Below are 57671 nucleotides of genomic sequence, written 5' to 3'. Positions count from 1 at the left end.
ATGCTCTTGAAATGTTTGTAAGATTTAATAGTGGTGGAAAACCACTGCGAAAGTCCGAAATAACGATGTCAATTCTTGAAGCATACTGGCCTAGCGCAAAAACGGAGTTTGGGAAGATTCTTGTTGACTCGTATAAAGATTTTGGCACAGACTTCATTATCCGCGCAGCTCTGATGATGTATGGTGATGTCGTTAAATCTAACATTAACAAAAAAATCGCAGAGGATTTAAAAAATGATTGGAACGGATTTAAGGAAGCGCTGATAAATTTAGAAAGTTTACTTAAGGAAATGAAAATTGATGTAAGTCGTTTTTCAGGGAGCTGGAACGTATTATTACCAATTATTTACTACATCTATTATAATCCTGAATACGAAACAAACATTAAAGGGGTTCGCGCATACTTACTTAGGGCGATATTCTTTACTTATTTCCAGTCCGGGACTACAGGTAAGTTGCAACAAATGAAGAGTAACATCAATAGCTATGACTATGATATAACCATTGAAATGTTGGACCAGATGAATGATTTGCGAGTAACAGATGGTAAAATTGAGGATGTACTCAACTCCGAAAAAGGAGGCAGAGTCGCCGGCGAGGTTTTATATTATTTGAATCTAGACTGGACAAATAGGAACTTTAAATACGAACAGGACCATCTTCATCCAGATAACAGATTCAATGAAAGCAAACCCGTAACCGTTTCTGTTGAAGATTGGCGAAATTGGCGCGGATTGCGTAATCGCTTGCCTAATTTACATCTGCTTGAGGGTAGAAGTAACGGCAGTAAAAGCGATATGCGACTCGTTGATTATTACAATGACATGAACGATGAACAAAAAACGGATTTTTATAAACATGCTATGATTCCGCAAGATCTCTCGCTTGAAATAGAAGATTTCGGTACGTTTTATGAAGCAAGAAAAGCAATACTCACGGAAAAAATACGTGAATTGTTGGGCTGATTTCCAATAGTCATGGTAAAAATTAGCAAGTCTTACATCGCCAGTAATATTTTTACAGAACAAAAGCGCAGACCATTGCAACAGCTTCCGCATGGTCTTGCGCTAATTATGGCGACTAACCCGCACAGACACTGATAGCCAAAGTGAGGCGCTTTACAGCATTTCAATTTCATCAGCTATCTTTTCCATTTTTTTTTAAAAAAATCCAGTTAATTTTGCGATTACCTTGGCTTCCAGGCCTTCTCTTATGGCATTACGAACCACTTCCAATTTCCCTTACATCTATGCTACGTTCCATCCCTTTCCTGATACCCTCTTCTCTAAACATTTCACCCAAATTCATAACCGCTAGCTACACTTACCCACACTTCCAATCAATAACTACCCTCAACAGTTGAGCCTTTATTAAGCTGAGGAATTTTTGTTTTTTCTAAATTCATCTTATCATAAAGTACCTTTTTTGATATTTTAAAATTATAATGATGTTTATTCTCATTTGTCATGATGCAAAGGTATCTCCCCACAGTTTCACCACAATTTGTGAATACCTCCAATTCACACGTCAAATCTTCATGAATAATGTATTCAATAATTTCGTTTTTATTGTCTACTTCAAAATTAATTTCCTTTATTTTATTTTGCAGAATTAAATATTTATTATTATTTTCGCCTTCTATTTTATAGTATATATTGAATTTAAAATCTTCGCCATGCCTATAAAATTTAAATAGGTAAGTAACATAAGTAAATGATAATTTCGATTCCAAATATACCTCAAACTTATCCTCAAACCTATAAATATTCAATTGTGGACTACATTTAAAGATTATCTCAGATGTATCGGCATTAGATTTATACAAGTATCCAACATTTGTCAAATCGGTTGTGTCAGGTAATTTTGACTTTCCCAAAATATTAACTTGATTAATAACTAAACATAATACTATTCCAAAAAGTAAAGTAATTAACCAAAAGCTGACACCCAACCCATACATAAGAATCCCGCTTAATTCGTAAACACTAAAAGTCCCTTTTAAAATTAATTTGATATCAATGAGCGGCGTCTGGGAATAGTGCTTGAGCAAGGTACACCACATGATATTTAGTGACCACACGGAAAGTAAGTAGGAGTAATATAAAAAAATCAGGTCTTTCTTTTTACTCTTGGCTACATAGTTTTGTAGGTTCCTCTGGATATCCGAGTAGTCTAAAGCATAAGGATAATAGTACTCTTCTATGCCCCTTATATTGTTAAATATTCGATTTTCAAATATAATAGTCAGGTATAGTACTATAAAACCCAAGAATCCGACTACTCCAGTTACCATCCAACTAGCCGCTCCAAACCTAATATCGATTAAATTAGATTTACTGTTTGGCAACGATGTATCCGTAAAAATAAATATAAAAAACGGCGATATTGTAGCTAGAACTAGGAAAAACCATCTTACTATTTTACGCATACAACTTAAATAACTCCTCATACATTTCTAGAGCTTCGTTTTCAGTAATATTATCTGGCGTTGACACAGATGATCTCTTATCTACAGTAAAATAATAGTCATTCCCTATCTTACACGTAATACTCAAAATACTATCCTCTATTCCAGAAAAACCTTTAAGTATATCACCTTCAGTATTTTTCTTTAAACCTCGTACATTAATAGTGATTTCATCACCAGTCTTACTCCTCATATTAATTGCTATAACCTTCCATTTATCCTTAGAATTCTTTATATAATTATTCATAAAATGACTATATAAAGACATTTCCTTTAAAATAAAATTATATTCTTTTTGAACCCTTGAAATAAAGTACTGCACTTCTCTTTCAGATTCACTTAGCAGCAAGAGCCTATTGTATTTTTTAAATAGCACAGCTCTAACAACCTTAGGTTCTCTTTTTATGATTTTATCTTTGAACTTTACCGAATCTATCCACTTTAATGTTATCTCAACAACATTTAAAGCAATCTTTTTTTCTGTTAAACTTTCAAAAAAAGAGGGAGGGCTCTGAACATAATCCAACACTTCTGTTTTACCTACTTCAATTTTAAATACAACAGCATTATTCATTGTCCCCCCCTCCCTTAATTACATTTAAATTGAATACTATTTTTTTAATATATTATCTTCACCTTCAAGTTCTCCCAAGGTATCAAACACTAGTTCTAATTGTTCTGATAATTTCTTTAGGCTAACGTCCTCATCACCAAATCCCGTATTGTCTAGTAGTATCTTATTATTATAGGCCGTTTTGCCGACTAGCTCACGAATGCCCTCATCACTAGCTTTTGCTAAAATCTCTAGTAAATACTGATTATTTTCGTGAATTACGTTTTGAATCGATTCAAATACAAATTTGTCGGGTGCTAAATACTTTCCTTTAATAATATTAAGTCTGGTTATGGTTTCCTGAACGTTACTAATACCACTTTTACACATATCAATGTATTCATTTTGCATTGTATACATAAATGTTCTTTGATACTCCTCTGGAACATCTATTAATACAATTTTTAACTGAGAATAATTATCCCCTTTAAAATAAAAGGAAGATGCAAATTTAATATCATTATATATTATGTCTAACTTAAAAGATAATACGGCACTTCCTACCGTAACATATTCACACGCTAGTTGAGAAGACAGAATATCATTCCCATTTAAAGTAACGTTTCTTATCCCCGTACTTCTAGACGACTCACTACCTGTTAAAAATTTTATCTCCTTAAAGTTAGCTGTATATCCTATTCTTTTCAGCCTGTTGTATACAAAATCAATTATTAATGCTGTTCTAAAATGAGTCTTACCAACTTCATAGCTTTGTGCATAATTTTCAGTGATATCAAAAGTTGAAATCGGCCACCTCAATACTTGTTGCAAAAAGCGTTTAGCCGTTTCCTGTGTAGTGTCCTTGCCAACAATCATTGTTAATATTTCTTGTTTTTTATCAACAAGTATTTCTATAGAATGTCTCGCTTGCAAACTGTCTGAATTTAAAATATCCTGCATTCTAGCCACATTGTGTTCTTTTATGAACATTTTAAAGCTACAACTATCCTTATTGTTTTGAATGGAACTTATCGTTATCTGATTAGAATTTAGGAATGTGTAATTATGTTTTTCCTCTATTTGATTTTCCCTTAGAGACCTAATCGATGTTAAGCGAAAAGTATAAGCTGGATAACCAATTGTTCTCTTGGTCAATGCTAATTCCAGAAATTCCTCTAATTCATCCTCATCTATAATAGTGGATAAGGTTAAAAAGTCATCTACCAATTCCTCCCTTTTTAAATAATCTATGCGTTTAGAGGGCTTCCAGCCCATCTTTTTCTCAGAGATTATTCTAGCTAATTCTTCTTTATTCAATTTAGGTGCAATTCTATTTAAAAAACTTCTTATTTTACTAGTCATTACATCAGCCCTTACTTATTTTTTCCTATCCGACATATATACCTCAAAGTTCTTAGAAACATTTAGTCATTGTATTAATTATGTCTATTTTTTTTGTAAATTCACTTATTAACATTAACGATCAATCTGAAGACACTCTATTTTTAAATTTAATACCTCATTGAAAACTAAAAACCATATTTTTCTAATTACTCTAAATATACCATACATAAGGATTCCTACAAACTTTTCTTCGTAAGATAGTTTTTTCAAGAGATTGTTACATAGTATCTCCAAAGACACTGTTGGAATCCTAGAGATAGACCTACTTGTAAGTTAATTCACCTTATAAGTAGGTGCAGGAAGATTTGTGTTAATTTTAATTCACCCACTCACATACCTAGCCTCTCCTTTAAATACTTCATGCACATGCCAATCGAGGTAACTTTGTTTTGGCTGATAGTGTGGCGAGATGGGTTCGCGGATGGGTTGACCATGATAGCGTAATAGCCATTCTTCGAATCCGTTCGTTCCATGGGCTTTTTCGGATACGAGCAATTTTTTTGATTTGTTAAAGGTAAACACGCCGCGATCAAATAGTTTATGGTGCAACGAACATAGGGCGATTCCATTCTCTTCTTCGTCTGGCCCGCCCGATTGGTGCCATTTAATATGCGCCGCTTCAATCGCAACGAGGTTGTGACCTAAACGAACATTAAACCCACAGACAGCGCAGCTAAATTCATAAGCGCGTAGAATTTTTTCGCGAAATCTCGGATCTCTGGTTCTACGTCTGTATGTACCTAAGTTTAATCCGACTTCGAGCAATATATCTTCATGGATCGTGTCTGGAAAATGTTCATTTAATAGGAATTCAGCAACCTCTCTTACTAGCGTAGCATCTTGCTTAAACAAGTCATAAACCGACTCTTTAAACCCACCGATCACATCATTTTCGATGAGATAACGGTTTTTTATTTGAGGCCTATCAACACGTTGGTTTAACTTCCAAATCCCATCGCCTTGCAAGCGAACGAATGGTTGTTCCGGATGATAGGATTTACGAGGCGGTCCAAATTCCATTAATAGATTCGTCAGCTTCTCCCTTGCTTCCTCGTAATGAAATTCACGTGTATTTTCATTTTGCAGGCGCCCAAGGGCGTACAAAATAGTCAGGGGTTTATGCGGGGCTCGCTCGTCCCTCTTTTTCCATATTTTAAGGTCTGCGATTTTTTGTTTAAGTTCCTCTGCATTCAAAGGGTTCATCCTCCTTCCCTCTCACGGATACGCCACCAAATTCGGAATCGCTTTGCGAATCCCGCCGCGCGGATCGGCAACATCACCTTTATAACGCGGGATCAGATGAAAGTGCAGATGCATGATCGTTTGTCCGCCATGTTCTCCGATGTTGACGCCAATGTTGTATCCGTTGGGTTGGTACTGTTGATCGATGTGTTGCTTGCCTTTATATATCAGCTGATGGATGGCAACGATTTCTTCCTCTGTCGCATCAAAGTAAGTGATCGCATGCCGTTTTGGAATGACGAGCAGATGCCCTTCTTGTACGGGATATTTATCAAAAAAGGCGATCGCTAATTCATTTTCTAATAGGATTTGTTCTCGTGGCATCGCGCAAAAAGGACAGTTCACACTAACTCTCCCCTTTCACTTCGCAAAGAATCTCGATCTAAAGAGGAGTGTTCTTGCGATTCAGTTTACTTAAAGATCCCCATGATCTTTTGTATCAAAGACGGATTTTTTTCCTCTTTTAAGAAAACGTATCGCGGAAAATATTCAAAGATGTCGTACTTTTTTTCATAGTTTTCAGAATTTCCAATAGTTCATCACCATACATCTCCCATCTTTTCTCTTTAAAGAACGGCAAGGACATGAATTCTTCCTGGGTATGCGGGATGAATGTCGCAAGGATCATGAGCGACTTGTTTTCAATAATTGTATAGGCTGGGACCTTGTTTGCCGCCGCCCTCTTTTTACGCCAACCTCTTAGGGTTTCAAAGACGAGTGGGTTATGATTCTCCTCTGAAAAAGCATGTACATCAAACGACGTTTTCGCCATGGTTTGCTCACTCTCTTCCGTTTCAATGATTTCAGTTGCTTCTAGTTCAGTCGTCGCGGCCGTTTCTTCGGTCCAGACAGTGGACGCTAGTTCTTGCTCTAGTTGTTCTTTTACATTCGGTTGATTCACATGAGAAACAGATTCCAAATAGTTCGTATACTTGGACACCCCGCTGTAACTTAAAAACAGCCATTCTAATGCTCTTGTCATCGCAATATAGAGCAAGGCAGCTTCTCTTTCCTCATCCTCTTCCAATACAAAAGGCATATTATCAAGGTTAACAACGAATACAGCCTGGAAATCCAACCCTTTGGAACTGTCAATCGTTGAAATTTTAATGCTCTCTTCCTTTTTGATGAATTGTCTTTTCGTTTCATTATTTTCAGACAGCCAAAAATAAGGGAGTTGATGCTGTTTTAAAACGCGCTTAAGAATGTCGACATAGGAATGATTACGATCTCTTCTGATCCGATAAAGGATAATCATTTCTGAAAAAGGGATGTCATATTCCTGATGTAATTTATGTATACTCCTCGCGACGAAATCCACTTCCTCTTCAAAATTCGACGCTTTATATACGATCGGTTCTGGTCCTGTTCGTTCTGTTTGTCGGGGTGGGATCACTTCCGCCTTGCTCTGATCTGTTTTGTCGCCATCATACGTATGCATCTCATAAAACCGCCAAGCAAACTGAAGGATCTCCGCCGTATTTCGATAATTAATGCTTAAGTAACGGGACCTTCCCCTGAAATCAAGACCTGTCAGCTTTCGCAAATTCCACTTTCTTTTATAAATATTTTGGGCTCGATCTTCAACGATTAATAACGATTTTGTTTCAGGATTTAAACACTTGCTAATCATGTTGAGCCACTCGGGTTCAAAGTCTTGGCCTTCGTCGATCAAAATGGCGTCGTACAAAGGATAGGAACCTTCAGGCATTTCGCCGTCCTCTTTTATCCTCTTTTTCGAAATAAACCCGTGATAATGAAAGACCTCGACATTATGGTCGGTCTTGTCGCTATTTTTCGTTGAAATGAAATCGATCATGTCTGCTGGCTCTCTTAATTTTTCCTCAATCATTTGTCTGATCATCGTCGCCAACGAGATGTTGTAACAAAGGACAAGAATCTTCCAATCTGGATTGTTCATTTGCAATGTTTTTACACGACTTGCTAGAATGAGCGTTTTTCCACTTCCGGCAACGCCTCGAATCAGACGATGCTCTTCCCCGATCTGTTTTGCCAAATTTTCTTGGTGAACATCCATCGTCTTTAAATCGGTTAGCGATAGCAGCCAGTCCTCTCGATATTTGCGCGGTTCATTCCATTTTGCGCTAATGCGGACCTCGGGGAAAAGGTAAAATCGAATTGTCTCAATATCTTCTACTGTTAGATATTGTCTTTTCACATGTTTAAAAGGAAACATGCCGTACAATTTTTCAATGAAGTGTTCACGCGAAAAAGTATCGTGGTCCAAATCGAGTTCATCTCGCGTGAGTGTAAAATGTGGTTCATTTATATGATAGATTTGATGTTCAACACATTCTGCCTGTGTAATACGCGTAAAAACCGTTCCATACCCGTACGGAAACTTGAGCCTTCCTTTATATTCTCCGTCCCACGTAAGCAAAGACTTCTCTTTTTGAAGATAACTCGCTATATGAAACATGTTATCCCGCGCTTGTTTCAACGGACTTTTAACCGTTGTTAATTGAGCCTCCCCATGCTGGATAAACCATTCATCTTTGTTTATTTTTACAAGCGTATTTTTCGTATAGTCTTTCACTTCAAGAACGAGTAATCCTAAGTGAGGAGCTATGATTAGAAAATCAGGTCTTCTTCCATTCACTTCGGGTTCATAATAGACAATGAAATCATCAGGTAATGATGATTTCAACGTTTTAAAAACAAGTTTCTCCCCTGATGTTGCCTGCCTAGGAATAGAATCAGGTATCATTTGAGCCATAATTATTTACTACTCCTTATAATCGGACAAAAAATATGGATGCTTGTCCTTTTACTGTGGTGAAACGCATAACTACTTCACGTCCAAAATATGGGTCTATTATATCATATTCAATAATGGTAGTTTGAGAGATTCACTTCCCCTTTTCTGTGGAAATTAGGTCGGAAAAACAAAGCTATTCAGCGAGGCTAAAACTTTGACATTACCGTGGACGCGCATTCAATCGGATGAGTATCTCATACGTAAAAATCGTTTTATGAATTAGGCTTAAAGCCGTCAAGCCCGAGGAAAACTAGTGATTGAAATAAAGTGATTAAAATGAAGTGATTAAAATGAATCACAAACAACAACAGCATCAAGGTTTAGCCATATTGCTTAAACCTTGACGCTGTTCTATTTACGGTGGAATCCAAGTAAAAGATTTCCCGTTTGCGCCTTCTATCTGCCTTTTCCCAATCCGTTCCACCCATACCAGCTTGTCACCTCACTTCTTGATCTAGGACCCACACCCTGCATACCCGCTTGGGGTTTGGGTCTTTTTTATTTTCTGAAAAAGGAGTCGGAAAAACGGTTGACAATCCATTTTAAATTAGATAATATTGCCCTAAGTAAACATTGTTTCCCTAACCTAACAGTGTTTGCCTAATGCAATGCGTTCTGAAGAATGAAAAAATGGTAGACCTCCTATCAGTCTTATGAAAAGCTTCCAAAAGAATCAGAATTCAGAACAGATCAGAAGCAAGGGAGCGCCGCATCTAAAAAGCCGAATGGGATCACTTTTTAGCGCGCGGCCTCCCTTTTGCTTTGACTCGAATGCTTTCGATTAACATTGTCATGTCTCATAACTCCCCTCAAACGACATTGATAAACCGAGCCACATTTTCTGCTAAGAAAACGGCTGGGTTTTAAATTTGGCGCAAAAGGTTCGCTATATGGTCTTGAATCGTTCACGCGATCGAACAGCGCTTTCATCTGATGCTGATAAAAGACCCCAGTTATTTTATAGGATATTGTTCCCAATGAACGCAGCTTGAATATGATGGGCAGTATCTAGAAAGGGGAATGAATATGAACAATCATGCCGATGAAAAATGGCGAGTGGACTACGCTGGACAACAATACGTTTTAGACGAAAATGCTCGTGAAGGAATGGTGTTCCCAGCTCAATGCTCTAATGATTTTATAAATGCTGTAGGTCCGGATCTTTCTATCCCAGGGGAAGATAGCCACGCGCAAATGATGGAGAGTTATGATGGGCAACCGCTCGGAAATCATCCCACCCTGTTCGGTCAACAGCAACTGAAAAATGATCTTGGTCCCGTTTACGCGATTCCAGCTTACCCATGGTATTACAATTACAATCAAGGTTCGGGAAATCACTATCAAGCTGTCATGCCTAAATGTAATTGCTGGCGCCATCGTTATCCTATGTATCCGTCCTTTGGATACGGGCGCTATCGATAAAACGAGCAACCTGAAAATAAGGCGCCCAAATGATAGGGTTCTGAACTCCCTACGTTTGGACGCCGTTTTTTAAAAAAATAATTCTATCAACAAAATTGATGGGATTGGTTTTGTTCATCCGATTTAAGTATTTTAATATTTAACCTATAGACTAGTCATTCCCCTCGAGACAAAGGCTACGTTATTCTTTCCTCCTCTAAGTTCCTCCATAAATGATGGGCTTCCCTGGCAATGTGTTCTAGTAGATCCGGCGGTGATGTTGTCGCAATGGCGCATCTCTTGATTAAGTCACTCAACTGCAATTTAAAATCCTCTAAGCTTTTAGCCTCTTTAATAATCATATTTTTAAATTGAGTTAGGATCGGTAAAGTATCTTTCCTTGGGGTACGTATCATTGTTTGAAGCGCGGTTGCTTGCATATACAGGCGTTCGAATTTTTGCATCATTTCCATGACTTGAAAGTTTACATCGTAATTTGATACATCCGAATAATGAAGAATATAGCCTAAGTGATCTGCCATTTGTCTTAACCAAAAGACGCTTTCATGGATAATTGCGTCTGAGGGTGAAATTTTTGCGCCCCGTTCAATTAGTTTAAAGACCCTCTGGGATTCCTCGGCTTCCCGTACCATATGATCTAGTAGTGATACCGGCGTAGAAATAATAACCTCACAGCGCAATGATTTATCCATTGTATAAGTAAGCAAACGGTGAAATTCACGAGTAACATGTTTAGCTTCTTTTAATAAATTTCCAATATCGCCTTGTTTCGTACTTGCCTTTTTCCATACCTCCCCTAAACGTTGGATGTTGTTCAAGTTTGCGCGGGCCAATTCTGTTTCGTAATGGCTGATCTCCCTATCAAAAAAACGACCATGGTCATAGTCATTTCGTAGCCAAAAGGCAATAATCCCATAGGTGTCCCTTTCGTAGTTATCCGTATATCCCTTCACTATTCCACACCCCTTATTCATTTTTGACATGTTATCGTTGATCCTTGACTGAATTTCGCATTGCATGCTCATTCATCTATCGCTTATTTAAAATACTTCATAACTACGTGACCAAGGTCCTGAGTGATCCCAACGGTTAGATTGTATTCCCTATTCCTCGTCCATTATGACGTCCACGTGGGAAAATAAAAAAAACAGACTCGTCTATAAGTCTGTTTTCCTGCATATCTGTTGAAATTATCATTCTTGTTGAGCATCCTTCAGTTGATCAATCCGCTTTTCACTCATCAGTTCGCTGACTGTTCCAAGCTGCAGCCCTTTTGCTTTGATTCCCGCGATCATGTCGGCAAACCCTTCCGCAACGGGCTTTGTCGGATGCATCAGAACCATATACCCCTTATCTATCCCTTTCAAAATTCGATTGACCATTTCTTCCGTTGCGGGCTTTTTCCAATCGACGGTGTCGATCGTCCATAGGATCGTTTTCATCTCAAGTTCATCCGCAACTTCGATGGTTGTCTGATTAAAACTCCCGCTTGGCGGCGCAAACCAGGTCGGTCGGACTCCAATCGTTTCCACAATAACATCATTCGTTTTGTCTATTTCCTGATAGGTTTCGGTTTTGGAACGTCTTTGTAAATCAGGATGACTGTAGGCGTGGTTGCCAATTTCATGCCCTTCCATATAAATCATCATCGCCAGTTCCGGGTTCTTTTTGACCCAGCTCCCATCATAAAAGAAGGTGGCTTTCACGTCCGCTTCTTGCAAGGCTTTCAGAATCGGCAGTATATATTCATTTCCCCAAGCTACGTTGATTAATAAAGCGGCCATGGGTTTCTGCTGATTGCCCCGATAGATCGGTTCCGCCGCTAAATCGTTGAGATGAACGTTAGGAGGCACTTCTTTAAACACAATCTTTGTTGAATCGAATGCGCCGCTTTCCTTCATCTTTTCATAACTTTTTTCAATATCAACCTCTAACCCATTATATCCGGGGATCGCTTTCCAGATCCGATCAATCTTCGCGTCAGTAGGAGCAACCCGATGCTCCTCTTGAAACGCTTTGATTTTTTTATACAGCTCGTCATTTTGTTCCCTTTCAAAAAGAGGATCGGTAACTGATGTCTTTGCCGCAACAACAGTTGGTTCAATAAGACTACTCAGTCCAACGATGAAGACGCACAAGGATAATGCCGAGATGATGAGTCCTCTTTTCATTCCAAATCCTCCATATAATTGATGTTTTTAACCGTTGACCACGACGCCGCCTGTCGCATGAATCATCTGACCCGTAATATAAGAGGCATCATCGGAAGCGAGGAAAACATAGGCAGGGGCGATTTCCGACGGTTGCCCGGCTCGTTTCATCGGGTTCGTATTCCCCCAATCAGCCACCTGATCCGCGGGAAAAGACGCTGGAATCAACGGAGTCCAAACGGTACCGGGCACGACCCCATTGACGCGAATCCCTTTTTCTGCCAATGACTTGGATAACGAACGCGTGAACGAAACGATCGCCCCTTTTGTAGCTGAGTAATCCATTAGAAGTTTGTTTCCTTCGTACGCTGTTAGCGAGGCGGAATTAATGATGGCGGAACCTTGCCCCAAGTGTGGTAAAACTAATTTGGTTAGGAAAAATAGTCCGAAAAAGTTCGTTTGGAACGTTTTCATTAATTGATCTGTTGTGATGTCTTCAAGATTTTGTTGCACGTGTTGCTCAGCCGCGTTATTTACAAGAATATCAATTTTATTGAATTTCTGGATTGTTTGATCGACCACTTTCCTACAGAAGTTTTCATCGCCGATGTCCCCCGGAAGAAGCAGGCAGCGCCGACCTTGACTCTCCACATAGTGTTGGGTTTCCTTTGCATCCTCGTGTTCGTTGTAATAAACAATCACGACGTCGGCCCCCTCTTTTGCAAAGGCTACCGAGATCGCCCTGCCTAGACCGCTATCGCCGCCCGTTACAATCGCCACTTTATTCAAAAGTTTGTCGGACGCCTTATAGTTTGGGTTATCAAAAATGGGACGCGGATTCATTAACGATTCAATGCCCGGTTGTTGGTCCTGATGTTGTGGCGGGAATGCGGACGTTTGATTACACTGATTATTCATGATTTCCACCTACTCTTTCTTATTTTTTAAAATCTGGATGAGTCACAGGCGCCGCGCATATATCGATCAAGCAAGGGGCGTTAGTCGCAAATGCCTGCTGAAATACCGATACCAGCTGGTCGCTGTGGTCTACCTTAAAAGCTGTCCAACCACATGCCTCCGCAAGTATTGCAAAATCGGGGTTCGTCAAATCCGTCCCTTCGGGGATCAGGCCTTTCATAAGCATTTTATCCCGTTCCATTTGCAAGCCCCCGTTATTAAACAAAACAATCGTAATCGGCAATTGATAACGCGTTGCTGTAAGTAAATCCGCCAAGACCATTTCCAATCCCCCATCACCGACAACAGCAACCACTCTTTTTGTCGGATAACAAAGTTGGGCTGCCATCGCGGCGGGAAGGGAAAATCCCATTGTCCGCCAGCGACTGGAAGTGATCACCTTCTGTTGTTGAGCGCGAAAATTTCGGGTAAACCAAATCGTTACATTTCCTAAATCCAAGGTCACAATCGCGTCTGATTCGATTGTTTTTTCAAGCGCTCGAACAATCGCTGGGGGCGGAACGGGGGACCCGCTCACATTCCCCTCGTTTTCATTCTCCCGATCCCACATCTTTTTAACGTCGCGAATGCGGTCCATCCACCCTGTGTTAGATTGATAGTCTCGTAGATTGGAGAGGAGGATCGTTTCTAGATTCCCGCAAATCCCTATCTCGATTGGGGTCGATTTTAGTACCTTCGTTTGATGATTTGCGATTTGAATGATTTTAACCTTCCGTGGGGTGTCGTTCTCATTCCACCATGTGGTCCCGACACTTAGGACGACATCCGCCCTTTCAAAAAGATATGCGGCATGCGGATTGCCGCCTGTCCCAATCCCGCCCAATAGAAAAGGCGAAGAATCGGCAACGATCCCCTTCCCTTCCCAATCGGTGACAATGCCCGCGCCCCACTGTTCGGCCAAAGCCTCAATCGAGTTGCCCGCGCCCTTAGCCCCATAGCCAAGTAAAATCATCGGTTGTTTGGCTGTCTTCATCGTATTGACGACTTGCGCGATTGTCTCTTCATTGGGGTTCGTCAAGGTCTGATTCGGAAAAAGGGGAGGCGGGAATAGCGGTTTACTCAGTGGCATCGAAAAGACATCCTCTGGAATGGATAAATGGGTGACCGCGCTCTCCGATAAAGCAATGTTCATCGCTTTTCCCAATAAACTGGGGCATGTATCCGGATGAACAACGAGCGAAGAAAAAGTAGCAAATGGTTTCACCGCTTCTTGCTGGTCCACATATTGTTTATAATCCGTTCCGATCTTATGAAGCGGAGCCTGACCCGTGATCGCCAACACTGGCGTCTGATCGATGGAAGCATTCCCCAATCCGTTTAACAGATTTCCGAGACCTGGACCCATTTGTGAAATACAGACACCGAGCTTGCCCGTTAACTTCGCCTCGGCGGAAGCCATGAGTGAAGCGACGGATTCATGTTTAACGGCGATAAATTTAATTTTATCCTGCCGCGCGATGGCATCCATTAAACCAAAAATAGCATCCCCAATCACCCCGTAGATCCTTTCCACTCCCCACATAGCCAGCTGTTCGACGATGCCCTCCGCAACAGTGGGTGTAGTGAACGGCGTCTTCGCGTCGGGAACGGGTCGGGCTGTTTTTGAGATAAAAGGTTCCACATCTTTCACGCAACTCAACCCTTTCAAAACTTCGATGGATAATGTCATTATCCCCAAGCCAAGTCTTTCCATTCGCGGCGATAAAATTTCCGTATAGCTGGGATCGTTACTATCTGTCATTCGTGGAAAAGGGGGATGGCCGGAAAGACGGTTTGAACCTGGGATCTCGTTGGATACGTCATGATCGATGGCGTCACGACGCGTTGAGCTCTGGAATCTCAGATTACGCGTCGTGATGAGGGGGATCACGACGCATTCGTACCCGAAATATCGTTGGATGCGTCATGATTGATGGCGTCACGACGCGTTGAGCTCTGGAATCTCGGATTACGCGTCGTGATGGAGGTGATCAATCAATTCTTGATTTGTTCATTCCCCTTTTTGGTTCAACACGTATAACAACACGTGTTTTATGGTAAGATGCGATTTAAAGGGAAGAGAGGAAATTGAAGGCATATTCATCGAGAGAGATTATGAAGCTCATTGAAGTAGATGGGTGGGTGTTAGTGCGAGTTAAAAGGCGATTATCATTAATTTAAACATTCCGTGAAGCCTGGGTTCGTTACCACCCCTCATCCAAAGAAAGACCTTCCTATTCGAACGCAAAAAAGCATTTTAAAACAAGCTGGAATAAAGGTATAACCTTCATTCCAGCAAGTCTATATATAAATTATAATAGATCAACTGGAGCTGATATAAATGAGCGATCGATATATTTATCCCGCAATATTTGATTATGCGGAAGATGGGATTTCAATTGAATTCCCCGATCTCCCTGGTTGCTATACGTGCGGGAATACGGAGGAAGAAGCTTTACGTATGGCGAAAGAGGCAATGGCTTTACATTTATACGGGTTAGAACAAGATAAGGATATGATTCCACAACCTTCAAAAGTAAAGTCAATCAGTGTGGGACATAATCAAGTGGTTGTACTTGTAGAAGCGTGGATGCCCCCCTTCCGACATGAAATAGAGAACAAATCGGTTAAAAAGACATTAACGATCCCAAAGTGGCTCGACAATTTAGCGCAAGAAAACAATGTCAATTTCTCATATGTGCTTCAGGATGCATTGAAGATCTATCTCGGAGTTAGAGATAAATCTTCTTGATCCCCGAATAGACATTTTACCAGATGACATCTAACATGCTGAGGACCCGAACATCAATGACTATCCACCGTGTTCGGGTCCGAAGGGTTTAAGTTCATGACTCATCTCAGTTAAATAACACCCCTAACCCCTAGCGCATATACTAAATCTACTTTTTATATATAGTTAATGGAAAATTACGTCAATGTAATAAGATGATTGAAGTGTTGATGAAGGCTAAAAAAGTCACTTTATGCTAGTCGCTATAAACATTGAAGCATCTTGGTTCATAAAGATCCGATTCCCATGATAAAATGTCCTAATTTCGGTGGATTTAAATCCGACACTCGCTAATATACTTTTCAAGCTTTCATGGGAAAAACCATTATGAACTTTTGGATGATGAACGTTATCATTTTTATCAAAGTCAACAATAATGAGCTTACCGCCATCATTTAAAGCGCGATACAATGCGTGAATAATCTTTTTAGTATCTGGGATATGTAGAAGAACCAGGGACATTAAAATGATGTCCGCCTTAAGATCGGAGCTCTCCTCCGTAAAGTCTGATCGTAGCGCTTTTGAGTTTGTAATTCCCATTTCAGAGATTTTTTCTTTTGCAAATTCTAGCATTTGTTTCGACGAATCCACCAACAAAACAGAACTCACTTGGTCTGATAAGTTTAAACCGACTAGGCCAGTGCCACCCCCATAATCGATTAAAGATTTTGATGTGCTATTTTGTAGTTCTCGCCTCACTTCCTCAACAATAACGTTAGCTAGTTCAATTTGTTTTTCTGTATCGTATTTTTTAGCTACTTGATCAAACACGTTATTCTCCATAATCTACTCCTTCTATTTTAAATATACTTTATACAAAATTCCCAAATTAATCTGATTTATGCGATAACTAGCCAGCAAGTCCCAAAATATACGGGCTTTTCGATCTCCTGTATATATGGGAACATCCTGCTTAATTCCCTGAACAATAATAACGTTTACTCCTCACCTGGACTTTTGTCCCTTTTTTACCATACTTAAGCTTACATGGTTCTACATCGTTCCACAAAGATTATATGGAATACTATCCTTTAGCGCATTTACATTTTTAAACAAATAGAAATGAAAAATGTTATAATAAAAGCTCACCCTCCCTTTTCAACGAGGACCCAAAGCGGCTTAATCAGTCAAACTACTAGATGAACCTCAATGAAGGTAACAAAGAACGCGGGTTTTGGATGGATCTGCAATCGCTTTCAGGAAAGGAACCTAATATCGGAAAGGGATATTGAATTGGTTTGAGCAGTTAGGAGTTGAATCTCTTGCGAGAAATGGATTTTAACCGTCTTAAAGAAAACATTAAATCCAAACAAAAAGAAGTAGAGAGGAAAATATAGGAATCTAAGGGCTCCACACCTAAAATCCGTAGAAGAGAAAGAAGTGAACATGAGAAAAAGGTTCTCGATGATATAGTCAAACAAACGTGGGATCGAGCCGTCAAGGCAGGGCATATAAAATATATTTCCGAAATAGAGTGGTACATTGACTTCGATAAAGCAGGCAAGGGAAAAATTGCTGAAGAACGTGAATAAGAGTTGACATGAAATTCGATTACGCTTCATGCCTCTTCCACTTATTGTAATTGTATAGTAGTTGGACCATATTAACTAGAAAAAATAATAGTCCCCATAGTAAAACTGTCTTTAAACTCCAATATCTAAAATAATTCATTGCAAAAAGCAATGAAGCGACTACAGGGAAATTTATTATGGTTCGGATCATCTTTCTTCTGTATGATAATCCAAAGTAATTAATTTTAAAACCTTTATCCACTTTGACCTTCTTTTTTGCGCGAACCGATAAAAAAACGCCGACGAGTAAGGAAATAATAACTGAAATAATACTGAACTCTAGCATCTTTAAATCCCCCTTTCGCTATTTTTCACTTCGCGTCCTATATACTTCACATAATCGTTCCCGATACCTTTTTTAAATTTTTATTAAACTGTAACAGAATGATATAATCTATAAAGTAACCTCTTTCATGTAACCTACATAAAGAAAGGAAGTTAACTCATGAAAAAGAACGCCTTTACACACAACGGCAAGGTTTTATTTTTTCAAGACGAGACACACACGTATATGCCCAAAGGGTGGACAAAAGACGCAATTATCTCTCCAGATGACACGATCCTAAAAGCCCCTGATTATTATGTTCTTTTACTGCTATGCAGCGCAGAGGAAGAGGGAATTTCCCACAAACATATGTTTGAAGATTTATCCAAGACAGATAGAAAACGAAAAAAAGGACAGTTAAAACGATTGACTGATTCAGGCATGATCCAATACGACGGCGTCCAAAATCGATACTATGCCTTTTTTAATACCTATTTAGATGAGCAGCAAAGGGACGAATTGCTAACGAATTGGTCTCAATTAGCCGATGAAATGCTTCCAACGTTTTTAGAGGAAATAGGATCCCTATAATATCGGGTGATGAATTCATCCAAAAACGATGTCCAGCCCCAACTTCATCACACACAGAATGAAGGGGGCTATCACTTCGGCTCCATGTACGCGCGTGACTTGATTTTCAATTAGACAGCTCCCTATTATAATGACAACTAAAATAAGTACTAGGTTCACCTTATATTAACTCTAGCGTGACAAACCGTTGTTTCTGCTGTCAACCTACGCCAACGAGGCCATTCTTGCAATACAATTAAATGCGTTTAAAAGGTACCAGAAAACATGAGTACTTACCGATTTTGAAGTGAACCATTAAGCTTATAATCATCGACACTTTAAAAATGAAGGCCAGGTCGTTCCCTTATATGGGTGGAATCATAGGAGGTAGTCATGCTCAAAAAGTTTTCTTTTTGGTTATCCATATTAAGTATCGGGATTTGCCTTTTTCACGCTTTTGGATTTGATGAAGGAAATCTTGTGTTAATTGGTTTGAATCCAGGTTATTTCATTATCCCTATCAAGTTTGATCGGATTGAATCGTATTATATTCATCACCTATTGTCGTTCTTTATTATTGGAATCACAGTAGATAAGGTGAAGGCTGTCTTTTATCCGAAATCATAAAAAGATAACAGCAGGCTAAACCCTTAATCAAAAAGGACAAGAAATAATTGTGAAAGACCGATCACTCATTGTGGGAAAGCCACTCTCCTCATCCCGACGTTCTGCGCGATCCCCACAAATTTCTTTTGTTTCTCCAAAAAAGGACGCCGGAGATAACGAAACTTATCGAAGTTAGGTTTACCTGCATACAAAAGCTACACAATTCTTCAAATCATATTTCAATCAGCCCCGTTTTTATTTTGCGCGACGAACTACACCTTCGCTCAACTGCTCGCATAGGCTATGACAGGTTATTACTTTTGAACGAGGTGTTGATTTAAATGGCTGTTTCTTATATGGATTTTGCGTCGCCAAATGCGCGCTACACGTACGATTTGCGGAACAACCCGATTTATCAAAAGGATCCGCGCAATTTTGTCAATGGGGTCGGGATTCAGCAACTGAACACGATCGGGAACATCTTTTTGCTTGATGTGTTTCTCGATGCGGGCAACGTGGTGGAACCCCACTCCCACCCGAATGCGTCTGAATTACTCTATTGTGTATCCGGCGCGGCCGTTGCTTCCTTTATTAATCCGTTTACAAATGAACTGCGCAACTTTCCGCTTAAACCCGGTCAAGTCGCCAGCTTCCCGCAAGGTTGGCTGCATTACGCGACGGCGACGGAAGATCGGACTCACCTGTTGGCGACGCATGATACGCCGCTGTTGCAAACCGTTTGGTTTTCAGATCTGTTGCGTCTACTGCCGCCGCAAGTGTTCGCCCATACGTACTGTTTAAATGAACAGCAAGTGAAAGAAACGTTAAGCCCGATCAAAGAACGCGTCGTGATCGGTCCACCAAAAAATTGTCATCAACAACCCCAAGCATACCTTCACCATCAACGCCCAACTCCTCCGCAACATCATCCGCATCACAGCTATCCAAGATATGGACCACACGATCCAACAATGAGATAGCTCCTTGGGGAAACAAGGAATAAAATAAAAGATTGAACCTTTCAGCAGCATTAGTTGCGAGGGATTCAATCTTTTACTGTTTGTTGGCTATAGCTCGTCCATTTTGGCAGGGCCTTGGGCGAGTTAAGTGTCCAAAGTCCACTTATCTATGAAAAATTTTCGAAAGCTGAGAATTAGATGGACTTTTGTCAACTATGACACTGCGCCTACTCAACGTCACCGACTTTTACAAAATCATGTTGTGGTTCAGGCATAAAATAGGGGCTGTACGCGAACTCAGTCTGTACTGATATTCACGGACAACCCCGCTATTTATTCTTATTATGATATAACTGGTATTGCATAATAGAATCGGCTAACCTTGGGTGGTGGTCGGCTCACTCCTATTCCATTTGGAAGGGGGTGAATTCGTGACAATTTATGAAGCTATCACAGTTATGCTAACGTTCGGATTATTCATCGTAGCGTTACTTCGTCTTATTGTCGCGCTGACCAAAAAGAAATAGACCACCCTCGGACAAAGGTTAATGGTCTATTTCTGTTGCCAAACTGAGCTGATCACCATGAGGTGTCGTCTGTTATGCAATTTATCGGGGTCATAGGCATTGATAATCGCCTGTGACCCTTTTTATTCTATGCAACTATTTATATTTCATTACTTTTATTTTAACATATGGGAGGCCCTTGAACAAGGTATCGTTTAGCCTCCCAAATCAACCGGTTCTCAACAGAACCTCTTCGACGATGTTAACGGCATGGTCGCCGATCCGTTCCAAGTTACTGATGATATCAATAAAAACAACGCCTGCTGAGCCATTGCACAACCCTTCATTCATACGCAAAATGTGTCTTCTGCGATTCATCTTTTCCAATTTATCGATCTCATTTTCTTTTTCGAGCACGGCTTCGGCATCTTCTTTGTTCGTGTCTTCGAGCGCTTTAATCGCTTGTTCCACAGTCGAAATCGTCAGTTCAAACATGTGATTTAAGTCCTCTTGGGCTTGCTCCGTAATCGTCACTTTATTCGTTATTTTATAATCGATTAATTCAATAATATTCTCAAAATGATCGCCGATCCGCTCTATATCGCGAACCGTGTCCATCAAAGCGATATGTTTGGCGCTATCCGCGTCGGACATCACTTCACCAGATAACACGACTAAATATTCGGTAATATGCCGATCCAAATTATTTAAGGCGCCTTCAATCTGAATCGCTAAATCCGAATGTTTTTGCTGGTGCGTCATGGAATAAGCATTCGTTTCTCGCAGCCCATTGCATGCGTACTCCCCCATCCTGACTATTTCCTTCTTTGCTTGGTCCAACGCGACACTAGCGGATTGCTGGATGAAAACGGGATCGAGATGCTGCGGACGATACTCAATTAGCGTGTCTTCACCCGGTATGATTTTCGTTACCATCCAAGCGAGCGCCGCGATAAATGGAAACTGGATGATCGTGTTGATGACGTTAAAACCGCCATGCGCAAAAGCGAGCGTCATTTCTGGATTCAAATTCAGTTTTATTTGTAAAAAGCTGATGAAAGCCGTAAATTGACTTAAAAACAGGACGAAGATAACAGCCCCAATCAAGTTAAACGTAACATGGGTGAGCGCCGCTCGTTTGGCAGCAACAGAGGCCCCGATCCCCGCCAATACAGCCGTAATCGTCGTGCCGATGTTATCCCCCAACAAGACAGGAAGCGCCGCTTTTAGATTAATGGCCCCTTCCGCAAACAATCCTTGCAGAATCCCGATCGTCGCGCTGGAACTTTGCACAATCAGCGTAAAGATCGTGCCGATCAAAACGCCGAGCGCCGCGTTGTCGCTCATTTTTACCGTTAATTCATGAAAGGTGTCCAAATGACGCAATGGTTCCATCCCGCCGCCCATTAAATCCAATCCAAAAAAAAGCGCGCCAAAACCGAACACCGCTTGTCCGATTGCTGTGACCTTTTTGTTTTTAAAGAAGAACAGTAAAAAACAACCGATCGCTATAATCGGCAACGCATACTCTCCGATATTTAAACCTATGATGAATGCTGTAATCGTCGTGCCAATGTTGGCTCCCATAATGACACCGATCGCCTGACGTAAAGTCATGAAACCGGCATTGACTAGCCCGACGGTCAATACGGTCGTGCCCGAGCTGCTCTGGATCAATACCGTAACGATAATCCCAGCTAGCACACCTAGAAAAGGATTGCCTGTTAGTTTATCAAGTGTATCCCTTAAACCATCCCCGGCCGACTGTTGTAATCCATCTCCCATAAACTTGATGCCTAACAGGAAAATGCCCAGCCCGCCAATAAATTCAAAAAGAATCGTTTGCGCATCTAATTCCACAAGCAATCTGTCCCTTCAAACTTTGTCAAATAATGTCGTACATCCTGATTATTATGAAAAGTCGATCCATTGTAAAGCAATATCGCGCAATCTTTACACTAAATTTACAAATGCCATATATTATTCGGATATGATTCATTATTTTGACCGCTGTTAATCCTTGCCCTAAGCTATTCCCTATTTCAGCCTGACTGATTCTCTACCCGCGATGATCATGAACATAGCCCGCAACCCGTGGTAACTGGCATACATAAACAGCAGCCATGCGACAACATGGAACGGAGGGCCCACTTTGTAAAGAATGAAGCTGCCGAACAAAAACCAAAATACCGCGAGGGCAAGCGGTTTGCGCGCCTTTTTGCGCGCTTGTCGTTTACGATAAGAAACGCTCGCCTGGGCGACAATGTCCGCTACTTTTGGATCGCAGCCTTGTTCTTTCAAGCGCAGCGCAATTTGTTTTGTGTTCAAGCTATCCAATGCGAGTTCCAATGCGAGTGTGTACATTTCATCCATGAACTGCCGCCTCGCTGCTTGTTGACTGAGGTCCATCGATGCCGAGTCTGTCCGTCCTTCTTTAACCTCGGAAGCAGATTCGTTTCGCCGCGCTTCTTTTGAAAGGACCGCATAGGCTTCATTGATCGCCCGAAAATACGCATTTGCCGCCGAAAATTGAACTGGATCCGAATGTTTATCCGGATGCCATTTCATCGCTTGCTTACGATACGCTTGTTTCATTTCATGCGGATCCGCATTCGTTGGAACCTGCAATAAATCATAATGATGGCGAATCAATTTTTGACCGCAAGACGCGCAAACAGCGTCCATCACCTGGTCCACTTTGACCCGATTGGTCGTTTGGCACGACGGACACCGTCTCTCTTCCATTAACTCGTTCATCTTGTTTCAATCCCCTTACTTCCTGTCATTTATCCTCCAAAAGTATCCACTAATCCGCCGCGAAATTCAAAACTATTATTTTTGCCAAAGCCTGCCAAGGTTAGCGTGGTGTATGATATAATGTAGGTAATTTTGTAGAAAGGAGTGAACACATTAATGAGTCAAGACATCTTGTTGCAAATTTTGGAAAAGGTTAGTTCGATTGATACGCGAGTAGATATGTTGGAAAAAAGATTCGACAAACTAGAGGTAAAAGTGGATGCAATCGAAGTCAGATTTGATCGACTAGAAACAAAAGTAGATAGCTTAGAAAAAAGATTTGATGGATTAGAACAAAGGTTTGATGGGTTAGAAGCTAGGTTCGACGGACTAGAACAAAGGTTTGATGGGTTGGAAGCTAGGTTCGACGGATTAGAACAAAGGTTTGATGGGTTGGAAGCTAGGTTCGATGGACTAGAACAAAGGTTTGATGGGTTGGAAAAGGAGGTTCACAAACTTAAAGGAACTGTGGATGGACTGGCCACACGGTTTGACATGTTTGAATCGAATCAACTTACTTTTCACAACTTATTGCGAGAAAGCCGACTTGAATCTGACACCAGAGACCGAATCGCTCGTGAACGACATGAGGAAATCATGGAACACTTTACGCGCATCGAAGCGGATGTTGATTTCGCAATTGAAAAATCGAATCAAAATGAGCGTGAAATCGCTCGAATCAAAAAGCAAGTTGAAGCTTCCTAACGAGAATAATCTCCACGAATGATTCCTTTCAGCAGGTCAACGAACCTTACACTTCCATTTTTGCGGATCTGCATTTTCCAAAGATTTCACTCCTAAGATCTTTACCAAAGTGGGGGAAATTTCGAAAAATAAAAGGATATTTGCTTGAACAAGCCCGTAAAAAGCAAGACGCCAAGTATAATCATCAGGCCGCCGCTTACCTTTTGAATCATCGGAAGCCACTTGTTCATTTGACGAATCCGTTGTAACGATTGAGTCCAAAGCGCTGCGATCAACAGAAAAGGAACGCCTAATCCGCCGGAATAAACAAGCAACAATCGAACCCCTTCCCACATCGTGTCGCCCTGACTTGCTAAGATGAGAATCGACGACAGAACGAGCCCAATACAAGGGGACCAACCCGCTCCGAATGCAAGTCCCATCAACGCCGAACGAAAGAAGGACATCGTTTCGTTTTTAGATGTCCCGAAATCCGCTCTTTTTTCTCGCATGAGGAAACGAAGCGACAACACCCCCGTCATCTGTAAGCCAAATAAAACGATCACAATTCCGCCTATTTTTTCTACCCAATCGCGATAAGCAAAAAATATTTTCCCGATGTAGGCGCTCGATGCGCCAAGCAATAAGAAAATGAGACTGAATCCAAGGACAAACCCGATGCTTCGCGACATCACCACGTTCCACTTTACTTGCAGTTGCTGATTGGCTATATTTCCGCCCGTTAATTGCGCCAAATAAGCGGGCACTAACGGAAAAACACAAGGGGAGAAGAAGGAAACGAGCCCAGCGACAAAAGCAATTCCAAAACCGACATCATGCATCGTTCCCACCCCCTACCTTATTTCCGCTAACTGTTGGTTAATCATTTCCCTAAATTGCTCCTGCGCGCGCGCCCCCACCACGAGATCTCCGACAATTTCACCTTTGCTATTGACGAAGAGACTGGACGGAATTCCCGGCAGGCGGGAAATAAGTTGCTTATTTAGCTCATCGCTCGGAACGATATTTAAATAAGTAACGCCATATTCCTGCAACATGCGCAAGGCGATCGTGTTGTTTCCAATCCCGTCGGATACAAGCCCGACCACCCCGACGTTCAATTCTTCCACCTCTTGCGACAGTTTTTGCAACGCGGGAAGTTCATCTTTACAAGGCTCGCAGTATGTGCCCCATACATTGACAAGCGTCAACGTATGCTCAGCAAAAATGTCATCTGTCACAGGTTGATCATCGATATCGACTGTTTCGAAACGTGGAAAAAGGTCAGATGCGTTTCCTGTCGGGTCTTCATCCGCATTTGATCCGCATCCGACTGCCGTTAAACAAAGGATAACAAAAAGGAAGAACATTCCCATCTTTTTCATCATTTACACCTCACGATTTGCGCATAACCAACCGAAAGTAGGCGTTTACGGTCAGCGCATAATAGAATAAATAAATGCCAGCATAGCCAAGCAACGTAACGAGAGTGGGAATAACAATGTTGCCAAAGTTAATGATTCGCCACAAGATCGACATGGCCACTAAATAATGACAACTACCAAGTAGTAACGGAGCCCCAAACAAGAGCAACATTTGCCGCGAAATTGATTTTTTGATTTGCTTGGAGGTAACCCCCATCTTTTGCAAAATGTCATATCTCGCTCGATCGTTTTCGGCTTCTGTCAATTGTTTAAAGAAGATCATACTTCCCGTGGATAACAAAAAAACAAGTCCGAGCAACACACCGATAAAATTTAAAATGGCGGTCCAGATCAGGACACCGCTATCGTCCATTATTGCCCTTAAATTGGCTTCCATTGGAACAATGCGAATAATGTCCTTCGTCAACAAACGGCTATCCAGCTGATTTTCAACGATATAACCTTTTGCCCTTTTGGCTTGTTCCTCGCTGTACAGTTGATCATATAGTTTGTCTGACGCGACAAGCACATACTCGAACTGAGATGCGCCCATTGCGGAAATCGGCTTCCAGTCGATCACCGTTATCGATTCTGTCCGGTCATTCGCTTCGATGGTCATAGATTTTCCGATCATATCCCGATAAGACTTGCTTCCGTAATAAAGTAAAACCGCCTGATCTGAATCGGTGAAAGAAATGGCTTCTTTTTCTCCTTTTACCGCTATAACCTGACGATAATCACGTATGGACATCAGATACATTTCCTTTTGTATTTCGGAAGCGTCAGTCTCGACAGGAATGAAGCTCGCTTCAACACTCTCAAGCAACTGGTGTTGAGGATACTGCTCAATCGCCTGTTCCACCTGACGGTCAATCGACAGGTTATCGCTCGCATAGGAAAAGGAGAAAGGGTACATCGTTCGAATGTTCGTCTGCACCTGATAATTCACCGCATACGTAATCCCTACGGAAGTAAGCGTCACCGCTGTTAATACAGTAATCGTTGACAACATGCGCGCATTGGAACGGATGCGATAAATAAATTGCGAGATATCAATCAGATTCATTCGATGAAAATAGATCGTTCTATTTTTACGGAGTTGATTCATGAAGAATCCTAAACCATAACGAAAAAACAAAAATGTGCCCCATACCGTAAAGATCAACGTGATCGTCATGCGCTGAACGAAGGTTTCTTGCTGTTCCCATAGAAGACCCGCCGCATAACCGCCAGCGAGGATTACAAGAGAAATCAACGCTCCAATCCAAGATGGCTTGACAGGCGGTTGCCCCATTTTTCTAGCCGCAAAGAGCTCAATCAGCTTGGCGCGGTAGATCACATTGGACGAAAACGCAGAAACAACCAAAAACAACAACCCAAACACAAAAAAAGTAGACAGGACCGCATCCGCGCTTATGGCGAAAGCAATCGGTTGATGAATACCCATCACCTTTAACAACAACATCAAGAGCAATTTTGAAAAAAGGGTCCCCAAACCCATCCCTATCAATAAAGCAAGAAGACCCATGATCACGTTTTCGCCAAACATCAGCTGGCCAATCGTTCTCCTTCTAACACCGAGCAGCGCATACAAACCCAATTCTTGCTTTCTCTTTTGCAGGAAAAAAGAGCTGGAATACCATATAAAAAGAGCTGAAAACAAAGCGATCAGGACGGAGGCAAAATGGAACATCGCAGTAATTTTTTCATCTCCCGCGGTGAATGCCATGATTTGCTCGTTAAAGCGCGCGGAAACGAACATATAATAAATCATGACATTAAACACAATCGAAAAGAAATAGAGTGAATAATTGCGTACGTTGCGCCTTACGTTTGTCGCGGCAAGCTTATAGATGTTCATCTTTGCCGCCCCCCATAACTGACAGCGTATCGATAATCTTTTGGTAAAAATCTTGGCGCGAACCCCTCTTCACCAATTCCGTAAACCAACGTCCATCTTTTAAAAACAGAATACGCTGGCAATAACTTGCGGCAAAAGGGTCGTGTGTAACCATCATAATCGTCGCCTGTTGTTGTTTGTTCATACCCATCAGACATTCCAACAATTCAGTAGCTGATCGCGAATCGAGCGCTCCCGTCGGTTCATCGGCTAGAATCAGCTTCGGATGGGTAATCATCGCCCTTGCCGCCGCGGCTCGTTGCTTCTGACCGCCCGATACTTCGTAAGGATATTTATCAAGTAGCTCCGCAAGACCGAGTGTATCCGCAACCGAATGTGTCCGCTGTTCCAATTCCTCCGCTTTTACAGCTGCCAACGCCAAGGGAAGCGCAATGTTTTCGCGTAATGTAAGCGTGTCGAGTAGATTGAAATCCTGAAAAATAAAGCCTAGCTTTTCACGTCGGAAAGACGCCAACTTCGCTTCCTTCATCCCAAGGATCGGGTCGCCATCAATGAAAATGTGACCGCTTGTCGGTTCGTCAATCGTCGCCACTAAATTCAGCAACGTTGTTTTGCCTGAACCGGAAGGACCCATAATCCCGACAAATTCACCTTCTGTTATTTGAAAGCTAATATCATCTAACGCTGTGCGCGCATTGGAGCGAGAGCCATACGTTTTTGTTACATGATCAGCTCGTAAAACCGTTGACATGTTTATGCCTCCTTGCCGTGTTGTAAATAGTATCGGCTTATCTTTATTAAACTAGATATTCAGGAAAGGAACCATTTCATTCGCTTACAAAAGTCCACGTCTGGCTTACATTTTTGTCACTTTACCGTTCGTTATAAACAAAAAAAATCGGAAATTAGCTGATCGACAAGCCTTTTTCCGATTTATTATTTACTTGGTTGATAGAAATCAATCAATCGAGGGAACAGAATCGTTACTTCCGTGTATTGATCCCATATCGATGTAATCGTAAGGTGGTGTCCGAGTTTTTCAGCTAGTTTTTTGGCGAGAAACAATCCCATCCCCGTCGCTTTTTGATGCTGCCCACGTCCATTGTAGCCCGTAAAACCTTTTTCAAACACACGATTTAAGTCCTCCGACTGGATGCCGATTCCGTTATCCCAAATGGACAAGTATTTTGCTCGTTCGTCCTCCGTCGTCGAGATTTTAATTTTCCCGCCGTTCGGTGTGTATTTGAGCGCATTCACCAGCGCTTGATTGATAATAAAGGTAAGCCATTTGCCGTCGCTTAACACCTCAAGCGGCGGTTCACAATTTAGCTCGATCTGAATTTGCTTATGGATAAAAGTCTTTGCGTTTGATTTCACGGTGGCCTTCACTAGCTTCTCCAAGTCAATCTCTTGAATAAAGTAATCTTTCGAAAATTCATCGGCGCGCGCATAATACAACGCCTGCTCCACCTGAAATTCAATCCGATCCAATTCTTCTTGTAAACTTTCCATTTGTTCATGTACATTCTCGCGTGTATCTTCTAGTAGAAGACGAGCAACCGCGATCGGCGTTTTAATATCGTGAAACCAGGAAGTTGTAAAGTCAATCCATTCCTTCTTTTCCATCTCCAATTTGTTAATATCCGCCATCCGTTGCCGGTGTTCAAGCGCGATCAGCTGAAAAAACGCTTCCTGTTCTCCCGTTTGCGCAGATGGCAAGCGCGAAACAAGATCTGCATGTGGATCGTCTAAAAGATAGGCAACCGTCCGCAAATAGTTTCTCTGTCGCGTATAGGTTATCCCAAGATAAAGCAGCAAAAACAACAAACCGATTCCATGGAGGTACAATAAACTACTTAACGTAATACGACTTTGCGGATCCGCGTAAACGACCGCTGTTATAAAAATCATAAGCGCAACATAAAAACAGAGCAGCCACTTCTGATCGGAAATAAAACGCGTGATTTTCATCATCGTAGAAGATAACCCTGTCCTTTCTTCGTTGCGATCATCTCACCTAGCCCAATTTCCCCGAGTTTCTTTCTTAATCTGTTCACATTGACCGTCAACGTGTTATCATCCACGAAACTTTCTTCGTCCCATAAACCTTTGATCAGTGTGTTACGCCCCACAATTTGTCCGCTATCCTTAAACAACAAATACAATATTTTAAACTCGTTTTTGGTGAGTTCAACCTTTTGTTCATTATAGGATAAAGTAGCATCCTTCAGATTGAGTATCGCTCGTTTATACTCCATTACATCTGTACGCGCATCCGCATAGGAATACGTTCTACGCAGCAGGGCTTGAATCTTTGCGACGAGCACTTCAAAAGAAAATGGTTTTTGAACGAAATCATCGCCGCCCATTTGAATCGCCATCACAATATCCATCGCATCATTTCGAGAGGAAAGAAACAAAATAGGCGTTTTCGATACTTCCCGAATTTGCTGACACCAATGAAAACCATTGAAAGCTGGAAGGTTAATATCGAGGATCACCAGGTGCGGTTTATATTCAATAAACGCGCGAAACACATCATCGAACGCCTCCACCGCAAACAGATCAAATTCCCATTTGCTGAGATGCTGGACAATCAACTCCCGTAGTTTTTGATCATCCTCCACAATCATAATTTTAAACATTTCACTCCACCTATCATTTCACAAAAGGATTACAATCGGTACTAGCCTCATTATAACGCAAGCCTACGAGGGGGATACATTTTGAAAAATATACTTACAGTGTGGATGTATGGACACTGGTTTGTTTAATCTCTATCATAGAAGAGAGAGGACCTTTTCGGAATGGAGCCTAATTTCGAAGAGGATGGTCGAGCTTTACAGATCTGGCGCATTTGGAAGCGATTCTTTATATCCTAACAAAATATAATTAAACGAAGAAGATGGGTACATTTTGAAAAAGATCATTTCTGTTTACCTAATTACAGACCACTATTAGTGCGACGTATCACCCATTTTAACAAGATCCGAACCATCGATGAACAGATTTCCACGAATTGAAGGCGGGGCCTCATGGAATACACAGCAATTTTACAAAACTCAGTGGATACTCACGAAACCAACACCGCCCGCTCTTTCAATTTTATATTCCAATGTCGTATGCCGGAACGTCTCTTCTTGATCCTCAGTAATAAGAAAAGAAAACCCGTCTACTTTTATGACATGACACTCGGTTTAGCCGACTCCTCCACAGCCAGTTCAAATTCTACACTGTCTCAATCGGATGAAAATAGTCTGAAAAGAGAGAAAAAACGTCATATCACCTTCGCATTGCTTTCCGTTTACGCCTTTAATTCAATTCCGTTCATCTTGAGATGGTCACGAAAAATTTCCTTTCCGATTGGAAGATTCTCGGCCTTTTGCCACGTTTGCGCATCCCAGATTTTTGATTGATTTAACGCGCGTGAACAATGAATATAGCATTCTTCCACATCCACGCCGATCCCGAGTAAAGGGGATGCCCCGTTCATCTGCATGTCATTTAGTATCGGTCCATTTTTTATAACTGTAGCCCGCCCATTTATACGCAGGACTTCTTCTAAACCAGGAATGAGAAAGACAAGACCAACATGTGGGTTAGATATGATATTCGTGATAGAATCTAGTCGTCTATTACCTGGACGATCGGGAATAACCAACTGATGTGAATTGATAACTTTGATAGGGCTCGGCAGATCCCCCCGCGGTGAAACATCACATGTTCCGTCTTTGTTTGAAGTAGAAAGAAAAAAGAGCGGAGACATTTTGATAAACTGCTTACACTGTTCATTGATCGTGGTGACGCTCTTTTTTACAACGTGTTCGTGTGGCGCTTTAACGATCCTTCTTAACTCATCCTCTGACGTAACCGCATACTGTGAGAAATTAATACTATTCAAAAAAATAATCCTCCTATATAATTCTCAAGCTAAGTCACTTATTTAATCAAACTTTTCAAAACAGCATCCATAATTTGTTCATTCGCGATCGCTCCTGAATATAACCAGCTCTTCTCCGAGCCGTATTCATAGACATTCCCTTTTTTTACAGCAGGGATGTTTTTCCATAGCGGATCTTGCAACCATTCGGCGCCATCTCCCGAATCGCTATTAATTAAGAAAAGGTGATCTGCGTCAAGTGTAGCTAGTTTCTCAAGAGAAACCGCGGACCAATTCCCCGTAGCAACACGCGAAATTTCTTCCACTACCTTTGGTACGCTCAGTCCGAGATCATGGTATAGCACATCTCCACTTGATACATTTTCACTAACGATAAAGAAATTACCGCCCGTTAACCAAATTACTGCGGCAGACTCATCGCCAATCGCTTCGTGTAGAAGAGCTTTGTTCTTGTCCGCTTTTTCATCATACGCAGTAAGGACTTGCTCCGCTTGCTGCTCGAGTTCCATTAGGACGGCGATTCTTCGTAAAGTTTCCCGCCAATTTTCATTCGTTTCTTGGGCAACAACATAGGTCGGAGCTATTTTAGAATATTGCTCATATTTACCACCCTCTACTGCTGCCGCTGAACCGATGATAATCAAATCAGGCTCAAACTGTGATACCGTTTCAAGAGGGAGATCATGCGGAATCGTGTCCACCCCCGCTAAATACTCCTGCAAATAATTTTGGATAGATTGACCGTTCTTAACAGACCATTGAGCAATCGGAGTGATCCCAAGCGCAATCAAATGATCCTCAAGGTAAGAAGCAATAATCCTTTGCGGATGATTTGGAATCGCGACGGGATGTCCCAACGCATCCGTTTTCACACGTTGTTCTGATTGACTTGTTTGCTCTGGACGCGGTTGTTGCGTATTTTCATCCGCGCGCGTTCCACAAGCTGTAAGCAAAATGAACATCGCCAGCAAACTAGTCACTAAAAGATTTTTAATGCAATGTTTAAACATCCTACTACTCCTCCAAATTTAAGCATAAATGAGCGCCTTCTAAATGATAACAATATTCATTCTCTTTTACAACCCGTCTGCGATGGACACTTATTTTAAAAATATAATCTTTCATACACATATTGACCCCCACGTAAAGGACCCATATAATTGGTTGATAGTGAGAATCATTATTATTTGAGATGAGGTATATTTCTTTATGACGAAAGCGATTCGTAGCCAGCCCTATTCCTCGCGTCCGCTCGTTGGATCGATCATTCTGTTGGTCGGGATAATTATGTTAGCGCTGAGTATGATTTCTTCCATAACAATCGGCGCTGCTGAAATTGATTTAAAGAGTATATGGGATGGCGTGTTCCATTTCGAAGCTGAGATGACCGCCCATCAAATTATTCGAGAACTTCGCATTCCGCGAGCAATCGCCGCCGCTTTAGTCGGCGCCTCATTAGCGGTTTCGGGCTCGATCATGCAAGGTATGACACGCAATCCGTTAGCCTCCCCTTCCATCATGGGAATCACGGCTGGAGCCTCGTTTATGATCGCGGTTTCTTTTGCTTTTTTTCCGAAAACGTCTTCAGGTGGACTGATCGTTTGGTCTTTTATCGGGGCGGGAATCGGAGCGGCTATCGTGTTTGGGATCGGTTCCTTTGCAAAAGGCGGTTTAACGCCGGTTAAGCTCGCATTGGCCGGCACTGCCGTCACTGCCCTATTGCAGTCGATCTCGACTTCGCTCGCGATTCATTTTGACGTGGCTCAAGATGTTAGTTTTTGGTTTGCGGGGGGCGTTGCAGGGATCCAATGGCTCAGTATTAAATTCATCATGCCGATCGTAGCGATTGGCTTGGCGCTTGCCTTTATCTTAGCTCGATCAATCACAGTGTTGAGTTTAGGAGACGAGGTGGCAAAGGGACTCGGACAGCGGACTTCAATGGTAAAAATTTCAGGCATCTGTGTTGTATTACTGTTAACAGGCGCCGCTGTTTCGATTGCGGGAACGATTGGCTTCATCGGACTGGTAATCCCGCATATTACAAGATTTTTAGTAGGCATGGATTATCGTTGGATCATCCCTTGCGCCGCAATTTTAGGCGCCCTTCTACTCGTGTTAGCTGATGTGGGAGCGAGAATAATCAATCCTCCTTTTGAAACCCCGGTCGGAGCGATTACCGCTCTAATCGGTGTCCCTTTCTTTCTCTATCTAGCGCGCAGAGAAAGGAGCGTTCTGTAATGCAACGGATACATCGAGCGGGCAGGAATCCTTTCACTGTCATGGCTATCATTCTTCTATTCATCGTAATCGTTTTTTTGATCAGCTTAAATACGGGATTTATCAAAATTCCAACCGTTGATTTGTTGAAAACGTTAGTCGGCGCGGGTACGGAGCAAAATCGGCTAATCGTCTTAGATTTCCGTTTGCCGCGGATGGTAATTGCTTTACTGATTGGCTCCGCGCTTGCGATTTCTGGCTCTATTTTACAAGGTGTCTCCCAAAATGGGTTGGCTGATCCGGGTGTACTCGGTATCAATGCCGGTTCAGGTCTTGCCGTCGTGTTATTTATCTATTTGTTTCAAGGACCAGCTACCGCTATTTTCGGCGTGTTTTACCCATTTATAATGCCTGTCGCAGCTCTTGTCGGCGGGATGAGCGCCGCCTTTCTCATCTATATACTTGCCTGGAATAAAGGGATCACATCGGTTCGATTGCTATTGGTCGGAATCGGAGTCAATGCGGCATTTGGGGCAGCGCTCATGATCATTCAACTAAGAATGAATCCGAATGATTTTATGCAAGCATTAGTCTGGCTCTCTGGAAGCATTGGAGGGACAAGTTGGCCATTTGTATGGGCGATTTTACCGTGGACCATCCTACTCATTCCATATGCAATTTATAAAGCGCGGTTTTTAAACGCGCTTCATCTCGGGGATGAAATTGCGATTGGATTAGGAACCAATGTGGAAAGGGAACGAAGAATCTTACTGCTTGTGTCAGTAGCTTTGGCGGGATCTGCGGTTGCCGTAGGCGGTGGTATTGCCTTTCTAGGCTTAGTTGCTCCACACCTAGCAAAAGGATTGGTTGGGCCAAAATACCAAATGCTACTTCCAACCGCCGCGTTAATCGGCGCCTTATTACTGCTAGTCGCAGATGCGATCGGTAGAACCGCTCTGGCCCCGTCGGAAATTCCGGTTGGACTCGTCGTTTCAACCTTAAGCGCGCCTTATTTTATTTATTTGTTAATGAAAACATAGATGGGAGTGGTGAACAATGACGACTCTAGCAGCAAAAGAACTAAACATCGCCTATGGCAATGTTCCGATTGTCAAAGACTTAACATTAAACATACCAGAAGGAAAAATCACAACGATCATCGGGTCAAATGGATGCGGTAAATCGACAATTTTAAAAACGTTAGCTAGAATTATCAATCCGAAATCAGGCGGCATTTATTTAGACGGCAAAGCGATTCATAAGTTATCAACAAAAGACATCGCCAAACAGATGGCGATCTTACCGCAAACGCCGCAAGCGCCAAACGGCTTAACAGTCGCCGAACTTGTAACATACGGTAGATTTCCACACCAGAAAGGGTTCGGAAGCTTGCGCGATCACGATCGTCACATCGTTAGCTGGGCGATTGAACAAACCGGATTATCCGCGTTCTATGACCGACCAATCGAAGCATTATCAGGTGGGCAACGTCAACGCGTCTGGATTGCAATGGCGCTTGCTCAAGAAACGGATTTATTGTTATTAGATGAACCAACCACCTACCTCGACTTGGCTCATCAGCTAGAGATACTCCAGTTACTAAACAATCTTAATAAACAAGAAAAGCGAACAATTGTTATGGTCTTGCATGATCTAAACCATGCAGCGCGTTTCGCCGACCATATGGTGGCCTTAAATAATGGAACAATCATCAAGGAGGGCGCCCCAAATGAAGTCATGACAACGGATGTATTAAAGAAAGTCTTTCAAATTGACGCTGAAATCATTTACGATCCACGATGCGGGCATCCCGTTTGCATTACATATGATTTGTTAGCGAAGGCCTGCATAGAAGAAAATACACACAATGAGGAGAACGGAAGATGAAACGGAACTGGTTAGTCGTGATGATGCTGTTCATACTGGTCGTGTCAACCGCTTGCGGCAAAGAGCCCAACAACCGAAACAATGCGGTGTCATCACCGAATTCTAATGGCGCTGACACAATCACGTATCAATCGGAACAAGGTCCAATTCAGGTCCCCGCGAATCCTGAACGGATTGTCGCTTTGACGAATGCTCCGAATGTGCTTGCGCTCGGGGGAACACTCGTTGGGGTAGATCAATGGTCAAAGAAAAACCCGTTGTTTACAAAGAAGCTAGAGGAAGTTGAGATTGTTTCGGGTACGGATTTGGAAAGGATCACGGCCCAAAATCCAGATCTGATCATTGTCGGAGCTGAGCTGAAAAACATTGCGGAAATGAGTAAAATTGCTCCTACCGTTGTTTACACGTGGGGCAAAAACGATTATTTAACGCAACACTTGGAAATTGGAAGGCTGATTAACAAGGAAGATGAAGCGCGCGCTTGGATCGATGATTTCGAGCAACGGGCCGCGGCAGTTGGAAACGAGATCAAAGCCCAGCTTGGAGATGCGTTTACTGTTTCTGTTTTTGAGACAGATGGGAAAAGTTTTTATGTATTTGGCGACAAATGGGCCCGCGGCACGGAAATTTTATATCAAACAATGAAGTTACAAATGCCAGATTCGGTTAAAAAAGATGCGCTCGGATCGGGCTACTATACACTTTCACAAGAGGTGTTACCCGAGTACGCAGGTGATTATATCGTGCTTAGTAGAGACTTAGATAGCGAAGCATCCTTCATGGACTCAGAAATTTGGCAACGAATCCCCGCCGTTCAGAACAATCGTGTCATTGAAATCGATACAAAAGCATCTACCTACAGTGATCCGATTACATTGGAACATTTGTTGAGTATTTTCAAAACCGCCTTTCTTGGCGAAAACTAATTTTTAATAAAAAAATATAAAATATAAAAACCATCCCGCGATTCTTTCATCACGCGGGATGGTCTTGCTATGAAGAAAGCCTACCAATAGGGTCTCTCTAATTTCGTTACCTGTCCTCGGATGGGGTGAACAACGTAATATAGTATTTGATCTAGTTGATCTTCCTTGATCCCCACGTAATATAACCGACCATTTAGTAACCAGGAATACTGTCTAGTCGTTGGCACAGTCTTATGCTCTAATGAAGGCATCGTCACGTCGCCATTACTATCGTTCAAATGATAAGATAAGACCATTTCCTGTGAATCTTTGTATGTATAACGAGGGAGCGCAATAACAAACATGACTATGATCAAACCGATCAATCCGCTATTAACAAAGACAATTCGTCTCCGTTTTTCCGCTTTGACTATGCCTTGCGTCCCCCTAAACAGAGCGACGCAAAGAAGTGGCGCAAAGAAGCCCATGCCAATCACACCAGCATAATACTTAAAATTAACATAAAAAATAACAACGCATAACACAACTGTCACAAAGACGAGGGAGACCCCATTCAACGTCCATTTATTTCGGAGCAATTTTCTAAACCCATGTTTCATCTACAGCTGCCCTACTTTTTGTAAAGATGAAGATTGAAAATGACAAGCCAACAATGACGAAAAACATCAGACTCGATACAGGATCACCGCCCCTTCCTGTTTCATCCGCGATAATCCCAATATCCCACATAAACTTAGCGGATAAAATCGGACAAACAATAGCAGCCATCATACCAACTTCTTTGAATCTCGCTTTGTACCTCCCTTTATACAAAACGGAACCGACGATAAACAATGACAGCAGGACAATAAACAGTAGGAAAATCAATCTAAATTCATCAACGACCATGTTTTATTCCCCCCTTGATGAGCAGTCAATCTTCTCTGAATGTTATCTCATCCATTTTATAACAACCGCGCTCTTTTTAAAAGAACGATCGATACAGCAATCCTTTCTTACCTATGAATCTAGTTTAACGTTTATCCAAGAGCGCGTTAGATTAATCGTAAACTTACGTTATAATGATGATTAACTTAATCATGAGGAGGTTATCATATTTGCATTATTTTGCGAACGAAACCATTATGTCGATTGAGAATGCTCTGGTCTTAAAACCAAACGAAATTACCATTTTAGAGCATGTGAGGACGTATGAATATGTTAACGATGAACCCGCGCCCTATTTTGTTGAGATTCAATGCTTAGACAATAAGGTTGTCGTAAGAAAAAATAGGATCACTGATTTTCCAGCGTACGAATTGGAGAAAGAAGAGAGCTTTGAAAATATTGATGCTGCAACGAACACGTTTCGCCAATGGATTATGGAAATCTAATTATGAATGAGGAGTGTCTAGAAAAGAAGAGAGTGATCGATAAAAAACAAAGGATTTTCTTCAGAGTATCCGCTGCAATAAATCTACTATTCATTGGTGTTATAGCTTGGGGAATGTTTAAGATGAATTTTGTTAAAGAACAGGTTCTACTTACTGAAGTTCAAACTAATCTAGTTGAATTGGAGGGTTTGATTGCGCATCAGATTAATAATGATTGGTCAAATCCAAATTTGGTTACAACTGAACTCGGAGATGTGTTAGATGGAATTTTGCTTGGTATAACTATTGGAGAACAATTAGGAACACTTTCAAATGCCGATAAAAAGACTTTGTTGAGTTTGTATTCGAAATTTAACTACTATCCAAATGATGAATTATATAGATTTGTTGATGTTACTGACGAAGATAAGCGGAACTTTGAAAAATTGAGGGAAATGCTTCGTGAAGTGGGATTGGGTTTAGGCATAACAATCAGCGGAAATATGGATTATTTTATAAAACAAGCACAAGAACTAGATAGAAAGATTCAATCTTCATTAAATCAGTAAAACAGGGGTGAGCATATGACTAAATCATTCGATGTTGTTATTGTGGGCGGTGGGCTGACAGGGATTACCGCTGCTACAACATTGCGGGACAAAGGTGTCACCGACATCTTGTTACTCGAAAAAGAATCCGTGATCGGCGGTCGCGTCACAACGTTTCATCGGGAACAAGCGCGGTGGGATAGCGGCGCCCAGTTTTTTACCGTTCGTTCTCCCCTATTTCAATCCGCTGTTGCGAGCTGGCTCGAACAAGGTTGGATCAAAAAGTGGTTTGGCGATCGTTATCCAAGGTATGCAGGTGTCGCGGGGATGGACCAGCTGATGAAGGCGTTGGCCAGACCGTTGCCGATTCAGTTGAACGCCGCAGTGAAACGGATCGAACAAACCAAGCAAGGCTGGCGTTGTGTTTTACATACAGGCGAATCAATCGCTTCCAAAGCGGTACTGCTTACCCCGCCCGCTCCCATTTCTTTTCAACTTTTACAAAAGGGGAATATCCCGATCGATAACGCTTTACGAACAAAAATTTAATCGATTGCCTTTCAGCCAAGTCTAGTCGCCCTATTCAGGCTGAAACAACCGCTCGATATTTCCGTAAGCGGGCATCTCGATCAAGGATTGCCACGCGAAATTGAGCGCATTGCGGATCAGCGTCAAAAGGGTGTCAGTTTGGTTCCATCGGCTAGCGTGTATATGACGGGCGACTGGGCCGCGCGGCATTTCCATCACGCTGATCCCGAGGTCATCGAGCAAATCATTGCCCTCTCGACACCGTTTATCGCTTCGACCAACATTCAAGCCGTTCAATTAAAAAGATGGGATTATGCAGAAACCGCTCTTCCGCTTCGTTCACCTTTTATAGAAGTCGGCGTTACCCACCCATTGCTCGTTGGCGGCGACGCGTTTTTGCATGCGGACGATCCAGCGGGGCGGACTCGCATTGAGAGCGCCTTTTTATCGGGTGTTGCGGCGGCGGAACGGCTTTTTGAAAAATTACGGATTTGAGCGATGATTTTTGAATGAAACAGGATGGAGGACCGTCCTGTTCCGTTTTGCTTCAATCTATCCATCTTTTACGCTAAAAAAATGGATCCTTCCCCCTGTTTACAGACCTTCCTGCTCCCATTTTTAAAGAATGACGCGTCATTCGAAAATGAAGAAGTACTCATTTTTCCTAGTACCTCCCCTAGGCAATATAAAACGATGTATACCATTAGTCCCATTTTTGTCCTTTCCAAGAATCTACTTGCATTCGGCAGCCACAGGCACGAAAATAGAGATAAATTTAATGAAGAGGGATACATCTTGAAAAGGCTGACCACTGCTTACATCGTAATATTCCTGTTTACACTGTTTGGATGTAGCTCTGAGAAAATCGTACGTCCGAACACGCCAATGAATGCGGCCCATTTAATGAAGCTTCGAATTGATTTCCAAGATTATAGTGATTTCCAATCCTTGTTTGGTGAGGGCTATGAACATGTTGTGTCTATGGAAGATTTTCAACGATTCGGCGAGATAACCACCGCGGGCGCCGGCTATCAAACTTATGAATTGCTTACTTTTGAGAATGGAGAAATGTTGTTAGTCGCATTCTTGCCATCCTCAGGAGAGGAAGGTCAATATAAAATTGTAAATGTACAGATTGTTCCGGAAGAGATGAACCCCTTTTTTAAAAAGGGGTTCTGATGATATACTAGTAAAAATAGAGAGGTGATCGATTTCATGTGGGAAGAATTTAAAAAATTCGCCTTAAAAGGAAATGTGCTTGATCTAGCCATTGGTGTGATCATCGGGGCTGCCTTTGGAAATATTGTTAGCTCATTGGTTGAAGATATTGTCATGCCTTTGTTCGGTTTTATTTTGGGCGGAGTCGATTTTACAACACTGGAAGTACCGGTTGGCGATGCCGCCTTAAAATACGGGGTATTTATTCAAAGCGTGATCGACTTTTTGATCATTGCTTTCTCAATCTTCCTTGCAATCAAAGGCCTCAATAAATTTAAACAAAAGAAAGAGGAAAAGGAAGAGTCCCCGCCAGAACCGTCTCAAGAAGAAAAACTATTGACAGAAATTCGCGACCTACTCAAAAAACAACAAAGTTCTTAAGCGCGCGGCATGTGTCCCCCGTCTGACGATAGTTAGGATTTTAATTGAAAAGGACGGGGAATCCCGTCCTTTCTCCACTTCTTCCGTTTTCAAGCCGCCCAAAATTCACGCCACTCACACGGAATTTTTAAATATCACTTCAAATTCCACTGCTTTCTTTAACGTATTATATACTGGCGAAAATTGAAGCGCCTTAGCGCAAAATTCATTCAATGCGTCATCCTCGAGATTCGCATACAAAAAAACGGTTACCGTCATTTTACGGATAAAGGGTTCTTCCTCATACCCCTTTACCCCAATCATCGTCAGAGGATTTTCCAGTAAAACATCCAAAACGCCTTCAATTTCCTCGATGATTGAACCCTGTTTCCTCGAATATTCTAATAGCGTCAATAGGATGCTGCTCAGCGCGGAACCAGCAAAATATTCAATCGCGCTGATCGGTTCATACTCTCGATCAAAGCTAATTTGCTGTTCAATCTCGATGCTATTTTTTGTTGTGTAAAATTTGACAGAGGAGAGATCTTGCGTTGCGCACCGAAATCGCATCGTATAATGCTTAGACTCATCTACCCATGCCTGTTTGTTACTCATATTTTACCCTCTCTCCTCATTCCCGACCCACTGTCTGCGCCTGATCGCGACGACCTCGATGATCAGGGAGCAGCCATTTCATTCTCCTAACTTGCAGCCTAATTCTATCTACACTCTCTTTTTTTCTATGGATACCTTGCGCAAGTCGCTAGTGAAAAAATTTCAAATAGTCATTGGCTTCACGCAGTTGTTCAAAGCCTGTGATTCTTCCCGGAACCCACTCTTTCAACCCTTCCAAATCCATCATATTGCGATGGTCTTCGTTGTTATAATCCATACGATGCAGCACTTCCAGCCACTCATTAAACCTCTCCGTTGAAAAATCTGGATGAGCAACAAAAATGCAATGGTCAAAGGCATCGGTCGTGTCAATGCAAATCAATTGGTTTTCGTTGACTTCCCCGTTCTCCTTCCACGCTTCCCAGTTCAAATCAATGGCGACTGCCGCGTCTACCGTTCCTTCCATCAACGCTTTCAGCGCATCCAGCTCCCCGCCCACATGATCGCCATGCAGACCGACGCCAACGTCAAATCTTTTTTCCGTGTAATCAACGCCAAACTCGAGTCCATTTCTTCGTAAATGATTGATCGGGATCAATCGCGCTTGCGGTGAATCGATCGCGCCAAATCCGATCGTCTTCCCTTTAAGCTCCTTGAGATCGGTAATTCCGCTGTATTTTCGAACAAAAAAGTGGGTTTTCCGATCGCAATCCGTGTCCCGCATCGACCCCATTTGACATTTTCCATCCGTTCTCAAATAGGCGTCCAGCCATGCGAGCGGCGAATTCCAAGCAATGTCAATCTCTTTGTTTAATAGCCCGTCCACTTGTTTTTCGTAATCTTTATAGAAAACACATTCGATTTCGACGCCTTCCTCTCTAAAAAAGTTAGCGATGATCTCCCAAATGACGGTCACCTTTGGATCATAAATAACCGCCCCAATTTTTATTTTCGCATGATTCATTTACTCTCTCTCCTCTTAAGTAATAATCTTTATGGAATCGGTTGACCTGTCAACGCCTTGCCCAGCCACACATTCAACACATCGACACTAGGCGCCATCACTTGCCCCGCATAGGCATCCCTTAACAGCCTTTCTGTCGGCAATGCTTTATTGTAAGCTTTTCCTCCGCCAATTCTCATCGCGAGTCTTCCACATTCAATTGCGGACTCCGAAGCGACAATTCTAGCGCCCAATATTTTGGCAAGACCGTCCGCGTCCCCATTTGCTCCTGCCCGAGCCGCATCCAAAACGAAAGCTTTTGCGGCGGCCGCGCTTTTATAAATATCGCCGATATGAATTTGAACCGTCTCAATATTTGACAGCGAACTGCCATCTGGATATTTCCGATCGACCGCATATTGGCTCGTAATTTCAAACAGATGCATCGAAACCCCACTGTATACAGCGCCTAATCCCGCGATAAAAAAGGGAGCAACCACTTCGAATACTTGCTGCGCGCCCGAACCTTCCGCGCCAATTCGATAAGAGGAATCTAGGGTCACATTTTCCAACCGCATCGGGCAAGATGAATTACCCCTCATGCCCAGCCCATTCCATTCCGACATGTCGAAACTTAATCCTTCCGCCTCAATCGGCAGCGCCCAGTTGTTTATTTTTCCTTCCTCAACAGACGGCGCTAGAACGAGATAGTAGGACGCGTGTGTTGCCGATGTCACCATGCTTTTTACACCATTAAATGTGGTATATTCGCCATTCAGATCAGCTCGGATTTCAGGATTATAAAAGTGAGTTCCCGTGCCGATCTCGCTGTAAGCTAACGCCAAAAACTTCCCATTTTCAACGACGTCCGTAAAAATCTGTTTCTTCAGCTCGTCACTCCCGTGCGTTAAAATGCACATCAACGCAACATTGTGCATCATATAGCAAAGAGCTGTCGTCGAGCACGTCTCAGCAAAGGCGAGCACAGCCTCCGTATGTTCCACAAGACCCTTGCCCTGTCCACCATATTCTTCAGGTACGAGCAATTTTAGAAATCCTTGCGCGCCCAACTCCTGAAAAGATTCCTTTGGAAAACGCGACTCCAGATCGGTCATTTCCGTGTGCGGCAGAATGTATGACGTTGCGAACTGCCTGCCTTCCTGATAAACATTGTCCATGATAACTTTCCCTCTCCAAGTATAATATTTTGTTAATTTTTATATAATAAAACTTTATCATAGTCAAAAGAGAATGTGAATCGAATTTTGCAAAATGATACTCTGAAAGGCATTGGGGATTACACTACACGTTCCTTTTCTTTCCAGGTGAAAATTGGAGACGACTACCCGCCCAAAGATGGCTACGGGATTCATTCGGCGCATAAAAAATGCTGCAAAAGGGGATTTTACCTCTATAAAACATTCATGAGGTGGTGGAAATATCCAATATGGTGAATCAAAAGGAATTGGAAACATTCAGGGAGCTGATTAAAGACGTAGACACGGCAATGCTGACTACGGTAACCGAGGAAGGACTTGTTTCTCGTCCGATGAAAACGCAAGAAGTTGAGTTTGATGGTGACTTATGGTTTTTCACCAAAAAAGACACAAACAAATATGAAGAAATCTTACACGATCAAGATGTCAATGTTGCTTATGCCGGTAAGTCCTATGTTTCCGTCCGAGGAAAAGCGGAAATCATTGAAGATCTAAGTAAAAAGAAAGAGTTGTGGAGCGACACGTACGAGAGCATCATGCAAACCTCATATGATGATCCTGACGTCGTCTTGATTAAAGTAAAAACGGAAGCAGCCGAATATTGGGAAACCGATGACTTCACGAAGCAAATCGCCTTTTTCTATAAACGGATGACAGGCCAACATTCAGACGCGTCAGAAATGAATCGAACAATCGAATGGCATTAATGTAAAACAAAATGGATTGTCTCATAAAGGGACAATCCATTTTTATCGATCTGAGTCGGGTTTTTAAATACGAGATTTTACCGAACTATATCGTGAAGAATCGTTCATGAAACAGTCGCAGTAGGCGGACAAACGTGAATGTAACGCTATTGAAAAACGCCAAAACGAACATTTCAATGACGATGGCATCTAACATCTCATCTGGGACGGTTTGAATCAGTGAAGCCACTTTCCATCCCGCTAGTTGCGCGCATAGGATCAATCCAATGTCTCGGATGGAACGGTACCATTTTACGTGTTCGCGCCAGTACGTTCCGACGACAATTAGAAGCATGAAATTAAGGATAGCGAAACCAAATGAAGGCGAGTGGTCTCCAAATGCCCCATCATCCAACTGCCAAGACGGCATCCAACCGTATGCGACAAGAAAATTTCCGATCAACATCGCTAGCAAAAGGGGGTGAAACAGCTTTTTATCACGTTGGAGTTGTCGTTTCCGTTTCTTTTCCATCATCTCCGCGCTGCGCCAAATTTTTATATTCCGATAATGGACCGTACCAATTTTAGGTGAGGTTGTATCTTCGTCATAAGGCATCTTTGGCAATTGCTCATATGCTTCTTGATAATCTTCCAAGCTGACTTCATTTACATTCACGCCTGAACTGTAAACGGGAATCCCATTTTTCTGGAAGCGTTGGACCCACTCCTGTACCTTTTCTAAATCTTCCAACCCAAACAAGGAGTAATTCGCGCGTCCCTGCTCATCGGTCCATCTCATGATCACTTTGGCTCCAATGATGTGGTAACCCAATCGATCCGATCCCCTTGATTGATAACGCGTTGTACGAGCGATCACGACTTCTTGCATGTCATGAAAAGGAATGAGCTGCTCCCATTTTTCTCCTGTTGTCAGATTCTTTACATATGTGTAGTATCCTTCCTCTTGTAACTCGTTCTTGATGTCAAGCTCGGTGTATAATTGACGCGTCATCTTTGAAATCCGCGCTAACCAAACGAAAGCCGCCCCCACTGCAAAACTAGCCACACCACCGAACCATTCTTGCCAATAGCAACATGCCACGCCAAAAATGAAGGCGGCGAACGCCACAAAATAAAAGAACATCATCAAGAGCAGATGGGCAATCTTAGCCCAACGCGGGATCTCATTCGAATATTTCAGATTCTCTTTTTCTTTCATCTCAATCAAATTTTATTCCCTCCTACCGGTCTCTCTTTGCTGTCCCATTAAAATACCAAATAGGAGGGAATATGAAAAGAGTAAGTCCCCTGACGATGACTTACTCTTTTTAATCCGAGTGAAAACATAATGTGATGTAAGCGCGCTTTTTAATATTGATAACGCTGGATGATCGAACGAATGATTTCACTCGTTTCACTTAAGCCCCGAGCAAGCTCTGCATTACTTTCGATCGAATGGCGATGTTCGTCCACTGCAGCTATAATTCGGTCCACAGCTACGGCGCTTTCTGCCGATACCGTCAGGATTTCCTGGATTGCCAGTCTAATGCCATCGCTTTGTTTGGTGACAGTATAGATTTCACTGCTTAATTGTTCGATCGACTGCATCGTGTCGTCCACCGCTTCTGAAATATGTCGAAAATCGGTTTCGACGTCTCCGACAACTTCATTTAAATGTTGGAAAGCCAAGTTAGAATCGTCCATTGCTTTCACGGTCACTTCCGCCTCATCCTCAATTTCTTCGATCATTTTTTGGATATCGCGTGTCGCTTGATTAGATTGCGCCGCTAGTTTTCGAATTTCGTCCGCCACTACAGAAAATCCTCTTCCGCTCGCCCCCGCTCTAGCCGCTTCAATACTAGCATTTAATGCCAGCAAATTCGTTTGATCGCTCACTGCTTGAACCGATTTGGTGACAGAAGCGATATCGCGCACCCTTTTATACAATGAAGAAATATGTTTGTCGATTTCATTCGAGGCGGAAATAGAGTGCTGATTCCTCTCCTTCAACTTCTGAACAACGATTAAACCTTTGGCTGTCCGTTCCTTGGAGTGCGTGGTCGCTTCGATCATTCGTTCATTTTGTACACTCATCTGCTTCATCGCCTTGACCAAAACTCCATTGGTTTCCAACAGTCCTTCCACTTCCAACGATTGATTTGCGGATCCCGCCGCGATTTCGTTCATTACCAACGTGATCTCATTGCTCGTTTTACTCGTTTCAAAAGAATTGGTATGGAGTGTATTCGCAGACTGCACTAGATTAATTGTAATTGTACGCATATCCGAGATTAAATTTCGTAAATTCTGATTCATCCTATTAAAAGATTGACTCATCTTTCCAAATTCATCATCGGATTCTGGCAACCTAGTCAGCGTTAAATCACCGTTGGCAATTTGTTCTGAGTTTTTTGTAATCTGATGAAGCAAGGCAAATTTACCCCTAGACAGCAAATAAAAGAAGGCCAAACTAATTGCCATCATCCCACCCGTGATACTACCGATAATCCATTTAAGTATAGACAGCCCCTCATAAAATTCATCTGCATAGGCGCCTAATCCAACATTCCAGTCCCAAGGGGCAAAATATGTATTATACGTAATTTTGTCGCGTGGCTCTTGACCAAAATCGCGCCAGGAATACTCTGTATATCGCTGATGTTCGTCAGGATGTTGCGCCGCTTGAATGTTCATCTTACGAACGGCTAGGATTGCCTCACTATCTTCCTTTGAAGTCAGAAATGGACTCATCGCTCCTCGGCCATCCGAATAACTCGCATAGATATAGCCGTCATTTTTGTATACAAAAGAGGATTGGGAATAGTCATGAACTAACCCCTGCGCCCCACTCAATTTTGGGCCCGAAATCATTTCTCGCGCAATCTCTTTCGCTTCCTCAAGGGTTAAATCGCCTTCCTCCACCTGTTTGTCTAAATAAGTCATCAAAGAGACAGCGTTTTCAACAACATGCTTAATATTTAATTTTCCACTTTCAACGAGTTGTTTTTTTGCAAAATAATAAGCGGAAAAACCAGTGCTTGTCCCTAATAATAAAATAAGAACGGCTATGGAAAACAACATTTTTGTTGATATATGTTTCATCTGGCTCGGCCCTCACAACTTCATATTTTGTTATACAATCTTCAACCGATCACGCTATACTACAAAAAAAATCCCCATTAAGGAGATTTTTTTGGACATTTCCTTCATCTAATTTGCTAAATAGTCAACCAAGTAATCGTAGTCGGCTGTGTTCCACAAAGCAGTCGTCTGCAACACGCCAACCCCATTGTACTGTTTCGCGCGCCTTTGACTTTGTCCAATTTGTCTAACACATCTAAATGTAAATCTTTTACAGTAGTTTGTCAATAACAAATTGAAAAATATAATACAACTGCTCTGATATTTGATTAGGATCGAGCCATCAAATTCTTATACTGAGCCCATATATAGGAAAGCAAAAGTACAGCTGCGCTTTATTCAGGCTTTTTCATTTCTATTAAAAGAATGTGTGATGATGTTGCGGATTTAATCGTAATGTCCTCTTCGATTATTTCTAAGCCATCGCTGTCGGAAAGTTCGATTCCATTAATGTTCGAGGTCCCTTCGATTTGTACCAAATAGGCTTGTCTGCCTTCATTTACCGCAAAATGAATTTCGTTCTCTTCATCTAATGCCACGGCATACAGGTTCGCGTCTTGATTAATTTCGATCGGCGCATCCCCATTTTTCCCAGAGACGAGCGGCAGCCATTGGTTGGTTCGCGCATCCCAATCAAATTTAAAGTCGCCATATTGCGGCGTGTAGCCAACTTGGTCAGGTAAAATCCAAATTTGTAAAAGTCTTAAAATATTTTCGCCCAAATTAAATTCACTATGTTGAACACCTGTCCCCGCGCTCATGTATTGGACATGCCCACGTGAAAGCGTACGTTGATTTCCCATACTATCCCGATGGGTCAATTCTCCATCAACAATGTAAGATATGATCTCCATATCCCGGTGCGGGTGCATGTCAAATCCCATTTTGGGCTCAATCAAGTCATCATTGATCACCCGTAAAGCGCCAAATTGAATGTTGTTCGGATCATAATAGTCAGCAAATGAAAAATGAAACTTACTTTTTAACCAGCCGTGATCACTGGCTCCCATATTTTTACTATCGACTTTTCTCAACATACCTTTTCTCCTTTAAATGAGGTCATTTTACCCAAATTTACTATTGCTTGATGCGAAAAAATAAGACCGCGCCTCCGTAAAAAAGGAGGTTTGGTCTATAACCATCAAGCCGATCGAATCGGTTTCCACTTTCGCAAAAATAACGTGTTACCGACGACAGAGACGGAACTAAATGACATCGCGGCGCCAGCAAGAATGGGATTAAGCAGTCCAAACGCCGCAACGGGAATGAGCACGACATTGTACGCAAACGCCCAAAATAGATTTTGGCGAATTTTTCGGATCGTCGCTTTGGACAAACGCACCGTATCGACGATGCCCATGAGATCCCCGCGCATCAAGGTTACATCTGCCGCTTCCATCGCCACATCTGTCCCTGTTCCGATCGCGATTCCAACATCAGCGGCAGCCAACGCGGGCGCATCATTGATCCCATCGCCAACCATCGCCACAATTTTTCCTGCTTGCTTGAGCCGTTCCACTTCCGCAGACTTGTCCTCAGGTAACACTTCCGCAAGCACACGCTCAATCCCGACTTGCTCGGCAATCGCTTCCGCTGTCAAACGATTGTCCCCTGTGATCATCAACACTTCTAAGCCAAGCTTTTTCAATTGGCTAATCGCTTCCGCAGACGTCTCCTTTACCGTATCAGCGACCGCAATCATGCCCGACACATTGTTGTTGATCGCAATCAGTACAGCTGTTTTCGCTTGCGCTTCAAGCGCCTTCAATTGGGACAACGTTTCATCTAAAAGCGCGACGTTATGTTGCGCCATTAGCCGCTTATTCCCGATTAAAACAAGCTCGTTATCAATTTCGACTTGAATACCGTACCCGGGTATTGCCTGGAAGTTTGTGACGTTTTGAAGCGGCAATTGTTTCTCTTCAGCTAGGTTGACAATCGCTTTACCTAAATGATGTTCGGATCCTTTTTCAGCTGAAGCCGCGAGTTGAAGAAGCTTTTCGTCCGACAAACCGCCGAACGCAATTAGGTCGGTCACTTCGGGTTCCCCTTTTGTAATCGTACCCGTTTTATCTAACAGTACCGTTGTAATGCGATGAGCGCGCTCCAAATGTTCAGCGCCTTTGATCAAAATGCCGTTTTCCGCGCCCTTCCCTGTACCGACCATCACGGCGGTCGGCGTCGCCAACCCTAAGGCGCAAGGACAAGCGATGACCAACACGGCCACCGTACTAACCAAAGCGGCTGTGAAGCCAACAACGAAATACGTAACCGCAAACGTGAGCAATGCAATCCCGACAACGATCGGCACAAAAATCCCTGAGATCGTATCCGCGAGACGTTGAATGGGCGCTTTCGACCCTTGCGCGTCTTCAACCAACTTAATAATCTGGGCGAGGGCCGTTTCTTTTCCTACCTTTTCCGCTTTGATTGTTAAAGAACCGTGTTTATTCACCGTCGCCCCGATCACCGCATCACCGCTATTTTTTACGACAGGCATACTTTCGCCGGTTAACATCGATTCATCAACCGAACTATTTCCTTCAATGACTGTTCCATCGACAGGAATCCTCTCGCCCGCCCGCACAAAAATGAGGTCCCCCGCTAGCGCGTCTTCAATTGGAATATCCATTTCCACGCCATCCCGAATCACACGGGCCGTTTTCGCTTGCAGCCCCATCAACGTTTTGATCGCTGCCGATGTTTGACCTTTCGCCCGCGTTTCCAACATTTTTCCAAGGATAATCAAGGTGAGCACGACCACTGCCGCTTCAAAATACAACATCTGTCCCGTCCCAAGCAAGGTTACGACGATACTGTAAAGATAAGCCGCGGAAGTTCCTAGCACGACAAGTACCGCCATGTTGGCGCTCCCCCCGCGAACGGAGTTATACGCATCGCGATAATAACTCCCTCCGACATAAAACTGCACGGGGGTCGCTAACGCCAATTGCAGCCACGGATTCATATGAAAATTGAAGGCGCGTCCGTATTCCATTGAAATGTCCGCGACCATTTGAATCAAGAAAAAAGCGGAAATGATCGCTCCTACAATAAATTTTAGCCGTAGTTGCTTCAACTGTTCTTCCTTCTGATGCTGCTCTTCAGCCGCAGCCGCCTCCGTTTTTAGCTTCGCGTCAAAGCCCGCTCGTTTAATCACAGCAATCAACGCGCTGAGCTCCGTTTGCGCTGGAATAAATTCAACGCTTGCCGTTTCCGTCGATAAATTGACCACTGCTTTCGTGACGCCGTCCACTCGGCTCAACACTTTTTCTACGCGATTGACGCAAGCGGCGCAAGTCATCCCGTTCACCTGCAGCGTTATTTTTTCGGTCTTCACCTGATAGCCTGTTTGTTCGATTTTTTCGAGAATTTGATCCATTGAGATCCGTTTCTTGTCATATTCGATCACAGCTTTTTCGGTGGCCAGATTGACACCTACTTTCTGAATCCCTTCCGTTCTCGACAAGACTTTTTCAACGCGATTCGAACAAGCAGCGCAGGTCATTCCTGAAATGCCGAGCGCAACGCTCTCTATTGACGCTGCTTCCGTTTCATTTCTCACTTTCATTTCAACGGCCATCTCGCTCCCTCCTTAACTAAGGTTTGTGGGCCTTCAAAACTATTTCAACAATTTATGGACCGTTTTTAACAATTCATCGATGACCTCACTGTCTCCCTTTTGAATGCGTTCTGTCACACAGCTTCTCAAATGAGATTCCAGCAAGATTTTTCCAACCGAATTCAAAGCAGATTGAGCCGCGGCAATTTGATTAAGCACATCATCGCAGTAGACATCTTTTTCAATCATCCCTTTGATCCCTCTAATTTGACCTTCGATCCGATTTAGTCGCGTTGCCAAGTTCTTTTTTGTTTTATCAGACGAACCACTTTTCCTCTTCGCCGTTCGTTCTTCATCGTTACCCTGTTTATCTTGTTCTTTATCAGCCATGGACCAGCCTACCTTTTCACTTATTTTATGGAAATAGATCGATTTCATCCAATGAGCGCTAAAAGTAGCTTACCTAGATTGTACTATACCCTTGTAGGGTATGTAAAGGTAGCGCTTCTAGAGATTAAATTATTGTGTTTCATGGCAAAGGGGGCGTCTTTCTATCGAAGCTTAGAAATAGTTCGCGTACTAAAAAAATCACCCTACCTTTTCGGCGTGGGTGATTTTGATTATTGATTCGTCAGCCAAATCCTGTTGTTCATGCGACTCTTTCCGCTTAAATCATTCCTATTTTTTGCAGACCGTGCGTAATTCCCCCGTCGTTCACATGCTTTGTCGTAAAATCAGCTAACGATTTCAACTCCTCATGAGCGTTCCCCATTGCAATCCCCATTCCCACATAAGCGAGCATTTCTCGATCATTGAGGCCATCTCCAAACGCGACCGCTTTTTCGCGGGAGATATTTAGGTGAGCGAGTAGCGTTTCAATCCCGCCCGCTTTGGATGTGTCAGCCCGAATCACATCAAACGCCTGTGGATGCCAGCGTACAAAATTCAATTCCGAAAATTGATGTTGATACGTTTGCTGCAACTGCTGATCGCCATAGATTACGATCTGGTATACATCGTTCGTCTGGGAAAATTGAGCGTCGTAAGCAGGAACAGCAAGTTCCAACTCCACAAAAGATTGCTCAATCTTTTCATCTTGCTGATGACTCGCCACATATTGCTTGTCCCCAAGGTAAACCAGTCGATGATTATGTTCCCGAGCAAAGGCGCGCACGGATTCGACCGCTGCGATGGGCAGTGGTTGTGAATGGATCACTCGACCGTGATGAATCGCATAGGTCCCGTTAAAGCTGATGTGTGAATCAATCCCAAGTTCCTCCGCGATATCCAGCAAATGGTAAGGCGCTCGACCCGTAGCCAAAACGACCTCCACACTTGATTTTTGCAACTGTCGAATGGCCGCTTTGGTGTCCTCTGGAATTTGCTGTTGTTCATTTAAAAGCGTTCCATCAATATCGAAAAATACAATCTCATACGGTAACAACCCCGATCCCTCTCCCTCGCCATTTTTCCCCATTATAGCGCATCTTTGCTTGGCTACAGGGGAATCCAATGCAAGTTCGACTGAATTTGCGATTGGCGGCGATTGTAAAGGGACTTCGGACCACTACAGCGGACAATGACGATGATTCCAGCGCTGTAACGGGAGTTGAGACCCTTACAAACGGGAATCGCCAACGAATTCGGGCTGGCGGCGATTGTAAAGGGACTTCGGACCACTACAGCGGGCAACACCGTTGATTCCAGCGCTGTAACGGGAGTTGAGGCCTTTACAAACGGGAACCGCCAACGAATTCGCAGGCTGGCGGCGATTGTAAAGGGACTTCAGGCCACTACAGCGGGCAATCGCGATGATTCCAGCGCTGTAACGGGAGTTGAGGCCTTTACACGTCCACTCCCCTCCGTCCCCGTCCGTCAGCCGTTCTTTTGAGCGATCAAAATGTAGTGTTGATCCGTTGGAAATGACTTTTCGATAATCGTAAAGCCTGCCGCTTCCATCGCTTGTTGCAGATCACTGGAATGAATACGGTGATGCAGCGGGGGGCCTTGTTCCGTCTCTTTTTTCTCCCATTCTAAACAGAGGCATTTGCCGCCCTTTTTTAATGCGCGATGAATCTCGGTTAATCCGGCTGACAATGGGTCAATTTCATGCAGTACATACGAGGCGATTACATGGTCCACCAACGCATCCGCAAGCGGCAGCTCCTCGATCTTTCCTTCTATAAACTGAATGTTGACGACCCCCTGCTCAGCGCTTCGTTCCTTCAACATCTCTAACATTTGCGGTTCCACATCAAGGGCATAGATCGTTCCTTTGGTCATTGTCGCCGCGGGTAACGAAAAGTAGCCGGTACCCGCGCCTAAATCAAGGATGTCATCATTTTCCTGGATAGCCAGCATACCTAGCAACTTTTTTGGCGGCAACGCTTTTCGCCGCTCTGGATTGTCTAATTTCGCAAATTTTGCGGGATCAAAACGTCGTTCTGACAAGTTTTTCAGCCTCCAATTCGGATAATAATTAAGCTACAACCAAATAGGCCGTCCCTTACCGTTTTTCAATCCTGCTCAAATCCCTTCGCTGAAAAACGCCAGGGGCCCCTCCGCCGCGATATCTTTATCGGATTATAAATTGCGCTTGACTGTAGCCTTCCCTCGTTTTCTGCACTTCTAACACCGCAGGGATAGCATCTTTTAATTCTTGCACGTGAGAAATGACCCCTATTGTGCGTCCCGATTGTTGCAATTCCACCAAAATGTCAACCGCTTCCTGCAACGATTCTTCATCTAAAGAACCGAATCCCTCATCAATAAACATCGTCTCGATCGAGATTCCGCCGTCATGGGCTTGGATCACATCGGATAAGCCTAAGGCTAGACACAAGGAAGCTTTGAACTTTTCCCCTCCGGACAGTGATTTCACATCACGATATTGACCAGTGTAGGCGTCCAACACATCTAACCCGAGTCCGCTCTGTCGTCCGCGCGCTTCCCGATCTGCCCGACGATCGAGTTGGAACTGCCCATTCGTCATTTTCTGTAAGCGAACGTTTGCCGCTTCAATGATTGATTCTAAGTAGGCAATTTGTAAGTAGCGTTCAAACGAAAGTCTGTATTCGTTATCGCCGCGCACCAAATCGTGCAGATGAACAATCATCTGCGCTTCCTGGGCAGCCTCACCCGACGCGGCGTACAAGCGTGAAATCTGATCCTTCAATTTCACAGCGTCTTCGCGGGCCCGCTGCGCGCGGTGCAAATCTTCTACATATTGGTTGCGCTGAATTTCCCACTGATTGACTTCAGCGCTTAACTGTTCGAGATCCTGCCGTTGCTTGCCCGCTAGCTCGCTTTGGATCTCCGTTAATTGGGTCCGCGCCGTATGCAGCTTTGTCTTGTACGTTTCGATTTCCTGCCGTAGCTGTTCACGACGATCACGGTCTAATTTTGCCGCCTGATAGTGCTGTTCTGTTTCAAATTCGGCTAATTTCCATTCGCGCTCATACACTTCAGCATGGTTCCGTTGTTGTTGCTCAGCCTCTTGCAAGGCGTTGCTCGCGCTTTGTTGTTCGCTCTCTGCCCTGGTTAACTTGATTTGCGCTTGCTGGCGCGTTTCTTGGGCTTGTTTCCAGCTTGCTTCCAAGGCATCAGACGCTTGCTTTGCCTCACGTAGCTTCGCTTGCAACTGTTCCAATTCTCGAACTTGCTCTGGAATCGCTTGTAAATCATTTTTGAGCACAGCAACCTCTGTTGAATATTCCACCTGAAGCGCTTGATGCTTTTTTCGCTCCGCTTCCTGCTCCGTTTGTTGTTCAGTAAGCTGGGCTTCTAGCTCAGTAAATCGGCTTCGGTTGTGAGTCAGCTGGCGGTGTGTCTGTTCCAATTGTTGGAGCGCCGCGGTCGCTTCGGCATGGGCTCGTTTTGCTTGTTCATAAGCGGACGCAATATCCTCCACCTGACCGATCTGCTCCCGCTCTTGCTGCATCGTCATGCGCAATGCAGCCAGCAGCGCCCCCACTCGTTGTTGGGCTGCGGATTGACGATCCCGCTTCTCCCTAAGCTCATCCAATTGTTCCTTCGTTGGCAGTTGGCCTTCACCTTCGCCGCCTCCCGCTTTTTCAGGATGGTCATGACTGCCGCAAACGGGGCAGGGATCGCCCGCCTGCAATGACTGGGCCAGCATACTCGCTTGCCCCGCTAACCAATCGGCTTCAAGCTGTTCGTAAGCCGTATGTAATTGCTTGAAGTTGCTCGCCTCTGTCGCTTCCTGTTGCCGTAACCGTTCAGCCTCCCGCAGATTGTCCAGATGCTGTTTCAGCAGTTTTTCCCGCGCGGCGGCGTCCATTTGTTTCTTTTGCCAAACAGGCAGTTGTTCGAGCTGTTCTTCCGCTTGTCGGATCATCTGTTTTAACGACTCGCCATTCGTTTGCAACGTTTTCATTTGCGCCTCGCGTTGCTCTAGCTGTTGTTCGATGTGTTGTAATTGGTGGCGCTGTTTCAGCAGATGTTGCTTTCTTTCTGCCAATTTGGCCACAGCAGGGGCCCACTCCGCCAGCTGTTGAACCTGCCTCTTTGCTTGTTCGCGCGCCGTCTCTTTTTCCGCCTCTTGTTGAAAAAATTGTTCCGCTTGCTCAATCGCTGTCTGGGCCGCTTGCAACGCGTTCGTTTTTTGCTCGAACTGGCCTTTCCTTTGCCTTGCCTGTTCTTGACTCGTCAAAAATTGCTGCTCATACGGTTCGATAAAGGACGCTTTTTCCGCTTGTCGCAAACGCCCTTCTTGCTCCTTCATCTCCGCTTGTCGCTGTTCCAATTGGACCGATTGACTCTGATAACTTTCCAACAATGCGAAACGTTCATTGAGCGCTTTGGCGGCATGAAGCGCCGCTTCTTTCTGTTTATAGGTGGCATCCGCCTGGTCCAGTTGTTGTTTGATCGCTTGCCCGCGTCCTAAGTAAAATTGAATCTCCTCGGCTAAGCCATGGATCACCTGTTGCGGACTGTAATGTTCTTCGGCTAACGTCGCAAACAACTCGGAGTCGTCGCGGCGCTCAAGTGTCGTCGAAATTTGTTCAATGTAAAGGTCCAGCTGTCCCCGCTTTTCACGGGCTTTGTCCATTGCCGCTCTTCGACGGCGATCAAGCGCTTCTGTAATCATTTTGAACGAATCCGTTTTGAAAATGCGGCGCAAGATTTGCTCTTTGTTATCGGTTTCCGATGTCAATAACTTGCGAAATTCCCCTTGCGGCAACATCACAATTTGCGAAAATTGATCTTTGTCCAAACCGACCAGTTCGACTAAGCTGCGATCGACTTCCCGCTTATAAAATTTATCTAAAAAGGGGATCGGTGTTCCTGTCGTAATTTCATACAGTTCCGCTTTTCCCCCGCTCGCTGTTTTGCGACCTTCTTTCACGTGCGGCAATTCCCGAATCACCCGATACTGGCGACCCCGCAATTCGAAATCCAACTCCACCGACGTATACGTCTCATCATCGGCAAAATCGCTGCGCAAAAGTCGCGTTTCACGTCGATCTTCCCCATTCGCTTCCCCATAGATCGCAAAACAAAGCGCGTCAAAAATGGTCGTTTTGCCCGCCCCTGTTTTCCCCGAGATGACAAACAACTGGTAATCTTTAATTTCAGAAAAGTCAATCTTTTGGTGGTCGCGATAAGGGCCAAACGCGGTCATCGTCATTTTTAACGGTCTCATGCGCGCTCCTCCTCTTCCTTCCATACTTCTTGTAAAATTTCCTTGAATAACTCTTCCATTTCTGCGGGCGGTTCTTTTCCGATCATTTCTTCCGCGAACGATTGGAATAACGTAAAGGGATCCATATTTTTTCGCTCAACAGATGATGTTGTCGATGCGCTTGGAAGGTGTGTCACGGCCCGACTGACATGCATCGCATTCGGATAGACCGCTCGAATTTGTTCCATCGGGAACAACACGACTTGTTCATCCAATAACGACACGAACACGTAATCATCGGAACGCGGATGTTCCTTCAACTCGTCAATGGTCGCTGTGACCGTCCGCAGATCGCGACGCGGCTGCAACATCCTTCGCTCGACCTCAATCTGTCCCGTTTGATCGAGATGCACGATGTGAAAACCTTTGCGATGGTTTTCTTCGCTAATCGAATATTTCAAAGGCGAACCCGCATATTGAATCGTTTCATTGCGAACATAATGCGCCTGATGCAAATGACCGAGAGCCGTGTAATGAAAGTCGGCGAAATATTCCGCGCTAACCGTATCCGCTCCACCGATCGATAGTGGTCGCTCTGAATCGCAAATGTGTTCTCCTTGCCCGCCTGTCGGCGTCACAAAGGCATGACCGACAAACACGTGACGGGCCGTCGGATCCATCGTTTGTTTCAGCCGCCCGATAATCGCTCGCATCGCATCGTCGTGTGTCCGAATCGGTCCCTCTGCTTCATCGAAAAGGTGGCGAACTTGCCCTGGATCGGCAAAAGGAACAAGATGAAAATGAACCGGACCATGCTCATCGTCCAGTACAATCGGTTGCATTTCCGTCGTGATTTTTCCGCGCATATGCAAGCCTTGTTTTTCCATAATCGAATGGGCAAAATGGATTCGTTCAGGGCTATCATGATTACCCGCGATCGCCAACACCGGGATCTTCAACTTAACAACGAGCTCGGTTAAAATATCGTGAAACAAAGCGACCGCATCATGCGGCGGGACTGAGCGGTCGTATAAATCTCCCGCGATAATAATCACGTCTGGTTTTTCCTCGCGAGCCGCGCTCACAAATTGATCCAACACGTAACGCTGATCTTCCGTCATGTACACTTCCTTGACCAGTTTCCCTAAGTGCCAATCGGCCGTATGAAAAATCTTCATCGTTTCCCCCTTTTTCTATTTCAGCAGTCCGTCTGCCGCTAGCTGATCCAGTACTTTTCGATCCGTTGGAAAAGCAAGTTCTGGCAATTGCTGATAGCTAAAAAAATCCACCTGTTCCAAATCATCATCGGCAGCCAACTGTCCCCCCATTTCTTTCATTAAATACCAGATCCCGACCGTATGTTGCTGTGGATTGTGAAAGTTGGAGTGGACCGCATACACCCGTTCCAGCTCCACACGCAGCCCCGTTTCTTCTTCAAACTCTCGTTTGCACGCTTCTTCCACATCTTCTTTCCATTCCACATATCCACAGGGCAAACACCACAAACCTTGATAGGAATTATTCCGTTTGCCGAGCAACACTTTTCCATCCTTTAAAAGAATGCCCGCGACACCGACGACCGGATTTTGATAGAAAATAAATTGACACTGACTACAACGCGGCTGATCTTGCTGCTCGATCGTCTCCGCGTAAAGTTTACCGCCGCATTTCGGACAAAAATCGTAACGTAAAGGTATCTTCATCTCATTGTCTCCTCACCCTATTGAATTTGTCTAGTCGGTCCAGCCCGATTACGCCCATTGAACCACGTTTTTAATTGGTCTAGTGAAATCGAAAATAGAATCAGTAAAATCCCAAGCCACTGCAAGAGACCGATCGGTTCAGCAAAAATAAGTTTTGCCATCACGACAGCGACAGGCAATTCCAGCGAGCCCAAAATGGTGCTAATTCCGCTGGGC

The 57671-nt window shown here is 43.3% G+C and carries 59 protein-coding genes (2 of these 59 only partly in view); 21 read left to right on the top strand and 38 right to left on the bottom strand.

What is annotated here, in order from left to right; translation table 11 throughout:
• Positions 1-965, top strand: partial view of a DUF262 domain-containing protein gene (locus BEP19_RS10665; protein WP_120189849.1) — the 3' portion only. It extends 727 nt beyond the left edge of the window; the window shows 965 of its 1692 coding nt (coding positions 728-1692); the start codon falls outside the window, past its left edge; the stop codon is at positions 963-965.
• A 374-nt stretch (positions 966-1339) separates the two neighbouring features.
• Here BEP19_RS10665 and BEP19_RS10660 read toward each other — a convergent pair whose 3' ends face one another.
• From BEP19_RS10660 to BEP19_RS10635, 6 genes are all read right to left on the bottom strand, one after another.
• A complete protein-coding gene (locus BEP19_RS10660) occupies positions 1340-2428 on the bottom strand; it encodes a hypothetical protein (protein ID WP_120189848.1) in 1089 nt (362 codons plus the stop codon).
• Entirely contained in the window at positions 2421-3041 is a 621-nt protein-coding gene (locus BEP19_RS10655) for a hypothetical protein (RefSeq protein ID WP_120189847.1), read from the bottom strand. Before BEP19_RS10655 ends, BEP19_RS10660 begins: the two co-directional genes overlap by 8 nt.
• Before the next feature lie 36 nt (positions 3042-3077).
• On the bottom strand, positions 3078-4382 hold the full coding sequence (locus BEP19_RS10650; RefSeq protein ID WP_120189846.1) for a hypothetical protein: 1305 nt from the start codon (positions 4380-4382) through the stop codon (positions 3078-3080).
• A 363-nt stretch (positions 4383-4745) separates the two neighbouring features.
• The gene (locus BEP19_RS10645) at positions 4746-5618 is read right to left on the bottom strand and encodes a phosphorothioated DNA-binding restriction endonuclease (RefSeq protein ID WP_120189845.1); all 873 of its coding nucleotides are present in this window, start codon (positions 5616-5618) and stop codon (positions 4746-4748) included.
• A gap of 21 nt (positions 5619-5639) precedes the next feature.
• Positions 5640-6011, bottom strand: coding sequence for an HIT family protein (locus BEP19_RS10640; protein WP_211329336.1), 372 nt, complete (start codon positions 6009-6011; stop codon positions 5640-5642).
• Between the two features lie 118 nt (positions 6012-6129).
• Entirely contained in the window at positions 6130-8403 is a 2274-nt protein-coding gene (locus tag BEP19_RS10635) for a 3'-5' exonuclease (protein WP_170145337.1), read from the bottom strand.
• Positions 8404-9471: 1068 nt separating this feature from the next.
• Between BEP19_RS10635 and BEP19_RS10630 the strand changes: the two genes are divergently transcribed.
• The gene (locus tag BEP19_RS10630; RefSeq protein ID WP_120189844.1) at positions 9472-9867 is read left to right on the top strand and encodes a hypothetical protein; all 396 of its coding nucleotides are present in this window, start codon (positions 9472-9474) and stop codon (positions 9865-9867) included.
• 176 nt (positions 9868-10043) lie between these two features.
• Here the strand turns inward: BEP19_RS10630 and BEP19_RS10625 are convergent, their stop codons facing one another.
• The 4 genes from BEP19_RS10625 to BEP19_RS10610 form a co-directional block, all read right to left on the bottom strand.
• Complete coding sequence (locus BEP19_RS10625; RefSeq protein WP_245983476.1) at positions 10044-10850, bottom strand: DUF2935 domain-containing protein; 807 nt, start codon at positions 10848-10850, stop codon at positions 10044-10046.
• A 210-nt stretch (positions 10851-11060) separates the two neighbouring features.
• Positions 11061-12038 carry a polysaccharide deacetylase family protein gene (locus BEP19_RS10620; RefSeq protein ID WP_120189843.1) on the bottom strand — a complete coding sequence of 326 codons (978 nt, stop codon included), beginning with the start codon at positions 12036-12038 and terminating at the stop codon, positions 11061-11063.
• Between the two features lie 27 nt (positions 12039-12065).
• Entirely contained in the window at positions 12066-12935 is an 870-nt protein-coding gene (locus BEP19_RS10615; protein ID WP_120189842.1) for an SDR family oxidoreductase, read from the bottom strand.
• A gap of 19 nt (positions 12936-12954) precedes the next feature.
• Complete coding sequence (locus BEP19_RS10610; protein WP_281269291.1) at positions 12955-14625, bottom strand: thiamine pyrophosphate-binding protein; 1671 nt, start codon at positions 14623-14625, stop codon at positions 12955-12957.
• Positions 14626-15162: 537 nt separating this feature from the next.
• Here BEP19_RS10610 and BEP19_RS18270 point away from each other — a divergent pair.
• A complete protein-coding gene (locus tag BEP19_RS18270; protein WP_425452751.1) occupies positions 15163-15258 on the top strand; it encodes a type II toxin-antitoxin system HicA family toxin in 96 nt (31 codons plus the stop codon).
• A 57-nt stretch (positions 15259-15315) separates the two neighbouring features.
• Positions 15316-15726, top strand: coding sequence for a type II toxin-antitoxin system HicB family antitoxin (locus BEP19_RS10600; protein ID WP_120189840.1), 411 nt, complete (start codon positions 15316-15318; stop codon positions 15724-15726).
• A 225-nt stretch (positions 15727-15951) separates the two neighbouring features.
• Here the strand turns inward: BEP19_RS10600 and BEP19_RS10595 are convergent, their stop codons facing one another.
• Positions 15952-16548, bottom strand: coding sequence for a class I SAM-dependent methyltransferase (locus BEP19_RS10595; protein ID WP_120189839.1), 597 nt, complete (start codon positions 16546-16548; stop codon positions 15952-15954).
• A gap of 768 nt (positions 16549-17316) precedes the next feature.
• The gene (locus BEP19_RS10585) at positions 17317-17622 is read right to left on the bottom strand and encodes an ATPase (RefSeq protein WP_120189837.1); all 306 of its coding nucleotides are present in this window, start codon (positions 17620-17622) and stop codon (positions 17317-17319) included.
• A gap of 159 nt (positions 17623-17781) precedes the next feature.
• On the opposite strand from BEP19_RS10585, the gene BEP19_RS10580 reads away from it, so the two are divergent.
• The 4 genes from BEP19_RS10580 to BEP19_RS10565 all read left to right on the top strand — a co-directional run bounded on the left by BEP19_RS10580 (position 17782) and on the right by BEP19_RS10565 (position 20263).
• The gene (locus BEP19_RS10580; RefSeq protein ID WP_120189836.1) at positions 17782-18192 is read left to right on the top strand and encodes a hypothetical protein; all 411 of its coding nucleotides are present in this window, start codon (positions 17782-17784) and stop codon (positions 18190-18192) included.
• A gap of 372 nt (positions 18193-18564) precedes the next feature.
• Positions 18565-18798: a hypothetical protein gene (locus BEP19_RS10575; protein ID WP_120189835.1), complete on the top strand. Its 234-nt coding sequence runs from the start codon at positions 18565-18567 to the stop codon at positions 18796-18798.
• Between the two features lie 320 nt (positions 18799-19118).
• The gene (locus BEP19_RS10570) at positions 19119-19757 is read left to right on the top strand and encodes a cupin domain-containing protein (protein WP_120189834.1); all 639 of its coding nucleotides are present in this window, start codon (positions 19119-19121) and stop codon (positions 19755-19757) included.
• A gap of 410 nt (positions 19758-20167) precedes the next feature.
• Positions 20168-20263, top strand: coding sequence for a putative holin-like toxin (locus BEP19_RS10565; RefSeq protein WP_245983474.1), 96 nt, complete (start codon positions 20168-20170; stop codon positions 20261-20263).
• Between the two features lie 207 nt (positions 20264-20470).
• On the opposite strand, the gene BEP19_RS10560 is transcribed toward BEP19_RS10565, so the two are convergent.
• Together BEP19_RS10560 and BEP19_RS10555 are read right to left on the bottom strand one after the other, a co-directional pair.
• Entirely contained in the window at positions 20471-22102 is a 1632-nt protein-coding gene (locus tag BEP19_RS10560) for a Na/Pi cotransporter family protein (RefSeq protein WP_120189832.1), read from the bottom strand.
• Positions 22103-22279: 177 nt separating this feature from the next.
• The gene (locus tag BEP19_RS10555) at positions 22280-22999 is read right to left on the bottom strand and encodes a J domain-containing protein (protein WP_120189831.1); all 720 of its coding nucleotides are present in this window, start codon (positions 22997-22999) and stop codon (positions 22280-22282) included.
• Positions 23000-23155: 156 nt separating this feature from the next.
• On the opposite strand from BEP19_RS10555, the gene BEP19_RS10550 reads away from it, so the two are divergent.
• Positions 23156-23743 carry a hypothetical protein gene (locus BEP19_RS10550; protein WP_120189830.1) on the top strand — a complete coding sequence of 196 codons (588 nt, stop codon included), beginning with the start codon at positions 23156-23158 and terminating at the stop codon, positions 23741-23743.
• Positions 23744-23844: 101 nt separating this feature from the next.
• Here the strand turns inward: BEP19_RS10550 and BEP19_RS10545 are convergent, their stop codons facing one another.
• The 8 genes from BEP19_RS10545 to BEP19_RS10510 form a co-directional block, all read right to left on the bottom strand.
• Complete coding sequence (locus tag BEP19_RS10545) at positions 23845-24564, bottom strand: cytochrome c biogenesis CcdA family protein (RefSeq protein WP_120189829.1); 720 nt, start codon at positions 24562-24564, stop codon at positions 23845-23847.
• A 12-nt stretch (positions 24565-24576) separates the two neighbouring features.
• Positions 24577-25110 carry a TlpA family protein disulfide reductase gene (locus BEP19_RS10540; RefSeq protein ID WP_120189828.1) on the bottom strand — a complete coding sequence of 178 codons (534 nt, stop codon included), beginning with the start codon at positions 25108-25110 and terminating at the stop codon, positions 24577-24579.
• A 7-nt stretch (positions 25111-25117) separates the two neighbouring features.
• On the bottom strand, positions 25118-27007 hold the full coding sequence (locus BEP19_RS10535; RefSeq protein ID WP_120189827.1) for an FtsX-like permease family protein: 1890 nt from the start codon (positions 27005-27007) through the stop codon (positions 25118-25120).
• Positions 26994-27758, bottom strand: a complete 765-nt coding sequence (locus BEP19_RS10530) for an ABC transporter ATP-binding protein (protein ID WP_120189826.1) — start codon at positions 27756-27758, stop codon at positions 26994-26996. The genes BEP19_RS10535 and BEP19_RS10530 overlap by 14 nt, the downstream gene beginning before the upstream one ends.
• Positions 27759-27943: 185 nt before the next feature.
• Entirely contained in the window at positions 27944-28981 is a 1038-nt protein-coding gene (locus BEP19_RS10525) for a sensor histidine kinase (RefSeq protein ID WP_120189825.1), read from the bottom strand.
• Positions 28978-29652, bottom strand: coding sequence for a response regulator transcription factor (locus tag BEP19_RS10520; protein WP_120189824.1), 675 nt, complete (start codon positions 29650-29652; stop codon positions 28978-28980). The genes BEP19_RS10525 and BEP19_RS10520 overlap by 4 nt, the downstream gene beginning before the upstream one ends.
• Positions 29653-30311: 659 nt before the next feature.
• Entirely contained in the window at positions 30312-30908 is a 597-nt protein-coding gene (locus BEP19_RS10515) for an MSMEG_1061 family FMN-dependent PPOX-type flavoprotein (RefSeq protein ID WP_120189823.1), read from the bottom strand.
• Between the two features lie 38 nt (positions 30909-30946).
• Positions 30947-31918: an ABC transporter substrate-binding protein gene (locus BEP19_RS10510; RefSeq protein ID WP_120189822.1), complete on the bottom strand. Its 972-nt coding sequence runs from the start codon at positions 31916-31918 to the stop codon at positions 30947-30949.
• Between the two features lie 199 nt (positions 31919-32117).
• On the opposite strand from BEP19_RS10510, the gene BEP19_RS10505 reads away from it, so the two are divergent.
• Genes BEP19_RS10505 through BEP19_RS10490 form a run of 4 tightly spaced genes read left to right on the top strand, consistent with a single transcriptional unit; the run spans position 32118 to position 35938 of the window.
• Positions 32118-33146, top strand: a complete 1029-nt coding sequence (locus BEP19_RS10505) for a FecCD family ABC transporter permease (RefSeq protein WP_120189821.1) — start codon at positions 32118-32120, stop codon at positions 33144-33146.
• Entirely contained in the window at positions 33146-34165 is a 1020-nt protein-coding gene (locus tag BEP19_RS10500; RefSeq protein WP_120189820.1) for a FecCD family ABC transporter permease, read from the top strand. The genes BEP19_RS10505 and BEP19_RS10500 overlap by 1 nt, the downstream gene beginning before the upstream one ends.
• A 16-nt stretch (positions 34166-34181) precedes the next feature.
• Positions 34182-35012, top strand: coding sequence for an ABC transporter ATP-binding protein (locus BEP19_RS10495; RefSeq protein ID WP_120189819.1), 831 nt, complete (start codon positions 34182-34184; stop codon positions 35010-35012).
• Positions 35009-35938: an iron-hydroxamate ABC transporter substrate-binding protein gene (locus tag BEP19_RS10490; RefSeq protein ID WP_120189818.1), complete on the top strand. Its 930-nt coding sequence runs from the start codon at positions 35009-35011 to the stop codon at positions 35936-35938. Before BEP19_RS10495 ends, BEP19_RS10490 begins: the two co-directional genes overlap by 4 nt.
• Before the next feature lie 80 nt (positions 35939-36018).
• On the opposite strand, the gene BEP19_RS10485 is transcribed toward BEP19_RS10490, so the two are convergent.
• Positions 36019-36537 carry a hypothetical protein gene (locus BEP19_RS10485; protein ID WP_120189817.1) on the bottom strand — a complete coding sequence of 173 codons (519 nt, stop codon included), beginning with the start codon at positions 36535-36537 and terminating at the stop codon, positions 36019-36021.
• Positions 36521-36826, bottom strand: coding sequence for a hypothetical protein (locus tag BEP19_RS10480; protein WP_120189816.1), 306 nt, complete (start codon positions 36824-36826; stop codon positions 36521-36523). The genes BEP19_RS10485 and BEP19_RS10480 overlap by 17 nt, the downstream gene beginning before the upstream one ends.
• A 209-nt stretch (positions 36827-37035) precedes the next feature.
• Between BEP19_RS10480 and BEP19_RS10475 the strand changes: the two genes are divergently transcribed.
• From BEP19_RS10475 to mscL, 6 genes are all read left to right on the top strand, one after another.
• Positions 37036-37311, top strand: coding sequence for a hypothetical protein (locus BEP19_RS10475; protein ID WP_120189815.1), 276 nt, complete (start codon positions 37036-37038; stop codon positions 37309-37311).
• A 122-nt stretch (positions 37312-37433) separates the two neighbouring features.
• Positions 37434-37859 carry a hypothetical protein gene (locus tag BEP19_RS10470; protein ID WP_245983471.1) on the top strand — a complete coding sequence of 142 codons (426 nt, stop codon included), beginning with the start codon at positions 37434-37436 and terminating at the stop codon, positions 37857-37859.
• A 15-nt stretch (positions 37860-37874) separates the two neighbouring features.
• On the top strand, positions 37875-38387 hold the full coding sequence (locus BEP19_RS10465) for an FAD-dependent oxidoreductase (RefSeq protein ID WP_120189814.1): 513 nt from the start codon (positions 37875-37877) through the stop codon (positions 38385-38387).
• Between the two features lie 87 nt (positions 38388-38474).
• Complete coding sequence (locus tag BEP19_RS10460; RefSeq protein ID WP_120189813.1) at positions 38475-38861, top strand: hypothetical protein; 387 nt, start codon at positions 38475-38477, stop codon at positions 38859-38861.
• 300 nt (positions 38862-39161) lie between these two features.
• The gene (locus BEP19_RS17400; RefSeq protein ID WP_147393789.1) at positions 39162-39545 is read left to right on the top strand and encodes a hypothetical protein; all 384 of its coding nucleotides are present in this window, start codon (positions 39162-39164) and stop codon (positions 39543-39545) included.
• A gap of 36 nt (positions 39546-39581) precedes the next feature.
• Positions 39582-39965, top strand: coding sequence for a large conductance mechanosensitive channel protein MscL (gene mscL / locus BEP19_RS10450; protein WP_120189811.1), 384 nt, complete (start codon positions 39582-39584; stop codon positions 39963-39965).
• A gap of 114 nt (positions 39966-40079) precedes the next feature.
• Here the strand turns inward: mscL and BEP19_RS10445 are convergent, their stop codons facing one another.
• The 3 genes from BEP19_RS10445 to BEP19_RS10435 all read right to left on the bottom strand — a co-directional run bounded on the left by BEP19_RS10445 (position 40080) and on the right by BEP19_RS10435 (position 42680).
• Complete coding sequence (locus BEP19_RS10445) at positions 40080-40559, bottom strand: OsmC family protein (protein ID WP_120189810.1); 480 nt, start codon at positions 40557-40559, stop codon at positions 40080-40082.
• Positions 40560-40707: 148 nt separating this feature from the next.
• Positions 40708-41523 carry a phosphate/phosphite/phosphonate ABC transporter substrate-binding protein gene (locus BEP19_RS10440; protein WP_120189809.1) on the bottom strand — a complete coding sequence of 272 codons (816 nt, stop codon included), beginning with the start codon at positions 41521-41523 and terminating at the stop codon, positions 40708-40710.
• 29 nt (positions 41524-41552) lie between these two features.
• Positions 41553-42680, bottom strand: coding sequence for an acyl-CoA dehydrogenase family protein (locus tag BEP19_RS10435; RefSeq protein ID WP_120189808.1), 1128 nt, complete (start codon positions 42678-42680; stop codon positions 41553-41555).
• 260 nt (positions 42681-42940) lie between these two features.
• On the opposite strand from BEP19_RS10435, the gene BEP19_RS10430 reads away from it, so the two are divergent.
• The gene (locus BEP19_RS10430) at positions 42941-43426 is read left to right on the top strand and encodes a pyridoxamine 5'-phosphate oxidase family protein (RefSeq protein ID WP_120189998.1); all 486 of its coding nucleotides are present in this window, start codon (positions 42941-42943) and stop codon (positions 43424-43426) included.
• Positions 43427-43511: 85 nt separating this feature from the next.
• Here the strand turns inward: BEP19_RS10430 and BEP19_RS10425 are convergent, their stop codons facing one another.
• From BEP19_RS10425 to BEP19_RS10400, 6 genes are all read right to left on the bottom strand, one after another.
• Positions 43512-44633 carry a hypothetical protein gene (locus tag BEP19_RS10425; protein ID WP_120189807.1) on the bottom strand — a complete coding sequence of 374 codons (1122 nt, stop codon included), beginning with the start codon at positions 44631-44633 and terminating at the stop codon, positions 43512-43514.
• Between the two features lie 140 nt (positions 44634-44773).
• Complete coding sequence (locus tag BEP19_RS10420; protein WP_120189806.1) at positions 44774-46507, bottom strand: methyl-accepting chemotaxis protein; 1734 nt, start codon at positions 46505-46507, stop codon at positions 44774-44776.
• Between the two features lie 374 nt (positions 46508-46881).
• Positions 46882-47583: a pirin family protein gene (locus tag BEP19_RS10415; RefSeq protein ID WP_120189805.1), complete on the bottom strand. Its 702-nt coding sequence runs from the start codon at positions 47581-47583 to the stop codon at positions 46882-46884.
• 104 nt (positions 47584-47687) lie between these two features.
• Positions 47688-50129, bottom strand: a complete 2442-nt coding sequence (locus BEP19_RS10410; RefSeq protein ID WP_120189804.1) for a heavy metal translocating P-type ATPase — start codon at positions 50127-50129, stop codon at positions 47688-47690.
• A gap of 39 nt (positions 50130-50168) precedes the next feature.
• Positions 50169-50498 carry a metal-sensitive transcriptional regulator gene (locus tag BEP19_RS10405; protein WP_120189803.1) on the bottom strand — a complete coding sequence of 110 codons (330 nt, stop codon included), beginning with the start codon at positions 50496-50498 and terminating at the stop codon, positions 50169-50171.
• A gap of 277 nt (positions 50499-50775) precedes the next feature.
• A complete protein-coding gene (locus BEP19_RS10400) occupies positions 50776-51585 on the bottom strand; it encodes a Cof-type HAD-IIB family hydrolase (RefSeq protein ID WP_120189802.1) in 810 nt (269 codons plus the stop codon).
• Between the two features lie 132 nt (positions 51586-51717).
• On the opposite strand from BEP19_RS10400, the gene BEP19_RS17395 reads away from it, so the two are divergent.
• Positions 51718-51999, top strand: a complete 282-nt coding sequence (locus BEP19_RS17395; RefSeq protein WP_147393788.1) for a hypothetical protein — start codon at positions 51718-51720, stop codon at positions 51997-51999.
• On the opposite strand, the gene BEP19_RS10390 is transcribed toward BEP19_RS17395, so the two are convergent.
• The 5 genes from BEP19_RS10390 to BEP19_RS10370 form a co-directional block, all read right to left on the bottom strand.
• Positions 51984-52559, bottom strand: a complete 576-nt coding sequence (locus tag BEP19_RS10390; RefSeq protein WP_120189800.1) for a class I SAM-dependent methyltransferase — start codon at positions 52557-52559, stop codon at positions 51984-51986. The genes BEP19_RS17395 and BEP19_RS10390 overlap by 16 nt on opposite strands.
• Positions 52560-52683: 124 nt before the next feature.
• Positions 52684-55773, bottom strand: a complete 3090-nt coding sequence (locus BEP19_RS10385; protein ID WP_170145336.1) for an AAA family ATPase — start codon at positions 55771-55773, stop codon at positions 52684-52686.
• Positions 55770-56930, bottom strand: coding sequence for an exonuclease SbcCD subunit D (locus BEP19_RS10380; RefSeq protein ID WP_120189798.1), 1161 nt, complete (start codon positions 56928-56930; stop codon positions 55770-55772). Before BEP19_RS10380 ends, BEP19_RS10385 begins: the two co-directional genes overlap by 4 nt.
• 15 nt (positions 56931-56945) lie before the next feature.
• Positions 56946-57455 carry an NUDIX hydrolase gene (locus BEP19_RS10375; protein ID WP_211329335.1) on the bottom strand — a complete coding sequence of 170 codons (510 nt, stop codon included), beginning with the start codon at positions 57453-57455 and terminating at the stop codon, positions 56946-56948.
• Positions 57456-57472: 17 nt separating this feature from the next.
• On the bottom strand, positions 57473-57671 hold the end of the coding sequence (locus BEP19_RS10370; protein WP_245983469.1) for an EamA family transporter. It continues 716 nt past the right edge of the window; the window shows 199 of its 915 coding nt (coding positions 717-915); the start codon falls outside the window, past its right edge; the stop codon is at positions 57473-57475.

The organism is Ammoniphilus oxalaticus (genome assembly GCF_003609605.1).
Taxonomy (GTDB): Bacteria; Bacillota; Bacilli; order Aneurinibacillales; family RAOX-1; genus Ammoniphilus; species Ammoniphilus oxalaticus.
This window is presented reverse-complemented; position numbering and strand designations above follow the sequence as displayed.

Excerpts from the sequence above, each read along its gene's own strand:
- BEP19_RS10660 (WP_120189848.1), bottom strand. The coding sequence starts at position 2,428 with ATGCGTAAAATAGTAAGATGGTTTTTCCTAGTTCTAGCTACAATATCG.
- BEP19_RS10655 (WP_120189847.1), bottom strand. The coding sequence starts at position 3,041 with ATGAATAATGCTGTTGTATTTAAAATTGAAGTAGGTAAAACAGAAGTG.
- BEP19_RS10650 (WP_120189846.1), bottom strand. The coding sequence starts at position 4,382 with ATGACTAGTAAAATAAGAAGTTTTTTAAATAGAATTGCACCTAAATTG.
- BEP19_RS10635 (WP_170145337.1), bottom strand. The coding sequence starts at position 8,403 with ATGGCTCAAATGATACCTGATTCTATTCCTAGGCAGGCAACATCAGGG.
- BEP19_RS10630 (WP_120189844.1), top strand. The coding sequence starts at position 9,472 with ATGAACAATCATGCCGATGAAAAATGGCGAGTGGACTACGCTGGACAA.
- BEP19_RS10625 (WP_245983476.1), bottom strand. The coding sequence starts at position 10,850 with ATGTCAAAAATGAATAAGGGGTGTGGAATAGTGAAGGGATATACGGAT.
- BEP19_RS10620 (WP_120189843.1), bottom strand. The coding sequence starts at position 12,038 with ATGAAAAGAGGACTCATCATCTCGGCATTATCCTTGTGCGTCTTCATC.
- BEP19_RS10615 (WP_120189842.1), bottom strand. The coding sequence starts at position 12,935 with ATGAATAATCAGTGTAATCAAACGTCCGCATTCCCGCCACAACATCAG.
- BEP19_RS10600 (WP_120189840.1), top strand. The coding sequence starts at position 15,316 with ATGAGCGATCGATATATTTATCCCGCAATATTTGATTATGCGGAAGAT.
- BEP19_RS10595 (WP_120189839.1), bottom strand. The coding sequence starts at position 16,548 with ATGGAGAATAACGTGTTTGATCAAGTAGCTAAAAAATACGATACAGAA.
- BEP19_RS10585 (WP_120189837.1), bottom strand. The coding sequence starts at position 17,622 with ATGCTAGAGTTCAGTATTATTTCAGTTATTATTTCCTTACTCGTCGGC.
- BEP19_RS10580 (WP_120189836.1), top strand. The coding sequence starts at position 17,782 with ATGAAAAAGAACGCCTTTACACACAACGGCAAGGTTTTATTTTTTCAA.
- BEP19_RS10575 (WP_120189835.1), top strand. The coding sequence starts at position 18,565 with ATGCTCAAAAAGTTTTCTTTTTGGTTATCCATATTAAGTATCGGGATT.
- BEP19_RS10570 (WP_120189834.1), top strand. The coding sequence starts at position 19,119 with ATGGCTGTTTCTTATATGGATTTTGCGTCGCCAAATGCGCGCTACACG.
- BEP19_RS10555 (WP_120189831.1), bottom strand. The coding sequence starts at position 22,999 with ATGAACGAGTTAATGGAAGAGAGACGGTGTCCGTCGTGCCAAACGACC.
- BEP19_RS10550 (WP_120189830.1), top strand. The coding sequence starts at position 23,156 with ATGAGTCAAGACATCTTGTTGCAAATTTTGGAAAAGGTTAGTTCGATT.
- BEP19_RS10545 (WP_120189829.1), bottom strand. The coding sequence starts at position 24,564 with ATGCATGATGTCGGTTTTGGAATTGCTTTTGTCGCTGGGCTCGTTTCC.
- BEP19_RS10540 (WP_120189828.1), bottom strand. The coding sequence starts at position 25,110 with ATGATGAAAAAGATGGGAATGTTCTTCCTTTTTGTTATCCTTTGTTTA.
- BEP19_RS10535 (WP_120189827.1), bottom strand. The coding sequence starts at position 27,007 with ATGAACATCTATAAGCTTGCCGCGACAAACGTAAGGCGCAACGTACGC.
- BEP19_RS10530 (WP_120189826.1), bottom strand. The coding sequence starts at position 27,758 with ATGTCAACGGTTTTACGAGCTGATCATGTAACAAAAACGTATGGCTCT.
- BEP19_RS10525 (WP_120189825.1), bottom strand. The coding sequence starts at position 28,981 with ATGATGAAAATCACGCGTTTTATTTCCGATCAGAAGTGGCTGCTCTGT.
- BEP19_RS10520 (WP_120189824.1), bottom strand. The coding sequence starts at position 29,652 with ATGTTTAAAATTATGATTGTGGAGGATGATCAAAAACTACGGGAGTTG.
- BEP19_RS10510 (WP_120189822.1), bottom strand. The coding sequence starts at position 31,918 with ATGTTTAAACATTGCATTAAAAATCTTTTAGTGACTAGTTTGCTGGCG.
- BEP19_RS10505 (WP_120189821.1), top strand. The coding sequence starts at position 32,118 with ATGACGAAAGCGATTCGTAGCCAGCCCTATTCCTCGCGTCCGCTCGTT.
- BEP19_RS10500 (WP_120189820.1), top strand. The coding sequence starts at position 33,146 with ATGCAACGGATACATCGAGCGGGCAGGAATCCTTTCACTGTCATGGCT.
- BEP19_RS10495 (WP_120189819.1), top strand. The coding sequence starts at position 34,182 with ATGACGACTCTAGCAGCAAAAGAACTAAACATCGCCTATGGCAATGTT.
- BEP19_RS10490 (WP_120189818.1), top strand. The coding sequence starts at position 35,009 with ATGAAACGGAACTGGTTAGTCGTGATGATGCTGTTCATACTGGTCGTG.
- BEP19_RS10485 (WP_120189817.1), bottom strand. The coding sequence starts at position 36,537 with ATGAAACATGGGTTTAGAAAATTGCTCCGAAATAAATGGACGTTGAAT.
- BEP19_RS10480 (WP_120189816.1), bottom strand. The coding sequence starts at position 36,826 with ATGGTCGTTGATGAATTTAGATTGATTTTCCTACTGTTTATTGTCCTG.
- BEP19_RS10470 (WP_245983471.1), top strand. The coding sequence starts at position 37,434 with ATGAATTTTGTTAAAGAACAGGTTCTACTTACTGAAGTTCAAACTAAT.
- BEP19_RS10465 (WP_120189814.1), top strand. The coding sequence starts at position 37,875 with ATGACTAAATCATTCGATGTTGTTATTGTGGGCGGTGGGCTGACAGGG.
- mscL (WP_120189811.1), top strand. The coding sequence starts at position 39,582 with ATGTGGGAAGAATTTAAAAAATTCGCCTTAAAAGGAAATGTGCTTGAT.
- BEP19_RS10445 (WP_120189810.1), bottom strand. The coding sequence starts at position 40,559 with ATGAGTAACAAACAGGCATGGGTAGATGAGTCTAAGCATTATACGATG.
- BEP19_RS10440 (WP_120189809.1), bottom strand. The coding sequence starts at position 41,523 with ATGAATCATGCGAAAATAAAAATTGGGGCGGTTATTTATGATCCAAAG.
- BEP19_RS10435 (WP_120189808.1), bottom strand. The coding sequence starts at position 42,680 with ATGGACAATGTTTATCAGGAAGGCAGGCAGTTCGCAACGTCATACATT.
- BEP19_RS10420 (WP_120189806.1), bottom strand. The coding sequence starts at position 46,507 with ATGAAACATATATCAACAAAAATGTTGTTTTCCATAGCCGTTCTTATT.
- BEP19_RS10415 (WP_120189805.1), bottom strand. The coding sequence starts at position 47,583 with ATGTTGAGAAAAGTCGATAGTAAAAATATGGGAGCCAGTGATCACGGC.
- BEP19_RS10410 (WP_120189804.1), bottom strand. The coding sequence starts at position 50,129 with ATGGCCGTTGAAATGAAAGTGAGAAATGAAACGGAAGCAGCGTCAATA.
- BEP19_RS10405 (WP_120189803.1), bottom strand. The coding sequence starts at position 50,498 with ATGGCTGATAAAGAACAAGATAAACAGGGTAACGATGAAGAACGAACG.
- BEP19_RS10400 (WP_120189802.1), bottom strand. The coding sequence starts at position 51,585 with ATGGGGAAAAATGGCGAGGGAGAGGGATCGGGGTTGTTACCGTATGAG.
- BEP19_RS10385 (WP_170145336.1), bottom strand. The coding sequence starts at position 55,773 with ATGAGACCGTTAAAAATGACGATGACCGCGTTTGGCCCTTATCGCGAC.
- BEP19_RS10380 (WP_120189798.1), bottom strand. The coding sequence starts at position 56,930 with ATGAAGATTTTTCATACGGCCGATTGGCACTTAGGGAAACTGGTCAAG.
- BEP19_RS10375 (WP_211329335.1), bottom strand. The coding sequence starts at position 57,455 with ATGAAGATACCTTTACGTTACGATTTTTGTCCGAAATGCGGCGGTAAA.